General features: G+C 43.2%; 57 protein-coding genes and 1 riboswitch (2 of these 58 only partly in view). Of the genes, 27 read left to right on the forward strand and 30 right to left on the reverse strand.

Annotated features, from left to right (window positions below):
* Both rnr and ACFGVR_RS18740 read right to left on the reverse strand, forming a co-directional pair.
* Window positions 1-848, reverse strand: partial view of a ribonuclease R gene (rnr, locus tag ACFGVR_RS18735; RefSeq protein ID WP_448698942.1) — the start only. The gene continues 1,288 nt to the left of window position 1, outside the view; 848 of the gene's 2,136 nt are visible here — the first part of the coding sequence; it begins with the start codon at window positions 846-848; the stop codon falls past the left edge of the window.
* 64 nt (window positions 849-912) lie between these two features.
* The gene (locus tag ACFGVR_RS18740; RefSeq protein WP_448698943.1) at window positions 913-1,842 is read right to left on the reverse strand and encodes a chitinase; all 930 of its coding nucleotides are present in this window, start codon (window positions 1,840-1,842) and stop codon (window positions 913-915) included.
* A 163-nt stretch (window positions 1,843-2,005) separates the two neighbouring features.
* Here ACFGVR_RS18740 and ACFGVR_RS18745 point away from each other — a divergent pair, with 163 nt between their 5' ends.
* The 3 genes from ACFGVR_RS18745 (at window position 2,006) to ACFGVR_RS18755 (ending at window position 3,198) form a co-directional block, all read left to right on the forward strand.
* Entirely contained in the window at window positions 2,006-2,554 is a 549-nt protein-coding gene (locus ACFGVR_RS18745; protein ID WP_448698944.1) for a cob(I)yrinic acid a,c-diamide adenosyltransferase, read from the forward strand.
* A 90-nt stretch (window positions 2,555-2,644) separates the two neighbouring features.
* The gene (locus tag ACFGVR_RS18750; protein ID WP_002996718.1) at window positions 2,645-2,866 is read left to right on the forward strand and encodes a DUF2795 domain-containing protein; all 222 of its coding nucleotides are present in this window, start codon (window positions 2,645-2,647) and stop codon (window positions 2,864-2,866) included.
* Between the two features lie 185 nt (window positions 2,867-3,051).
* Window positions 3,052-3,198, forward strand: coding sequence for a lmo0937 family membrane protein (locus ACFGVR_RS18755; protein WP_448698946.1), 147 nt, complete (start codon window positions 3,052-3,054; stop codon window positions 3,196-3,198).
* A gap of 76 nt (window positions 3,199-3,274) precedes the next feature.
* Here the strand turns inward: ACFGVR_RS18755 and ACFGVR_RS18760 are convergent, their stop codons facing one another.
* The 3 genes from ACFGVR_RS18760 to ACFGVR_RS18770 all read right to left on the reverse strand — a co-directional run bounded on the left by ACFGVR_RS18760 (window position 3,275) and on the right by ACFGVR_RS18770 (window position 5,768).
* Entirely contained in the window at window positions 3,275-3,964 is a 690-nt protein-coding gene (locus tag ACFGVR_RS18760) for a 2-C-methyl-D-erythritol 4-phosphate cytidylyltransferase (RefSeq protein ID WP_448698947.1), read from the reverse strand.
* 127 nt (window positions 3,965-4,091) lie between these two features.
* Complete coding sequence (queA, locus tag ACFGVR_RS18765) at window positions 4,092-5,141, reverse strand: tRNA preQ1(34) S-adenosylmethionine ribosyltransferase-isomerase QueA (protein ID WP_448698949.1); 1,050 nt, start codon at window positions 5,139-5,141, stop codon at window positions 4,092-4,094.
* Between the two features lie 183 nt (window positions 5,142-5,324).
* Complete coding sequence (locus tag ACFGVR_RS18770) at window positions 5,325-5,768, reverse strand: hypothetical protein (RefSeq protein ID WP_448698951.1); 444 nt, start codon at window positions 5,766-5,768, stop codon at window positions 5,325-5,327.
* A gap of 193 nt (window positions 5,769-5,961) precedes the next feature.
* Here ACFGVR_RS18770 and ACFGVR_RS18775 point away from each other — a divergent pair, with 193 nt between their 5' ends.
* Both ACFGVR_RS18775 and ACFGVR_RS18780 read left to right on the forward strand, forming a co-directional pair.
* Window positions 5,962-7,506, forward strand: coding sequence for a rhamnogalacturonidase (locus ACFGVR_RS18775; protein WP_448698952.1), 1,545 nt, complete (start codon window positions 5,962-5,964; stop codon window positions 7,504-7,506).
* Window positions 7,507-7,743: 237 nt separating this feature from the next.
* Window positions 7,744-8,556 (forward strand): murein L,D-transpeptidase catalytic domain family protein, encoded by an 813-nt coding sequence (locus tag ACFGVR_RS18780; protein ID WP_448698953.1) that lies wholly within the window; start codon window positions 7,744-7,746, stop codon window positions 8,554-8,556.
* Here the strand turns inward: ACFGVR_RS18780 and ACFGVR_RS18785 are convergent, their stop codons facing one another.
* From ACFGVR_RS18785 to ACFGVR_RS18795, 3 genes are all read right to left on the reverse strand, one after another.
* Window positions 8,557-9,996, reverse strand: coding sequence for a L,D-transpeptidase family protein (locus ACFGVR_RS18785; protein ID WP_448698954.1), 1,440 nt, complete (start codon window positions 9,994-9,996; stop codon window positions 8,557-8,559).
* A gap of 170 nt (window positions 9,997-10,166) precedes the next feature.
* Window positions 10,167-10,394, reverse strand: coding sequence for a hypothetical protein (locus ACFGVR_RS18790; protein WP_448698955.1), 228 nt, complete (start codon window positions 10,392-10,394; stop codon window positions 10,167-10,169).
* A gap of 6 nt (window positions 10,395-10,400) precedes the next feature.
* Entirely contained in the window at window positions 10,401-10,973 is a 573-nt protein-coding gene (locus ACFGVR_RS18795) for a pentapeptide repeat-containing protein (RefSeq protein WP_448698956.1), read from the reverse strand.
* A gap of 129 nt (window positions 10,974-11,102) precedes the next feature.
* On the opposite strand from ACFGVR_RS18795, the gene ACFGVR_RS18800 reads away from it, so the two are divergent.
* Together ACFGVR_RS18800 and ACFGVR_RS18805 are read left to right on the forward strand one after the other, a co-directional pair.
* Window positions 11,103-12,173, forward strand: coding sequence for an arabinan endo-1,5-alpha-L-arabinosidase (locus tag ACFGVR_RS18800; RefSeq protein WP_448698957.1), 1,071 nt, complete (start codon window positions 11,103-11,105; stop codon window positions 12,171-12,173).
* A gap of 103 nt (window positions 12,174-12,276) precedes the next feature.
* Window positions 12,277-13,527 (forward strand): YdcF family protein, encoded by a 1,251-nt coding sequence (locus ACFGVR_RS18805; protein WP_448698958.1) that lies wholly within the window; start codon window positions 12,277-12,279, stop codon window positions 13,525-13,527.
* 14 nt (window positions 13,528-13,541) lie between these two features.
* Here the strand turns inward: ACFGVR_RS18805 and ACFGVR_RS18810 are convergent, their stop codons facing one another.
* Window positions 13,542-14,684, reverse strand: a complete 1,143-nt coding sequence (locus ACFGVR_RS18810) for a tetratricopeptide repeat protein (RefSeq protein WP_448698959.1) — start codon at window positions 14,682-14,684, stop codon at window positions 13,542-13,544.
* Between the two features lie 128 nt (window positions 14,685-14,812).
* Here ACFGVR_RS18810 and ACFGVR_RS18815 point away from each other — a divergent pair, with 128 nt between their 5' ends.
* The 9 genes from ACFGVR_RS18815 (at window position 14,813) to ACFGVR_RS18855 (ending at window position 22,157) form a co-directional block, all read left to right on the forward strand.
* Window positions 14,813-15,313 (forward strand): hypothetical protein, encoded by a 501-nt coding sequence (locus ACFGVR_RS18815; RefSeq protein WP_448698960.1) that lies wholly within the window; start codon window positions 14,813-14,815, stop codon window positions 15,311-15,313.
* Window positions 15,314-15,443: 130 nt separating this feature from the next.
* Complete coding sequence (locus tag ACFGVR_RS18820; RefSeq protein WP_448698961.1) at window positions 15,444-15,731, forward strand: hypothetical protein; 288 nt, start codon at window positions 15,444-15,446, stop codon at window positions 15,729-15,731.
* A gap of 115 nt (window positions 15,732-15,846) precedes the next feature.
* Window positions 15,847-16,881 (forward strand): glutamate 5-kinase, encoded by a 1,035-nt coding sequence (gene proB / locus ACFGVR_RS18825; protein ID WP_448698962.1) that lies wholly within the window; start codon window positions 15,847-15,849, stop codon window positions 16,879-16,881.
* Window positions 16,881-18,128: a glutamate-5-semialdehyde dehydrogenase gene (locus ACFGVR_RS18830; protein ID WP_448698963.1), complete on the forward strand. Its 1,248-nt coding sequence runs from the start codon at window positions 16,881-16,883 to the stop codon at window positions 18,126-18,128. Before proB ends, ACFGVR_RS18830 begins: the two co-directional genes overlap by 1 nt.
* 383 nt (window positions 18,129-18,511) lie before the next feature.
* Window positions 18,512-18,898 (forward strand): HYC_CC_PP family protein, encoded by a 387-nt coding sequence (locus ACFGVR_RS18835; RefSeq protein ID WP_448698964.1) that lies wholly within the window; start codon window positions 18,512-18,514, stop codon window positions 18,896-18,898.
* 99 nt (window positions 18,899-18,997) lie between these two features.
* Window positions 18,998-19,519 (forward strand): heavy-metal-associated domain-containing protein, encoded by a 522-nt coding sequence (locus ACFGVR_RS18840; RefSeq protein ID WP_448698965.1) that lies wholly within the window; start codon window positions 18,998-19,000, stop codon window positions 19,517-19,519.
* A gap of 1 nt (window position 19,520) precedes the next feature.
* Window positions 19,521-20,324, forward strand: coding sequence for a hypothetical protein (locus ACFGVR_RS18845; protein WP_448698966.1), 804 nt, complete (start codon window positions 19,521-19,523; stop codon window positions 20,322-20,324).
* A gap of 8 nt (window positions 20,325-20,332) precedes the next feature.
* Entirely contained in the window at window positions 20,333-21,733 is a 1,401-nt protein-coding gene (locus tag ACFGVR_RS18850) for a hypothetical protein (protein WP_448698967.1), read from the forward strand.
* Between the two features lie 166 nt (window positions 21,734-21,899).
* Window positions 21,900-22,157 carry a YtxH domain-containing protein gene (locus ACFGVR_RS18855; protein ID WP_448698969.1) on the forward strand — a complete coding sequence of 86 codons (258 nt, stop codon included), beginning with the start codon at window positions 21,900-21,902 and terminating at the stop codon, window positions 22,155-22,157.
* Between the two features lie 62 nt (window positions 22,158-22,219).
* Here the strand turns inward: ACFGVR_RS18855 and ACFGVR_RS18860 are convergent, their stop codons facing one another.
* Both ACFGVR_RS18860 and ACFGVR_RS18865 read right to left on the reverse strand, forming a co-directional pair.
* Window positions 22,220-23,071: an SRPBCC family protein gene (locus ACFGVR_RS18860; protein WP_448698970.1), complete on the reverse strand. Its 852-nt coding sequence runs from the start codon at window positions 23,069-23,071 to the stop codon at window positions 22,220-22,222.
* A 64-nt stretch (window positions 23,072-23,135) separates the two neighbouring features.
* The gene (locus ACFGVR_RS18865; RefSeq protein WP_448698971.1) at window positions 23,136-24,383 is read right to left on the reverse strand and encodes a serine hydrolase; all 1,248 of its coding nucleotides are present in this window, start codon (window positions 24,381-24,383) and stop codon (window positions 23,136-23,138) included.
* A 48-nt stretch (window positions 24,384-24,431) separates the two neighbouring features.
* A riboswitch (cobalamin riboswitch) is annotated at window positions 24,432-24,638 on the forward strand.
* A 108-nt stretch (window positions 24,639-24,746) separates the two neighbouring features.
* Here ACFGVR_RS18865 and ACFGVR_RS18870 point away from each other — a divergent pair.
* From ACFGVR_RS18870 to ACFGVR_RS18890, 5 genes are all read left to right on the forward strand, one after another.
* Window positions 24,747-26,711: a TonB-dependent receptor plug domain-containing protein gene (locus ACFGVR_RS18870; protein WP_448698973.1), complete on the forward strand. Its 1,965-nt coding sequence runs from the start codon at window positions 24,747-24,749 to the stop codon at window positions 26,709-26,711.
* 68 nt (window positions 26,712-26,779) lie between these two features.
* Window positions 26,780-27,349, forward strand: coding sequence for a DUF6580 family putative transport protein (locus ACFGVR_RS18875; protein ID WP_448698975.1), 570 nt, complete (start codon window positions 26,780-26,782; stop codon window positions 27,347-27,349).
* Between the two features lie 71 nt (window positions 27,350-27,420).
* Window positions 27,421-28,107 carry an SIR2 family NAD-dependent protein deacylase gene (locus ACFGVR_RS18880; protein WP_448698976.1) on the forward strand — a complete coding sequence of 229 codons (687 nt, stop codon included), beginning with the start codon at window positions 27,421-27,423 and terminating at the stop codon, window positions 28,105-28,107.
* 93 nt (window positions 28,108-28,200) lie between these two features.
* Window positions 28,201-28,659: a TlpA disulfide reductase family protein gene (locus tag ACFGVR_RS18885; protein ID WP_448698978.1), complete on the forward strand. Its 459-nt coding sequence runs from the start codon at window positions 28,201-28,203 to the stop codon at window positions 28,657-28,659.
* An 8-nt stretch (window positions 28,660-28,667) separates the two neighbouring features.
* On the forward strand, window positions 28,668-29,282 hold the full coding sequence (locus tag ACFGVR_RS18890) for a thioredoxin family protein (RefSeq protein WP_448698979.1): 615 nt from the start codon (window positions 28,668-28,670) through the stop codon (window positions 29,280-29,282).
* A gap of 70 nt (window positions 29,283-29,352) precedes the next feature.
* Here ACFGVR_RS18890 and ACFGVR_RS18895 read toward each other — a convergent pair whose 3' ends face one another.
* From ACFGVR_RS18895 to ACFGVR_RS18905, 3 genes are all read right to left on the reverse strand, one after another.
* Window positions 29,353-29,673 (reverse strand): hypothetical protein, encoded by a 321-nt coding sequence (locus ACFGVR_RS18895; protein WP_448698980.1) that lies wholly within the window; start codon window positions 29,671-29,673, stop codon window positions 29,353-29,355.
* Between the two features lie 126 nt (window positions 29,674-29,799).
* Window positions 29,800-30,120: a hypothetical protein gene (locus ACFGVR_RS18900; protein ID WP_448698982.1), complete on the reverse strand. Its 321-nt coding sequence runs from the start codon at window positions 30,118-30,120 to the stop codon at window positions 29,800-29,802.
* A 67-nt stretch (window positions 30,121-30,187) separates the two neighbouring features.
* The gene (locus tag ACFGVR_RS18905) at window positions 30,188-30,859 is read right to left on the reverse strand and encodes a TMEM175 family protein (protein ID WP_448698984.1); all 672 of its coding nucleotides are present in this window, start codon (window positions 30,857-30,859) and stop codon (window positions 30,188-30,190) included.
* A gap of 54 nt (window positions 30,860-30,913) precedes the next feature.
* On the opposite strand from ACFGVR_RS18905, the gene ACFGVR_RS18910 reads away from it, so the two are divergent.
* Complete coding sequence (locus tag ACFGVR_RS18910) at window positions 30,914-33,112, forward strand: penicillin acylase family protein (RefSeq protein WP_448698985.1); 2,199 nt, start codon at window positions 30,914-30,916, stop codon at window positions 33,110-33,112.
* A gap of 22 nt (window positions 33,113-33,134) precedes the next feature.
* Here the strand turns inward: ACFGVR_RS18910 and ACFGVR_RS18915 are convergent, their stop codons facing one another.
* The 13 genes from ACFGVR_RS18915 to ACFGVR_RS18975 all read right to left on the reverse strand — a co-directional run bounded on the left by ACFGVR_RS18915 (window position 33,135) and on the right by ACFGVR_RS18975 (window position 45,521).
* A complete protein-coding gene (locus ACFGVR_RS18915; protein WP_448698987.1) occupies window positions 33,135-33,491 on the reverse strand; it encodes a YrdB family protein in 357 nt (118 codons plus the stop codon).
* Window positions 33,492-33,972: 481 nt separating this feature from the next.
* Complete coding sequence (locus ACFGVR_RS18920; protein WP_448698989.1) at window positions 33,973-34,512, reverse strand: lysozyme inhibitor LprI family protein; 540 nt, start codon at window positions 34,510-34,512, stop codon at window positions 33,973-33,975.
* Between the two features lie 13 nt (window positions 34,513-34,525).
* Complete coding sequence (locus tag ACFGVR_RS18925) at window positions 34,526-35,356, reverse strand: glycoside hydrolase family 16 protein (RefSeq protein WP_448698991.1); 831 nt, start codon at window positions 35,354-35,356, stop codon at window positions 34,526-34,528.
* Between the two features lie 18 nt (window positions 35,357-35,374).
* A complete protein-coding gene (locus tag ACFGVR_RS18930; protein WP_448698992.1) occupies window positions 35,375-35,875 on the reverse strand; it encodes a DUF2199 domain-containing protein in 501 nt (166 codons plus the stop codon).
* Window positions 35,876-35,912: 37 nt separating this feature from the next.
* Entirely contained in the window at window positions 35,913-38,198 is a 2,286-nt protein-coding gene (locus ACFGVR_RS18935; protein ID WP_448703048.1) for an ATP-dependent helicase, read from the reverse strand.
* A 98-nt stretch (window positions 38,199-38,296) separates the two neighbouring features.
* Window positions 38,297-38,713, reverse strand: coding sequence for a hypothetical protein (locus ACFGVR_RS18940; RefSeq protein ID WP_448698993.1), 417 nt, complete (start codon window positions 38,711-38,713; stop codon window positions 38,297-38,299).
* Window positions 38,714-38,919: 206 nt separating this feature from the next.
* A complete protein-coding gene (locus ACFGVR_RS18945) occupies window positions 38,920-40,038 on the reverse strand; it encodes a tetratricopeptide repeat protein (RefSeq protein WP_448698994.1) in 1,119 nt (372 codons plus the stop codon).
* Window positions 40,039-40,096: 58 nt separating this feature from the next.
* Window positions 40,097-40,510, reverse strand: coding sequence for a hypothetical protein (locus ACFGVR_RS18950; RefSeq protein WP_448698996.1), 414 nt, complete (start codon window positions 40,508-40,510; stop codon window positions 40,097-40,099).
* Window positions 40,511-40,533: 23 nt separating this feature from the next.
* Window positions 40,534-41,826, reverse strand: coding sequence for a tetratricopeptide repeat protein (locus ACFGVR_RS18955; RefSeq protein ID WP_448698997.1), 1,293 nt, complete (start codon window positions 41,824-41,826; stop codon window positions 40,534-40,536).
* 123 nt (window positions 41,827-41,949) lie between these two features.
* The gene (corA, locus tag ACFGVR_RS18960) at window positions 41,950-43,074 is read right to left on the reverse strand and encodes a magnesium/cobalt transporter CorA (protein ID WP_448698998.1); all 1,125 of its coding nucleotides are present in this window, start codon (window positions 43,072-43,074) and stop codon (window positions 41,950-41,952) included.
* Window positions 43,075-43,121: 47 nt separating this feature from the next.
* Window positions 43,122-43,643, reverse strand: coding sequence for a GNAT family N-acetyltransferase (locus tag ACFGVR_RS18965; protein ID WP_448698999.1), 522 nt, complete (start codon window positions 43,641-43,643; stop codon window positions 43,122-43,124).
* Between the two features lie 64 nt (window positions 43,644-43,707).
* Window positions 43,708-44,694: an alpha/beta hydrolase fold domain-containing protein gene (locus tag ACFGVR_RS18970; RefSeq protein ID WP_448699000.1), complete on the reverse strand. Its 987-nt coding sequence runs from the start codon at window positions 44,692-44,694 to the stop codon at window positions 43,708-43,710.
* Between the two features lie 71 nt (window positions 44,695-44,765).
* Window positions 44,766-45,521 (reverse strand): class I SAM-dependent methyltransferase, encoded by a 756-nt coding sequence (locus ACFGVR_RS18975; protein WP_448699001.1) that lies wholly within the window; start codon window positions 45,519-45,521, stop codon window positions 44,766-44,768.
* Window positions 45,522-45,634: 113 nt separating this feature from the next.
* On the opposite strand from ACFGVR_RS18975, the gene ACFGVR_RS18980 reads away from it, so the two are divergent.
* The gene (locus tag ACFGVR_RS18980; protein WP_448699002.1) at window positions 45,635-47,440 is read left to right on the forward strand and encodes an alpha-amylase family glycosyl hydrolase; all 1,806 of its coding nucleotides are present in this window, start codon (window positions 45,635-45,637) and stop codon (window positions 47,438-47,440) included.
* 84 nt (window positions 47,441-47,524) lie between these two features.
* Here ACFGVR_RS18980 and ACFGVR_RS18985 read toward each other — a convergent pair whose 3' ends face one another.
* On the reverse strand, window positions 47,525-48,622 hold the full coding sequence (locus ACFGVR_RS18985; RefSeq protein ID WP_448699004.1) for a mandelate racemase/muconate lactonizing enzyme family protein: 1,098 nt from the start codon (window positions 48,620-48,622) through the stop codon (window positions 47,525-47,527).
* A gap of 319 nt (window positions 48,623-48,941) precedes the next feature.
* On the opposite strand from ACFGVR_RS18985, the gene ACFGVR_RS18990 reads away from it, so the two are divergent.
* From ACFGVR_RS18990 to ACFGVR_RS19005, 4 genes are all read left to right on the forward strand, one after another.
* On the forward strand, window positions 48,942-50,948 hold the full coding sequence (locus ACFGVR_RS18990; RefSeq protein ID WP_448699006.1) for a thioredoxin domain-containing protein: 2,007 nt from the start codon (window positions 48,942-48,944) through the stop codon (window positions 50,946-50,948).
* A gap of 78 nt (window positions 50,949-51,026) precedes the next feature.
* Complete coding sequence (locus tag ACFGVR_RS18995; RefSeq protein ID WP_448699008.1) at window positions 51,027-51,527, forward strand: FKBP-type peptidyl-prolyl cis-trans isomerase; 501 nt, start codon at window positions 51,027-51,029, stop codon at window positions 51,525-51,527.
* A 177-nt stretch (window positions 51,528-51,704) separates the two neighbouring features.
* Entirely contained in the window at window positions 51,705-54,146 is a 2,442-nt protein-coding gene (locus tag ACFGVR_RS19000) for a hypothetical protein (protein WP_448699009.1), read from the forward strand.
* A 14-nt stretch (window positions 54,147-54,160) separates the two neighbouring features.
* Window positions 54,161-56,665 carry an MG2 domain-containing protein gene (locus ACFGVR_RS19005; RefSeq protein ID WP_448699011.1) on the forward strand — a complete coding sequence of 835 codons (2,505 nt, stop codon included), beginning with the start codon at window positions 54,161-54,163 and terminating at the stop codon, window positions 56,663-56,665.
* Window positions 56,666-56,677: 12 nt separating this feature from the next.
* Here the strand turns inward: ACFGVR_RS19005 and ACFGVR_RS19010 are convergent, their stop codons facing one another.
* Together ACFGVR_RS19010 and ACFGVR_RS19015 are read right to left on the reverse strand one after the other, a co-directional pair.
* On the reverse strand, window positions 56,678-57,046 hold the full coding sequence (locus ACFGVR_RS19010) for a bleomycin resistance protein (RefSeq protein WP_448699012.1): 369 nt from the start codon (window positions 57,044-57,046) through the stop codon (window positions 56,678-56,680).
* A 76-nt stretch (window positions 57,047-57,122) separates the two neighbouring features.
* A protein-coding gene (locus tag ACFGVR_RS19015; protein ID WP_448699013.1) for an acyl-CoA thioesterase crosses the window boundary here: on the reverse strand, window positions 57,123-57,224 show its end. The gene runs 321 nt beyond the window's last position; only the last 102 of its 423 coding nucleotides appear in the window; the start codon falls outside the window, past its right edge; the stop codon is at window positions 57,123-57,125.

A 57,224-nucleotide genomic window follows, 5' to 3' on the forward strand; every position in this document is an offset into this window, starting at 1 on the left:
TAACGCACCGAAAGCGCATCGTCAAAATCCTTGGCATCAAAAGGGTCGATGGTAAAGGTAAGCACATCACGAAAATCGCGGCGTTTGGCTATCTCTGCTTCGCTGATGATCTCGGGTATTTCATTGGCTTCGTGTTCAACCTCTTTAGGGAACGACAGCGGGAAACCATATTCGGCCAGGATGGCGTTCATTTCGGTATCGTTCTCGCCCTGTTTACCCAACACATGTTTAATGCGGCCAATAGGATTTTTTGCTTCAGCAGGCCAGTCGGTAATTTCGGCTACAGCCTTTTCACCATTTCGTGCACCATTCAGATCGGGCAGCGGAATAAAGATGTCATGCATCATCTTCCGGTCGTCGGGGATGAAAAATGCAAAACGCTCCGAGAGTTTTACAATACCTGTAAACTCCATTTTGTGGCGCTTAATGATCTCTATCACTTCGCCCTCTTTACGCTTGCCTTTGCTTTTGGCATACACGTAAACCTTTACCCAATCGCCGTTAAGGGCATTACGCAGTTTACGCGGGGCAACAAAAATATCAGTTTCCGATTCATCATCTGTGATGATAAATGCCGAGCCATCATTGGTGAGATCGACCTTGCCTTCAATAAAAGTTTTAAGTTCGATGAGTTTGAAACTGCCGGGCGATACTTCTTTTAAAGTTTGTTTAAAGGCCTCGTCTTTGAGTATTTCGAGAATAACAGCTTTTGAGGCCGGTTCTTTAATATTGAGTTTTGCAGATACCTGCTTGTAGTTTAACGATTGATTGCCATTTTGTTCAAACACATCGAGCACTAACTCCGTGAGCACTTGTTTGATACTGTTATTGGCTGATTTTTTAGACATATATATAATTTACACCCTAAAGGTATGGTATTTACCCGTTTTAACTTTAACGGAAAGGTAATATTTAGTTGTACGGCTGCATTTTACCGCAATTACAGGCGCAGTTGACATCTTTAACGCCAAGCATTGACAGAAAATGCTGGTAAAAACCAATGCGGTCGGTCATCCCGAAAACGGAATCACCGTGATTGCATTCAATTTCGCCGTTAATGATGTTGATGGTCATGCCGAAGCCGGGCGCACGATTTTTAGAGATATCATCGGCTTTGGGTTTCCAGTTGCCTACCATCACATCATGAGCCGATGGTTTATAAGTTACGGGCGTCATCCAGAAAAATATGGCAGCTTTAAAAGCCACTACGGCATTGGTTGACACCAGGTCGGGATTGTTGAGTAAAATGGTTTTATCACCAAAAATACAATCAGAAGCATAACCATAATTGCCATTATAACTTAACTGCAAAGGCCCGCGGCCATAATAGTTTTTGCCTTTAACGGGAGGATAGGCATCATTATCGGATATATAAACGGCGTTGGTATTTAGTTCGTGAGTATACATTAGCCCATCGTCGTATTTACCGTTCATGCCGTGGCGGGTTTCGTGGGCAACGTTGGCAAAAAAGGCAGCCAGTTCTTTTTTGTTGGTCAGCATATCTTTTTCGGCACAAAACGCACCATAGTCAATACTGACAAAACTATACGGACGTTTTTGCGCCCATGGCTCGTTCCAGTCTTCATCCTGGCGAACGACAACCGATTTGCCTGTGCGCTTATCAGTACGGGTAACTTTGTAAATAGATACTTCGCGTTTTTCAACTTTAAGTTTGATCTGGCCAATTTCTTTTACCGCCTGTATAAAAGCCTGGTAGGTATAAAACTTATCCCGTAACGGAAACATTGCATTAAAATCCTTCTCGGTAAAATAAGCTGCTACGCCCTGTACAGGCGGAACTGGCTTTATAGCCGAACCACATTTAAAGCTTAATAGTAGCATAAGAGGAAATAAGAGCAGGTATTTCATTTTTGATTTCGTATTTAAACAAACGCGAAAGGCAAAGGTAGCTTACTTTTGGCAATATGCATAAGTCAACATTTGCGGCACAAAGTTTTAAACATCTGTTTTTAATCTAAACCAAAATCATAATTTCGAAATGAGAATGAAGATCTATACCAAAACAGGAGATAAGGGACATACCTCGTTGATAGGGGGCACGCGCGTGCCTAAGCATCACCTGCGCATTGAAAGTTATGGTACTGTTGATGAGTTAAATTCGTATATCGGGCTGATACGCGATCAGGATATTGCTGCAAAGTACAAAACGATATTAAAGGAAGTACAGGACAGACTGTTTACCATTGGTGCAAGTTTGGCGTCGGATCCGGAAAAATCAAAGATGAAGATACCCGATCTGCATTTAACTGATATTGAATTGCTTGAACATGAAATTGACCGTATGGATAGCGAATTACCCGCCCTGCGTCATTTTATTTTGCCCGGGGGCAGCAATGCCATATCTTTTTGCCATATTGCGCGTTGTGTATGCAGACGTGCGGAGAGGCTAACGGTACATTTAAGCGAAGAGAGTTTTGTTGAAGAGAAGGTGGTAATTTACCTGAACAGACTGAGCGATTACCTTTTTACTTTGGCCAGAAAAATTGGCAATGAACAACAAGTTGCTGAAAATGAATGGATACCAAGAGTTTAGATGGTAAGATTTTATTTGAAAAATAATTTGATAATCAAATTGAAAATATTATACTTTTGCAAAAAATAGAAAAATAGAAATTTAGAAAATATGTATTGGACACTCGAACTGGCATCGCACTTAGAAGATGCACCATGGCCCGCAACAAAAGATGAATTAATTGATTATGCTATTCGTTCAGGTGCGCCTGTTGAGGTTATTGAGAACCTGCAAGCATTGGAAGACGATGGGGAGCCGTATGAAAATATAGAAGAAATATGGCCTGATTACCCTACAAAAGATGACTTCTTTTTTAACGAAGACGAGTATTAACCGATTTTACTTTGGTAAATAATTTAACTGGTTATTAATTTTAATAGCTTTTTGATTAAATTATTGGTAAATATTAGCCCTGGCAAGTTATGCCGGGGCTTTTTTGTTTATTGGATCCGGTATTACAACAGCTTTGGAATAGTTTTAGCCTGTGTAATGATATATAAAAAATTAAATATATTATTATGAGAGGTTTACTTTACATTATAGCTGTTATCCTGATCATAGGATGGGCTCTGGGAGTTTTTTACTATTCGGCTGGTAGCCTGATACACGTATTGCTGGTTATAGCTATTATAGCTTTACTGCTGGGCGTTATCCGCAGGGCGTGATTGTAGATGGAAGATGTGATAGGTAAGATGGAAGATGTAATGAATTAACCACATCTTCCATCTTACCTTTTCCATTTTACATATTCAAAAGCATTTCGGCAATAGCTATATCTTCTGGAAAGGTAATTTTGATATTGGTATAGGTACCCGGCACAATATTGATGTTGATGCCTAATTGCTCAACAACGCTGGCATCATCGGTAAACCGGGGTTGATATTGCTGCTGGTAGGCCTGTCGTAAAATGTCCGACTTAAATACCTGTGGTGTTTGTACCAGATAGATCTCATCGCGAATCAAAGCTGCGGATAGCTCGTTTTTAACCTGACGGATGGAGTCGCGACTTTGTACAGCGACTATACAATTGCCATTTTGAGCAGCATACCGGTAAGCTTCATCAATAACACCAACACTTGTTAACGGGCGAACTGCATCATGCACGGCAATTACGGCATCGCCATCTATCAAACTTAAACCATTTTTTACCGAGTGAAAGCGGGTTTGGCCACCGCTAACCAATTGGTGGGCAATAGTAAAATGATGTTCCGCACACAATTGTTGCCAGTATTGGTGATAATTTTCAGGAAGCACCACAATAATTGACGGCTGTGATTCACTATTGTGAAAGGCCATGATGGTATGCATCAATACCGGTTTGCCGTTTAACAGCAAAAACTGTTTAGGCACGGCTGCCTGCATACGTGTACCGGAGCCACCGGCGACGATGATTACCGCGTATTGCGTATTGTGTATTGCGTATTGCGACATTGTGTTGTATAAAAAGGTGAGATCGAAGCGTAATTTACATTTATCAAATAAATATTACAATTTCGGTCTCACCTGTTTACATATTGCATATCGGTCTTAATACGCAATACGCTTATCTCAATACTAATTAGATGATCAGCATCGCATCGCCGTAGCTGTAAAAGCGGTATTTTTCTTTTACTGCAACTTCGTATGCATTCATCACATGTTCGTAACCGCCAAAGGCACAGATCATCATCAACAAGGTCGACTCTGGTGTGTGGAAGTTGGTGATCATCGAGTTAGCGATGCTAAAATCGTAAGGAGGGAAGATAAACTTGCTTGTCCAATCGTTAGCGGCTTTTAAAGTTTTGTTTGCCGATACGGCCGATTCGATAGCGCGCATTGAGGTAGTACCTACGGCGCAAATGCGGCGTTTGGCTTCGATACCCTTGTTTACTATATCGGCTTGTTTTTGCTCGATAATAAATTGTTCCGAATCCATTTTGTGCTTGGTCAGGTCTTCAACCTCAACCGGGCGGAAAGTACCTAAACCCACGTGCAGGGTTACTTCGGCAAATTCAACACCTTTTAATTCAAGGCGTTTCATTAACTCGCGGCTAAAGTGTAAGCCCGCGGTTGGCGCTGCAACAGCACCTTCGTTTTTAGCGAAAATGGTTTGGTAACGCTCTTTATCTTCTTCGGTAGCTTTACGCTTAATATATTTTGGCAGCGGTGTTTCGCCTAAGATCTCCACATTGCGTCTAAATTCTTCATCGGTACCATCAAACAGGAAACGGATAGTACGGCCGCGAGAGGTTGTGTTATCTACAACTTCGGCAATTAACAAATCGTCATCACCAAAGTATAATTTATTACCTACGCGTATTTTACGGGCCGGATCAACCAAAACATCCCATAAACGCAGTTCTTTATTCAGTTCGCGCAGTAAAAACACCTCAATGGTAGCACCTGTTTTTTCTTTGTTGCCGTATAAACGGGCAGGAAATACCTTAGTGTTATTAATGATCATCACATCCTGATCATCAAAGTAATTCAGAACGTCCTTAAATATTTTATGCTCAATTTTTCCAGAGTCACGATGTAAAACCAATAAGCGCGATTCATCCCTGTTTTCAGATGGTGAATGTGCAACTAATGAATCGGGTAAATCGAATTTAAACTGAGATAATTTCATGTTTATAAAAAAGAATTTTAGGGCGCAAATGTATTAATAATTTATGATATGTTAAACGCGCATTTTTATTACAAATATCGGGTGGTATTGTTTAAGCATATTTTTGGTTGCACGAAGATAAATTATGAAGGTTTAAAAACAATTACCCGGAAAAAATACCGGGTAATTGTATTATAAATAATATCAATTTATTGCTGAATGTAACTTCTCGCTGATGAGTAATAGTTCAGTAACCTGAAAAATATCATTTTTTACATTTTTAAAGCGCCGGTTCATATCTTTTATTTCTTCTTCCAGCCGGTCGTGCTCCAGGTATAAAAAAGTTTCACGGTTTTCAATATTGTTTTTCAGGGTTTTATCCAGGTTAGCCTGATGGGTAATTACCTCATCTTTAATGATCTGCTTGTGCAGGCATACACGTTTTAAATTATCATTAATCAACTGTACGCGGTTAACATGCTCCTGATGCAGCGATACCGCGAAATACTTTTCGAGCAGGATGTGTAAAAATTTAGTTTCATCATCAAAAAATAACATATCGTCTAACCAATGTTTGGTAGCAACATAAATTTGCTGTAAGCCTGGTACCTCCTGTACGTTTGCTTGTATTAGTACTTGATCTTCCATGATGAGTTAATTAAAGTTAATGGTTGTATAAAGTTACAACAGGAAACAGCCGACCGTGTCATTTTAATTTAATGAAATGGGGCCTGCCATCAGCCGGGAACGATTGCACAGATTTTGCAGATCGTGGTATGTGAAAGAGCACTGTTTTACAGATATTTGATTTATTAAACCTTTATAAAAACCCTATAAGTAAATGAGAATAAAACAAAAGCTAACCTGGAGCTTATTGGCCATTTTATGGTTAACCGGCGTTGCGAAAGCGCAAACCGGCACGCCTTACAACGTTAAACAGTTTGGTGCCACCGGCGATGGCAAGACCATAGAAACCAAAGCCATCAATAAAGCCATTGAAACCGCAGCTGCTGCAGGTGGTGGTATGGTTTATTTCCCGGCAGGCAACTACCAGTGCGGGTCTATTCATTTGCAAAGTAATATTTCGCTGTATATTGACCAGGGGGCTACCATTATTGCAGCCGAAGCAACCAAAGAGGCCGGCTACGATGACCCTGAAAAGATAGTGACCAATGAATATGAAGACTTTGGCCATCGCCATTGGCATAACAGTTTGATATGGGGAGAAAACCTGCACGACATATCAATTTTAGGTCCGGGTACCATTTGGGGTAAGGGTTTGGAGCGCACCAATCATATTGATAAGATGAAAGGGGAAGAAGATATGAATCCCAATAAATCAATAGCCTTGTACAAATGCCGCAACATTATTATCCGCGATATTTCGATACTGCATGGCGGTTGGTTTGGTATACTGGCTACTGCTGCCGATAACATGACCATTGATAATGTGAAGATGGATACCAACCGCGACGGTATGGATATTGACTGCTGCCAAAATGTGCGCATATCAAATTGCAGTATTAACTCACCGTTTGACGACGGTATCTGCCTCAAAAGCTCTTACGGTTTAAATACCGGCCGCGCTTGCGAAAATATCACCATTACCAATTGCCAGGTAAGTGGTTTTGATGAAGGATCGTTTTTGGATGGTACTTACAAGCGCACCGTAAAATACAATGGCGGCCCCACAGGGCGCATTAAGTTTGGGACAGAATCAAACGGCGGATATAAAAATGTGGCCATATCTAATTGTGTATTTGTGTATTGCCGCGGCCTGGCTTTAGAGAGTGTTGATGGTGCACTGATGGAAGATGTATCGATCAATAATATCACTATGCGCGATATTGTAAACGCGCCGATATTTATACGCCTGGGCGCCCGTATGCGTGGCCCGCAAGGCTACCCAATTGGCACAGCTACCCGCATCAGCATAAGCAATTTAACAGCTTACAACGTAGATGCGATGCAGGGAGCCATTATTGCCGGCTTGCCGGGTAACGAAATTAATGACCTTACCTTAGATAATATACATATTTACTTTAAAGGCGGCGGAACAAAGGAGCAAGCCTCAATTGTAGTTCCGGATCAAACAAAACTATATCCCGAACCTAAAACTTTTGGTATCACACCATCGTACGGGTTTTACATCAGCCATGTAAAAGACTTGAAAATGAGGAATATTGAAACTAATTTTATTGCTGACGATATGAGGCCACCGTATTTTTTAGAATTTGTTGATGGTGCCGATTTTCAGCATATCCGCGCCCAGAAAGCAATAGGTGTACCCACCTTCAGGCTTAGCCAGGTAAAAAACTTTAACATATTCAATACCGAACAGGTGCCCAACACCAGGTTAGCTTCGGCCGATAAAAAAGATCTTTAAAACAGGTAACCGGGGCATACCTTGATGTCCCGGTTTTGTTTCTAAATCTATCCTTTCTTTTAATTTTAATGACAATTAAATTACTCATTAGTTAACCATTAATGAAATAATCTGTATTTTGCGCCGTTAGTATTTGATTAATATTTCATTTATTGCAATAAACAAACCGAAAGGTTAACTATCTGGTAACCTTTGTGTACAAACTTGCGTATAAATAGCACTTAATTAATTTAACTTATGGGAAAGCGTTTTTTGTGGGTAACATGTGTTTCATTAGTATTATCTTTTGTCATCATCAGCTGGACGTCAGCCAGGATTTTAAAGTCATCTTCGGATAAAGCAGTAAAAACCTATTCAGGTGGAAGTCCGGTAGCATCAGCACAACTTTTTTCAAATTACATCAGTAGCATTTACCAATCGGCAAAATTAGCCGACGCAGGTATGGATAGTACGGTGTTTGAAAAAGCCGTAACCGGGTTTTTTAATTTAAAGATGGCCAATAAACTGGCATCAGATTGTTCGGTAGTAACGGTGGTTGATCTGGCTAAATCAAGCTGCAGCAAACGCATGTGGATAGTGGACCTGAAAAAAATGCAACTGGTATTAAATACCTGGGTTTCGCATGGCCAGGGTAGTGGTGGCGATATGGCTACCAATTTTTCGAACGAAGTAGACTCATACCAAAGCAGTTTAGGTTTTTATGTAACCAATAACGTTTATCGGGGCAAACATGGTGCTTCGGTGCGCCTTAACGGTATGGACGAGGGGTTTAACGATATGGCCAGCAAACGTGATATCGTGGTGCATGCTGCTCCTTATGTAAGTCAGAGTTCGATTAACCAACTTGGCCGTTTAGGCCGTAGCCAGGGATGCCCTGCAGTATCGCCAAAGGTTATTACACAGGTTATCAATACCATTAAAGGTAAAACCATGCTGTTCATCAACGGCAACGATAGCAATTATACCTCAAAATACCTTGACCGCGATGAAGCCGCAAATTTTGCCTTCAACCAGGGAAATGGCGGTAGCCAAGCCACCGCCATGTTGTAATTACACGGTAGTAAATTTTTGCATGTGTGCATAAAGCACAATATCCTGTGCGTAAACGTCTTTACGGTATTGGATGGTTCCGGTTTCATCAACCCAGCAGGTAATGTAGGTGATGTAGACCGGAACTTTGGGCGAAACCGCTAAACTGGTTGGAGTAGTATTATCCTTGTTGATGTTTTCGATGATGGTTTGATATTTAGGCCCATCGCCAAACAAGGCCCGGGCAAAATCCAGTGGTTTTTCCAGGCGTACACAACCATGGCTTACAGCACGCATATCCTGTTTAAAAGGTGCCTGGGTTGGCGTATCGTGCAGGTAAACATTGGTGGCATTATTAAACAAAAACTTGATCTTACCTAAGGCATTATCGGCGCCGGGTTGCTGTTTAAATTCGTAAGGCGAATCATCTTTTTTTACCTGGCTCCAGTCGATCGTTTCCGTATCGTCAATTTTCTGTCCGTTTTTGTATACATCGATGTTTTTATTCGACAAGTAATAACGGTCCTTGGCAGCCTCAACCATGATCTCTTTACTGGCTATACTTTGGGGTATATTCCATATCGGGTTAACCTCAGCCACGTAAATCAAGCTGTTTAACTGTGGCGTTTCGTGCGTAAAGGGCCTGTCTACCTTGTCGCTGTCATCATATTCAACCAGGCTATTTTCATGGTCTTTATTGCGGCCCTCGCCAACGCAAACCTTCATATTTAGTGTAGAGTGCCCGTTTTCAATCAGGTTAAGCTGGTAATCGGGGATGTTAACCATTACGTAACGGCTTTCGGTGGGTTTGTTTTTCCAGCGCAGACGTTCCAGATTAACCACTAAAATACGCTGAGTTTCTTCTTTGCTCATACCCGGCGCCAACTGACCACTTGCCAGGGCTTTTTGCAGCGCTATGTATTGCGGGTTGCGCGGTTGAATGGCATCCAGATAGTTTTTAAAATTGCTTACCGCGAAAACGTGGCTCATTGAAGCGCTATCCGGACGAATGGTTTTGGTAAAGTAATTGGCATAGATGCGTTTAGGGTTCATCAAACCATACTGTAAAGCGTTAGAGTAGCTGATGAGCGAATTGGCCACCAATAGCTCTAATTCGGCCATACATTGGTAAGCCTCGGCGGTTGATTTGATCGCGCGTTTATCATTAAACTTATCTAATAATACCTTGATGTGATTGCTTTGAAACATCGCAGGCTCGAGCCCATGCTCGGCAGAACGATCCAAAACCGCGGTCAGGTTGTTAATATCACCATTGGGCAGATGATCCATCACGAAGTTAGGGTCGTAATCATTTTGTGCATACCAGGCGGTAATTACCTTTGAATTAGTTAAAGAGGCCTTTTGCTGCTCTATTACTTTTTGAAATACTGCGGCAAAACCTTCGGGGGTAACATCTTTAAAAAACTTATTATGTGTTTTTTTAAAGAGTACATCGCCCATATCCGAGCGTGATTTTTTATGGCAACTTTGAAAAGTGAACAGGACCGCTACAAGTAAGGAAAGTAGTACGGGCCAAAAAACATGTTTAGCTTGATTAGGGATAGTCATACGGTGTTATAATTTAATTTATTAACCGTATGCAATTGCTATGCCATCAAAAAAACTATGGGTTAAAATTGGGTAAGCTGCCAGCGCAGGCGGTCAATCTGGTCGCCTATTAACTGTACGTTTTCGGCGGTGAGCTCTTCGCGCGAATATTCTTCGAGCATCCAGCCGCTGCCATCGCGGCGGATATAGCCTATAAATTTATGATCGAGCGAAATGCGATAATAATCTTTTTGCAGCTGTTTTACTTTCATCAGCTTATTGCCGCTAAAAGGTATGATATGTTCGTCCATCAGGGGTTACTCGATTATAAGGTTGTATTTGATCAATAATCCCGACAAGGTGTGTGAGCTGAATTTGGCCCGGGCCATGGTATTATTTTCAGGATCGATGTTAAAGTTTGTGGCCGAAGAAAGATCGGCGCTTTTTAAAATAGTACGGTTAAAGATAGTGCGGTTAAGATCACAGTTCCTGAAAACGGCATTGGTAAGATCGGCTTCACTAAAGTCGGATTCGATGAGGGAGCAATCCTCAAATAAAGTGCCTTTTAAACGCTTTTTCTGAAATATGGTATACTCTAAAATACATTTGGTAAAGCTTACCGCGAAGGAAAAGTTGTTGCTGGCACTGAAATTAACGCCGGTAAATTTACAATCGCGAAAAGCAACCTCCTGGAAACCGGTGTTGATGAGTTTGGCCAGCGACAGGTTGCAGGTATCCATGCTGCAATTGATAAAGGTAATTTGCGACAGGTTAGCGTAAGAAAAATCGCAATTGATGAAGGTACAGCCTTCAAATATGCGATCGCGGCCCTCAATTTCGGATGCTTTGATGTTTTTGTAAACCTTGTTTTCGTGTACCAGCTGTTCCATATTTGCTGTGGTAAATATCCGTATTTTTTTTGAGGAGACTATATTTAGATATCAACAGGATTGTACAGGATGGGGGTTACCTGAATAGTGAATAGTTTTAGACAACCAATTATTATCAGAAACCTATTTATGCAAAAGTTTTTTACCTGTGCATCAGTTATTGTGCTTTTAGGCTTGTCAGGGATAGCATCGGCACAAATTACACCACCTGCTAACAACCAACAGCGGAGATCACCCAGGCCGGATACCATCATCAGCAATAATGGCTTAAAAGGCCACCTCAATGCGCACGACCCATGCATGATCAAAGCCGGGGATACCTATTATGTGCTAACTACTGGTATGGGCATTAAATCATCAAAAGATATGGTGAACTGGACCAATTTGGGGCCGGTGTTTGATAAAGGGATGACCTTTTCGTGGTGGAACAATGATATCCCCGGCAAGGTAGGCCTGTGGGCGCCTGATATCCATTATGCCGATGGGAAATACCATTTGTATTATTCGGTATCAGCCTGGATGAACTTTAAATCGGGTGTGGGGTATGCTACCAATGTTACGCTGGATAAAAACAGCCCGGATTATAAATGGGTTGACGAAGGGCAAATAGTTAACTATAAAAACGGTGGCGACAGCGTGAACTGCATTGACCCTAATGCTTTTAGGGATGCTGATGGAAAAGAATACCTGGTTTATGGCTCCTACAAAGGCGGCCTGCGCCTGATAGAGCTCGACCCGAAAACAGGCAAACCAAACAGCGATAAACCGGAACTGTATACCATTACCACCAAACTGGGTGAAGGAAGCTACATTATTAAAGGACCGGAATATTATTACATTTTTGCTTCGCGCGGAAAATGCTGCTCGGGTATACAGAGTACTTACCAGATCGTTGTAGGGCGCTCAAAAAGTGTTAAAGGGCCTTATTTAAACAAGGAAGGCAAAAGCTGGATAGATAATAATTACTCGGTGTTTTTAGCCGGCGATTATGACGAACCCGGCCGCGGCCATAACGGTTTTTTTGCACAGGGCGATACTACTTACATTGTGTACCATGCTTATACGCGCGCTTTTAACGGGCAATCGTTGCTCAATATTAAGCCGTTGTATATGGATAAGGATGGCTGGCCGAGTTTGAACCCGAAGGATAAACTTTTTGAGATGCCAGAGTTTGAAAAGAAAGTATTTGCGGGCAAATAAGCTCAATTTATATATCTCGCAAAGGTGCAAAGGCGCCAGGAAATTTAAGCTTTTCTTTTTGCCGATCCGTGCTATTTAGCTACCTTGATCGGCGAAAGCTGATATGAAAAAGATTTATTTAATACTGTGTTTTTTAGCTGGCGGGCTGCAATTATTTGCCCAGGACAATAAACCGCTTCAGCAATATAAACTGATCGGGAAGGGGAGCGTACAAGCCAAAAACTATTATTTGCTTACGCTGATACAAAACAATGCCGGGGTGAGGCATTTGCTGGAGAATGATCCTGTCTTAGCCAAACTGCTGATCGCTAAGCAGCACGGCATGAGGGGCACTGTTATCGATTGCCCCAATTACATATGTTATATACATGATATGATATTCCACGATAACGAGATCGCTATCGTTAACGAGAGGCTGGCCGCCCTGTATTCGCCCGATAACGCTTTGGGTAAGTTAGTACGCAACGAACTGGTGCCATCCGGCACCTATGCGCTTTATAAGCACCTGACGCTACGCGAGATACTCATCAAAGCCTGGGAAACAGAAGCCCAGGGTATTAACCAGGCGATCAGTGTTTATGCCACCGGTAAAAAGCCCAACTATCCCGCTATCGACTCGATCAGCTTTAATGTAAAAACCGATGCATATTTTAAACAGATGCATGATTGGTCGGCAAGCATAGCAGATGCAACCAAAAATGACAAACTGTTTTTTATGCCCTCGCTTACCGCGGCACTGACGTTTTTAAATATTAATGAGCGCGCTGAGGCCGCCACCGACGAACCCCTGGCCGAAACGGTGAACCGGGCGGCTGTTGAAAAGGTTAAAACTGTCGACTGGAACAAATATAAGTACTCGGTAATATTGGTGCCTGGCGCGGGCCCTGGCCTAAGCGGGATGGCTTTGAGCGCCGGCGGGAAGATGCGTTGCAAGCTTGGAGCCAGGCAGTATTTTGAGGGTTTGGCGCCGTTTATTATGCCATCAGGCGGAAGGGTGCATCCCTTTAAAACCAAATATTGCGAGGCCGACGAGATGAAGAAATACCTGGTTGACAGCCTGCATGTGCCTGCAAGCGCCATTATTGTTGAGCCGCAGGCCAGGCATACCACTACCAATTTGCGTAACGGCATCAGGCTGATGTTTCATTATGGCTTCCCGTTAACTAAAGCGGCTATTACCTGTACCGATAAATCGCAAAGCGTATACATCGAAAAAGCTATGGCCGAGCGTTGCATGAAAGAACTTGGCTATATGCCTTATAAGTTAGGCACACGTTTATCAGATACCGAACAGGAATTTTACCCGCTGATCGAATCATTACAGATCAACCCGTTAGAGCCGTTAGATCCGTAAGCGATTGATTGATTTTACTTATTTTTAAGTTGCGTTATGCGGCTTTGGGTATAGGTGATATATTCCTGCTGTTTTTCGGGTGGTTTGCTGTCGAGGTACTTTTTATAGTATTTTAGTGCGTTTTTCTTATCCATCAGTTTGGTATCATACAAATTGGCCAGGCTGTAACAGATCAATCCGTCTTCTTTAAAAAACAGGCTTTTTTGGTAATTGGCAATGGTGTTTTTTACCTGGTGCATCTCATCATAAGTATCAGCCAACTCAGCATAATAACGGTTGGTATTGGGTGAGATACTTTGCTTTAAGGTCAGTTCGAAAAACGGAACCGCCCTGGGGTAATCTTTAAGGGCCTTGTAGCTTTCGGCTGTAAAATAATAGCTGCTTTCGCTTTGGAAGATCTCGGGCAACACCGCAAAAGTTTCAATACAGCATTGATAATTTTTCAGAAAAAAGTACGATTCGGCTACTTTGCTAATCACCGGGTAGGAATTATCGCCAACAGCCATGATATTGGTACCCGCGCGGATAACCTCATTATATCTCTTCAACTCAAATGTTAAAGCAAGCATGGGCTTTAGCAGGATAAGATCGGTTGAATCGGCAACCAAAGCCCTTGTTAAAATTTTCTGCGCCTGTTTAAACTGTTTTAAATTGATCAGTTGCGAGCCAAGCGAGGCGGCAACCACATCGTCTTCGGGGTTTAGGTTGTTGGCAATCTGCAGGTATTTAAGCGATTCGGCCGGATCAGAACTTAGCCTGCCCAATTGTTTGTACACCATAAAGTTGGTACTGTCGATGGTGACGATCTTTTTTAAATAGACAATGGCTTTGGGATTATTGCCACGGTTTAAATTAACGTTGGCCAGATTAAACAATATCGGCACACTGGTTGAATCGGTTTGGTAAATACGCAGGTAGTAAGCTTCGGCATCGGGTAATTTACCGGCCATTTGGTAAGTGTACGCTAAGCGGGAGAGTACTTTATTATCGGTTACCGGCTCAGGGTAAACGCTCTTTAAATAAGCTGCAGCCTCTATATAACGCTGGTTTTGGTACATATCCAACAGTAAAGCATCGTTTGTTTTGCTTTGCGCGGATGCTTTTAAATAAACAGATAACAGTAACAAAATGAGGAGACAATGAATGACCTTTTTCATAAAACAAATATAAACTATATTTTTAGTTTGAAAATAGTAAATCCAAAATTGCTGCAACCTATTTTAAATATTGGCCCGGTGTTTGTTTGGTATGCTGAGTAATTAACAGATAACTAAATAACTATACCATGAAAAAGATTAGTTTAATATTGGCCACAGCTTTTATGGCCTTTACATTTAACACGGCGTTTGCACAAAAAAGTGATACTAACCATGTTGAAATAAAAAAGAAAGTTAAAGAAGGTGCGCATGGCCATACTAAAACCAAAATAAAAGTTAAGGGGGCTGGTACAGCCGGTGCAGTGGGGGCCGCAGCTAACGGAAGCGCACCTGTGCTCACTCCGGAACCGCAGCATACAACTGTTGTAGTAACTCCGCCAACACCGCCCGAAAAGGAGATCGTAACAGTACCTGCTCCGGCTGCACCGGTGCCTGCTCCGCAGCCTAAAACTACAGTAGTAACCACCACCACAACACCAAATACAGTGCATGCGGTGAAAACAACCAAGGTAAGCTCAACAACTACTACGGTTCATAAAAAACCAGTACCGGCTAAACATGTCACCCATACGGTTACCAAAACACCGGCAACCACAACCACCACAACTACCACAATTAAAAATCAGTAAGATTAATATATCAATTAAAAACCCGCAGGAGCCACCTTCTGCGGGTTTTTTGTTTTATATGAAACAAAATGAGCTTTAAATGATTATTTAAGTATAGTTAAGTAAAATTTAACCTTTAAAAACAATAATCATGGATAAGATAAAGAAGTTTGAACTGATGGAAAAAATTGTTCATGAACTGGGCGACCTGCGTAACAGTCAGCAGGCCATTATACAAAAGTTAGCAAAAATTGAGGTTGACAATATCGATCTTGGCGATAAAAAGCTGGAGCAGGACCTGCCTGATATGCACCAACGTGTGGCAGACAACCTGGATACCATTGCCGGAATACTCGAATATTTTGAAGGTAAAACATCAGAGTACGAATCGTCGAACAACATCCAGCAACTCAAGGAGCAGGAAGCTTTAAAACTATAACGATAACTACATTGTAAAAAAAGCCCCGAATTTTTAAAATCGGCGGCTTTTTGTTTTAAAATAATCTACAACTTTTGTAGTCTTTTTATAGCTTTGGGCAATTTTACAGAATACATTGACAAAGCCTATACTCGTTATCAAATTCGGCACAGCCTCCATTACCCATAGAAACGGCGAACTGGATGAAGTTGTAATGGTGGATATTGCCCGCCAGGTTGCCGCCATACATGCCGACCATCATATTGTGCTGGTATCATCGGGAGCAGTGGCTGCCGGTAAAAAGCTCATTAAAAATTATTCGGGTACCATTAGCGAACGTAAAGCAGCGGCGGCGGTTGGTAACCCCATCCTGTTAAATAAATACGCGCAGTTTTTTGCACCTTACGGGATAGCAATAGCCCAAAGCCTTTGCGAGCGCCAGCATTTTAGCAACCGCAACCAGTTTTTGCAGTTAAAAAAAACCTATGAGGACCTTTGGGCCAATGGCATCATCCCGATAGCGAACGAGAACGATGTGGTGAGCAACCTGGAGCTTAAGTTTTCGGATAATGATGAACTGGCTACGCTGATCGCGGTTGGTTTTGGCGCATCGGTGCTGCTGTTCAGTACGTCGGTACCTGGTGTATTAGATGCTGATGGAGAGGTTGTTAAAGAGATTAAGTTAATTGACAAAACCGCGCTTGCACTGGCCAATAAAGAGAAGTCGGCCCTGGGTTTAGGCGGCATGGTATCCAAATTGACTTTTGCCCGTTTGGCAACACGCATGGGTATTAAGGTGGTGATATTCGGTATCCGGACAAATGACGGTATTTTGAACGCCATAGAAGAAAAAACCGGCACGCTTTGCCATCCGCAGAAATGCTCTATCCCCGCAAGGAAAAAATGGCTGGCCAGCGGCAGTTTGGTAACCGGTAGCCTGCAGATAGACAGCGGCGCGTGTAAAGCCTTACAAAATGGCCATAGCCTGCTGGCGGTGGGCGTTAAGGCTATAATCACTAAATTTGAAGCAGGAGAGGTGTTTGAAATTTTAGACGAAAACCAGATGAGCATTGCCGTTGGCCTTGCCAAGGCATCATCGGACGAGATCATGATCGATTTTAAAACACAAAAACTAACTATCGCCAACGCTGACGATATTGTATTATTATAATGGAAAGTATCCAATCTTTATTATCTGAGGCGCACCAGGCCACACGGTCGATCAATACAGCTACTGATGATCAGAAGCAGGGAGTATTGCATCGGCTTGCTCAGGAGATCATGGCCCACACGGCCCTGATCATTACCGAAAACAAGAAAGACCTTGACCGGATGCCGGATACCGACCCGAAAAAAGACAGGTTGTTATTAAACGAAGCGCGGATCAAGGACCTGGCTGACAGCCTGAATGATATTGCTGCCTTACCCGACCCCACAGGTAAACTGATGCTGGAAAGTACCACCAAAAATGGTTTACAGATCCAAAAAAAGACCGTTCCGTTAGGTGTGGTTGGCGTGATCTATGAGTCGCGACCCAATGTAACCATTGATGTGGCCGCACTGTGTATCCGCAGCGGTAATGTATGCGTACTGCGGGGCGGCAGCGACGCACTGTATACCAACGTGGTGCTGGTGAGTATTATACACAGCGTTTTACGCGATGCAGGCTTAAACCCGGCCATTGTACAGCTATTGCCAACCGACCGTAAATACATCAACGAAATGCTTACGGCGGTAAAATATATCGATATTATTATTCCGCGCGGCTCACAGCAGCTGATCGATTTTGTACGAGAACATTCGAAGGTGCCGACCATTGAAACAGGGGCAGGAGTTTGCCATACGTATGTGGAACAAACTGCTGATCTGGCTAAAGCCGCTGCCATTGTAGTGAATGCCAAAGTATCGCGCCCGTCGGTGTGTAACGCGTTGGATACCATAGTAGTTGACCGTACTGTGGTAAAGCAGTTATTAACACTTGCAGCACCAGGTTTACTGGCTTATAATGTAGAGATATTTGCCGACGCGGAAAGTTACGCCGTTTTAAAAGAGCTGAATTACCCTTACCTGCAGCAGGCAACAGCCGAAGATTTTGGCCGCGAGTTTTTAGATTTTAAATGTTCGGTTAAAGTGGTTGGGGGATATGATGAGGCGGTGGAACACATCACACAATACTCATCAAAACACTCAGAGGCTATTGTTACTCAAGATCAATTATTGGGAGAACGTTTTGTAAATGAGATAGATGCAGCAGCAGTTTACATTAATGCTTCAACACGGTTTACTGATGGCGGCGTGTTTGGGCTTGGCGCAGAAATAGGTATCAGCACACAAAAACTTCATGCCCGCGGGCCATTTGCACTGGAAAAACTGGTGACTGAGAAGTGGTATGTAAGGGGTGAAGGGCAGATACGGTAATTAGATTTGAGCATTGAGATATGAGGATTTGAGACACACTTAATATGGTGCTTTTTATGATGTCAATCTATTAGCTAAACCGGTAAAAATTTCGTATCTTTAAGGCTAACCGTAAGGGTTATTGTTCTTTGGAAAAAGAGGTAGTATTTTTATTATACCACCCCAGTACCCACTCTATACCCACCAACACCCACCTCCCTGGAAATGTAAAAGCAGGGTTTAAACACAATTGAAGCACATTTGGTACGGCGAGTGCTTAAAATACCCACTTTTACCCACCCTGTTATTTAAGTTGTTGGTTATTAGTTGGTTGATTGTTGCTCTATTGAAAGATTATTTTAAACTATTGGCATAGTTATTTAAATAATTACTACTTTTGCAGAATGAAACGCACCGTAGTTATATTGCTTACTGCTGTTTACCTGTTCTCATCGCTTGGTGTGGCAGCAAAAAGCATGTACTGTTTAGGTGTGCTTACCTCAACTACCACTAATTACAGCGACCATAGCAAAGAAAAATGCAAAATGGGCGTTGAAATGCGCAAGTGCTGCAAAACTAAAAAGCAGTATTTAAAGGTAAAAGATCAGCATTACGGATCGGCTACTATGGCGTTCTTAGCCAAGTTGTTCCCTATATTCAGCCGTTTTACCACACCTGATACCGAGGTTGATGAACCGTGCCTGTACCGCATGCATGCCTACAATAGCAATGCTCCGCCGGGCACATCGGTAGTTTCTGTTTATATATTGCACTGCGTTTACCGTATCTGATTCGTTTCTTCATTTTTGCAGGCTTCCGCCTGATCGGTTAAACTTATTCGTCGAGTTTAACACCGTTTTTTTCTATTATTTTTTTAATTCTATCTCAAAATGAAGAAGTTTATTTTATTGATCGCTTTTTGTGCAATTGCCGGAGCATCACAAGCCGAGTTTACTAAAGCTGAATTACAGGTTAGCGGTTTAACCTGCTCAATGTGCTCATTGTCCACACAAAAATCTTTAGCCACTCTGGATTTTATCGCTGACATTAAACCCGACCTGAACAAAAATATATTTTATGTAACCTTTAAACCTGGTAAAACCGTTAACCTTGATGCTTTAAAGCAAAAGGTAATGGCTGCAGGTTTCTCGGTTAATAAGTTGGTCGCCATTTTTAATTTTAAAAACGTTGCCATTAGTAACGATTTCAGTTACCCTTTTCAAGGCGCTAATTATCGTTTTTTAAATACAGGGAGTAAGCAACTGGATGGTGAAACCAGGCTGCTGATCATCGATAAGGACTTTGTGCCCAGCGGCACATTTAAAAAGTATAGTTCGCAGCTTAAAGATGCTACTTACGCCACAGGCGTTGATGATAAAAAAACGCGTGTTTACCATGTAACGCTATCGTAATATGAAGCGCATATTGGGACTGATCCTGCTGCTTTGTTTAAGCGGCGGCATCAAAGCGCAGGAACTGTATGTAAATACGGAGCCGGCAAGCAATATGGCTGCGAAAGCGATCGGGTTGAGGATGAATGCCGATTTTGTACCTTTAAACAGCCGGACGGGTTTTCGATTAGGGCCGGAAGCTATGTTTGGCGTATCGCGATCGGTGATGGTACATGTTAATTTGTACGGATCGAACTATTACCAATCAGACTTTAAGTTTGAAGGCGCGAGTATTTATGCCAAATACCGTTTCCTGGCGCTGGATCAGCCGCAATCGCATTTCAGGATGGCGGGGTATGGACGGGTGTCGTTGATCGATAACCCTATAACATTTAACGAGATCAATTTGCAGGGCGATAACTCTGGCGCGATGGGGGGCTTGGTTATGACTCAGTTACTGCATAAACTGGCTCTATCTGTTACATCGGATATAAGTCGCGATTGGAATAACGTTTCGAACTCGTTACCGCCAGACGCAGCACGTAACCAGTTGGGATATACCTTTTCGGCAGGGTATCTATTGCTTCCTAAAAACTATACGGACTATAAGCAGACTAACTTGAATATCTATGCAGAGTTTATCGGTAAATCGAGTTTGGATGGCAAGGGGAAGTACCTGGATATAGCGCCGTCTGTCCAATTGATCTTCAACAGCCGTACCCGGATCGATTTCGGGTATCACAAACAATTAACAGGTGACCTTTCGCGTATTGCAACTACGAGTTATCTGATACGTTTGGAGCATAATTTGTTTAATGCTTTTTAATTACTACAATGAAAAAAAATCTCATCATCATTATATTTTTACTATCTGCTGCAGGCGGAAAATCCCAGATGAATATGCATGGTATGCATATGGATACCGTTAAAAAGAAATCTGTGAAAAGCACAGATACGGTTAAAAAAGCTATGGACATGGGAAACATGGATATGAGCGGCATGTATATGGGCGATATGAGTCATGCTTTTTCGCTTAACCTGCCCATGAACCGCAATGGATCAGGCACATCATGGCTGCCCGATCAATCGCCCATGTACGCCTATATGCTTACTGCGGGCAAATGGAACCTGATGTTTCATGGCGCTGTATTTTTAAGATATACCACGCAAAACCTTAATAGCGACGGTAAACGGGGGCAGGCCGCTAAGTTTGACGCACCGAACTGGGCAATGGCCATGGCGCAGCACAAGGTGGGAGAGAACGGCTTATTCAGCGCTAACCTGATGATGTCGGCAGATGCGCTGACCGAGGGCGGTTATGGTTACCCGCTGGTATTTCAATCCGGCGAGAGCTGGAAAAACGTACCGTTGGTTGACAGACAACACCCGCACGACTTGTTTGCCGAACTGGCTGTAGGTTATACACAGGCATTGAACAAAGATGCCGACCTGACCGGTTACTTTGGCTATCCCGGCGAACCGGCGTTGGGGCCGGTAACCTTTATGCACCGGCCATCGGCTATGAACGATCCTGACGCCACGCTTGCGCATCACTGGCAGGATGCTACCCATATTACCTTCGGCGTTGCCACATTAGGTTTCAGATATAAAATTGCCAGGATAGAGGCGTCGGTGTTTAACGGGCATGAGCCCGACGAAAATCGGTATAATTTTGATAAACCCGTATTTAACAGCTACTCGTATCGCTTATCCGTTAATCCGAACGATCATTGGGCAATGCAATTTTCGCAAGGGTATATCAAAGGTCCGGAAGCTTTAAACCCGCTGGAAAACATCTTACGCACCACAGCATCCATCAGTAAGCAATATAACTTTAACGATGACAAGTTTATCAGCAGTGCTTTGATCTGGGGATATAACCATGTAGAAGAGCCCGGGGGTGGTACGGCTAATGAGCATTCGATTACCGCCGAAAGTAATGTACAGCTTGATAAAACGGCGATTTACGGCCGTTACGAGTTTGTGCAAAAAACGGCCGATGAACTGAACCTGTCACCAGCAAGTGTAAATGCTGCGGTATTTAACGTAAACGCGATAACCCTGGGCGTTAACCATCGCCTGTTCAAAACCTGGAATACCAATGTTACGCTGGGCATACAGAGCACCTTAAATATCATCCCGCAAGGTTTAAATACGCTTTACGGTAATTCGCCTTTAAGTGGCGAGGTTTACTTAAAGATCAGCCCATCGTTAATGAAGATGATGAAAATGTAGAGTAACCTATTAAAAATGACAGGGTTGCTATTTTGTATAATAATTAAGACATTTTTTTACAATTTTTAACAACTAATTTCTTCGGCAAACGTTAAAAAATGAGCAAATTTGTGAAGCTTTATCACAAAGCGGTACTAACCCAATTATTGAGATACATTTTATTTATATGAACAATACTTCAAAATCGGCTGCATTATTATTGGTAGGATTGGCTGCAGGAGTAACATTAGGCGTTTTATTTGCACCAAAAAAAGGAAAAGAAAACAGGGAAAAATTAGCAAAATCGTTAGTTGGCCTGCGCGATGCAGCTGCCGACCAAATGGACAATCTGTTAACTATAGCTGATAACATGATCATTACCATGCGTACCCGCAATGATATGTATGCTCATCAGCACGATGATATTGAAAACGCCATTATTTAAGTACACGGGCGTTTATATAAAAAATAAAGCCCCGGTTATTGCCGGGGCTCCTTAAATCATCGTTATATACCTGTTTGATCAGGCTGATCTCCATTATCAGGATTATAAGCGCTTACAGGCGGCTCATCTTCTGTAGCCATAATGGTCACTATGGTTACATCATCGGTCATCACCGCATTCATACATTCGTCATCTATAGTTACGCGGTCGTCGGTACTGTATATTTCCATATAATCCTTAAAGCTTAATACATCTTGCCTAACCAGTCTTTCAAATACAGGGTTCAGTAGTTTGGCGAGACCTGTGCCCAGACCACCCGCAGGAGGCAAATAGCTGATCACCACTTTTACAATGGTGCCCTGTTGGCCCGGAGCATCTTCAAATTCAACCTTGCCTGTGTTGTTGATGGTCGCGTCGGGCAGCGATTGCCAACTGATGTGGCTGCCGGGTATATCTTCCACAATTTCGGCATCCCAGCTAATGTTACCTATGTTACCAGGTATTTTGGCCTCCCAATGCGAATATTTGTCACTAATAACCTGAATATTATCCAAATGACTCATAAACAAAGGCAGGTTTTCCAGTCGGCGCCAAAAATCGTAAACATCCTGCCGATTCCTGTTAACGGTAAAGGTGTATTTGATATTGACGTTTACCGGCTCGGTGGTGGTTTTGCCTAAACGGGTATAAACTTCGCAATGCCCGGTAACGCCGCGTTGTACCAGGTAGCCGCCCGCAAATATGCGCAGGGCACTCCGCAACGGATGCCTAAACATGCGCGACAGACCGCCAAATGCCATGCGTGTACCTAAAGCTACCGAAGCTACACGCTCGGGCCATTCAAGGTTAACGATTGGAGCGGTAGTGCCATCCCCGGTGTTATATTGATTTTGATGCAGTGTTGTATCTGGCATAACATTTATGTTTTATATAAATGTTTAACCAATGATCAGTCAATCTGTTTTCGTTAAATGAAAATTATTTATAATCAAATTTAAACCGGCTCAGATCAGGAAGGTGTTTCTTTTTACGCTGCAGTTCGTGCCGGTAGATCACCTGGCCCAGGTTTTTCATAAACGGCAGGCATACCGTAGCGTATTCGTACTTGTTGTCGTTCAGGATGCCATCTTCGTTGGATTGGACAACGGCGGTGAGCATAAACTCAACCTTATTCTTAAAATCGACAATGTAGGCATTATCGATATCGTAACCGTAAGAATCGCCGATTTTGTTGAAGATACGGATATCAGGATTGATCACCGCTGAGGTATCCGATCCGTAGAAAAGGAATTTGCAAAATGCGGGGTAATATTCCGGCCGCGGATAAGTTGGTTTGATACTTTCGGTAGGGAACATGCTCATGTACTTGTACATAAAGCTGTAATCATCATCCGTAAGGTTATAACGCTGATCTTTAGGAAATGCCGATGGGAACAGCAACCGGCGCAACACCATTTGCTGATCGGCAATGGGGTAAACGTTCTTATCCTCAAAACTGTACTGGCCCATCACCAGCTTATCATGGCTATCCATATAGCCCTTTCCCTGCAGCATGTTATCAAGGTGCATCGGGTATTCGTTGGCATCGTAAGCAGCCGGTTTGGTGTACACAATTTTGCCCTCCTGCTCAAAACGGATCGGGTTGGTATGTTTGGTCGATTCGCCTGCATCGCCAATGGCTAACCTGCCAATGATGCGGGTGTTATTTAAATTGTACTTTTTGAGTTTGGCGTTGATCTCGGCGCGATCTACAAATTCGTACACCCGGTTGTATGCATTGTTATCGCTAACCAGCAGTATCTTTTTGATATAATTTTCAAGGCTTGGTAAACCATTTACCGATGAATCGTCTTTGGTAACAGCGGTTTGGCCCTTAAAAGCCGTATCGGTTTGCATATTGGTTTTGCGGGTAAGCCCGGCAACTTTGAGCTCGTTTATTTTTTCAAGTCCGAAGATGGCCGTAGGCAATTTTACCGTGCTGGCAGGGTAGAAGTAGCGGTTCGCGTTAAGCCGATAGCTGTATTGCGTAAAGTGCGGCTGGTTATTGGCATCACGGTCAATCTGGGTGTATAATATCTGCACCTCGTTCTGGGTGGGATGATTGAGTATGCCCGCAAATAGCTCCGGATGGCTTTCTAATAGCTTTTTCAGGAATACGGTATCGGTTTTTTGCGCTGCGGCGGATAGTGTCATCAATAAGGCAAATAGCGTACAATAAAATTTCATAGGGGTAAATATAACCGATTTTGTATTGATGCTAACAAATCTTTCTGTTACATTTGCAACGCTTTCGGTTCTTTTCCCGGTTCACCGGGAAGGGATTAAAAGGGAATCCGGTGTAAATCCGGAGCTGTCCCGCAGCTGTAAGTCCGGGCCTTTACAAAGGCTTAGTTGAATAAGAGTGTCACTGTTTGCTTTACGCGATGGGAAGACTTCAACGTTAGGACGAGCCAGAATACCTGCCACGAGCATTTATTATTCATAGCTTTCGGGGATAGAAGCTTGGATGAGATCGTGCTCACTGCAGGAGCGCCTTTCCCATTCCTTATTCTTCGTTTCTGTATGCTGTGGGTTAAAACTCACAACAACATGAAAAAAAATTATGTAGTAGTTGCTGTAAGCCTGGGGCTTGCACAACTGGGCCTCCAGGTAAACACGGGCCATGCGCAAGGCGCAAAACTAAAGGACACCACAAAACTGAACGAGGTTGTAATTACCGCAACCCGTTCGCCAAAAAAACTATCGGACATTGGGCGTAACGTAACAGTTATTACGCAGGCACAGATCAATCAGTCGCAAGGCCGTACGGTACCCGACCTGCTTAATAACGTGGCCGGAATTACCTTTTCGGGAGCCAATAATAACCGGGGCATCAGTTCTGATGTATACCTGCGTGGAGCAAGTGCAGGCAATACCCTGATATTGGTTGATGGTTTCCCGGTAAATGACGCGTCGGGCATAGCCGGCAATTATGATTTGAATGCGTTTCCAATTGACCAGATCGAACGTATCGAAATACTGAAGGGCAGCAATTCAACGCTTTACGGCTCTGATGCAGTTGCGGGTGTGATCAATATCATTACCAAAAAGCCTGCTGATCAAAAATTAGCGCCTACAATTCAGGCAGGTGTTGGCAGTTACAAAACCTATACCAGTTCACTGGGTCTTAACGGAACGATCAACAAAACGGGGATCGCTGTCAATATCTCAAATGTTGATTACGGCGGTTTTTCGGCAGCTACAGATCGTACCGGCAATTCAAATTTTAAAAATGATGGGTTTCGTCAGCGTTCTGTGAGCATTAATCTTACCCAGCCGGTTTCGCAAAAATTAACATTGAATGCTAACTTGCAAACCAGTTACAATACCGGCGATCTGCCGTACGATGCTTTTAAGGGCGATAACGATTATACCTACAACAAAACCTTTTTGTTGGGCGGTGTAGGAGCTAAGTTAGCCTTACCAAATGGTGCGTTGCGTTTTAATGTAAGTCAAAACAATGTTTGGAACGACTATCAAAATTTACCTACAGATAACGGTGGTGCCAGCTCTGTAGTACGCAATCTGGGTCGCATTACCAATGGCGAAGCTGTATTGAACCAGGGGTTAGGCAAATATTTCGATATCACAAGTGGTCTTGATGTTAAATACTCTAATACCAACCAATATAGTTTATACAGCTCTGCTTCGTTCCCTAATACGGTACCAAGCATTATTAATGCGAGTACCAATATTGAAAGCGTTTATACTTCATTGTTTTTTAAATCGGACATCTTTCACATGGAGCTGGGCGGCCGCTACAATCACCACAATAAATATGGAAGCAACTTTACCTACACTATTAACCCATCTGTAACACTTGCCAACAGGTTTAAAATATTTGCAAGCATTGGTTCCGCTTACGTTACCCCATCATTGTACCAGCTTTATTCGCAATACGGTACGCCTGACCTGAAACCGCAAACTACCGTATCGTACGAAGCAGGTTTTGATTTGGAGATCGTGAAAAACATGCTGTCATTTACTTCCGATTTTTTTAAACGCAAAACAACCGATGTTATTTACTTTTATAGCCAGTCGGTATCTCCGTATGCTTCATACTATCTAAACGGAAGCAAGCAAGATGACCAGGGATTTGAAAGCGAGTTAAACTTTAACTACCAAGGTTTTAAACTATCTGGCTATACCGCCTATGTTGTGGGGCACCAAACTGATGTAAACGGTAACGAAACGCTTAACCTGCTGCGCAGGCCAAAAAACACCTATGGCGCCAATGCAGCATACCAATTTGCTAAAGTGCTAACAGTTGGGGTGAACTACAAATACACCGGCGGCCGTTTTGACAGGGAGTTTTTAGACGTTGCACCGTACTCAAGAGTTGATGAATTGCCAAGCTACAATTTGTTTGATCTGCATTTGCAATACAGCCCGATAGCTAACTTTAGCATTTTTGTCGACCTTAAAAATTTATTTGATACAAAATATGTTGATTGGGTTGGCTACAATACCATGGGCTTTAACGTAATGAGCGGGTTGAAGTACACATTCAAGTAAGATTTGAACAATCTTTTATTTGTAGTTTAGTTTAAGTATTTTTGCAATCACAGAATATATAAACATTTATGTCTACACAGCAAAAAATAAACATTCGCAACAGCGTACTATTTCTGATGATGGTAGCTGCTGTTGCTACACGTGTACTTATCCCTAACAACCTGGTAACCTGGGCCAACTTTACACCGGTAGGTGCAGTGGCGCTGTTTGGCGGTGCGTATTTTTCGGATAAATGGAAAGCTTACCTGTCTACTTTGTTGATACTATTGATTAGCGATCTGCTTGTAAACTATACCAAATACAATAAGGTTGGCTTATTTGATGGAGCATGGATAGTTTATTTAACTTATGCTGTTACCGTATTTATCGGCACGCTTATTAAAAAAGTAAGTGCTATAAAAGTAATAGTGGCAGCTGTTGGTGCGGTAGTAATCCACTGGCTGCTTACCGATATGACCTTTGGCAGCACTTATTATCCTCCGGGATTAACAGGGTATTTTCAATCGTTAAACTCGGCTATCCCATTCGAGGCAAAGATGATAGTGGGTAACCTGCTTTTCTCGGCCTTGTTATTCGGTACTTTCGAAGCAGCCAAAACCAGATATACTGTTTTACAGGTGCAACCTCAGGTAGCCTGATCTATTTTTAATTTGATATGGAAAGCGTCCCGGCATATCGGGGCGCTTTTTTTGTGCTTATATTTATCACAATGAAACAAAAATTAGTGGTTTTAACCGGCGCCGGTATTAGTGCCGAAAGCGGATTGAAAACTTTTAGAGACAGCGACGGCCTTTGGGAAGGTTATGACATTCAGGAAGTAGCCACACCCGAAGGCTGGGAGCGCAACCCGGCACTGGTGCAGGACTTTTACAATATGCGCCGTAAATCGGTATTGGAGGCTAAACCCAATGCGGCACATGAGGCATTGGCTAAACTGGAACAAAAATATGAGATAACGATCATCACCCAGAATATTGATGATCTGCACGAAAGGGCAGGATCCACCAATGTGGTGCACCTCCATGGTATTATTACCAAATCACAATCGAGCAAAAACCCCAGGCTAACGTATCCCATTAAAGGCTGGGAATTGCGCATGGGCGAAACATGTCGCTTAGGTTCACAATTACGCCCGCATGTGGTTTGGTTTGGCGAAATGGTGCCGATGATTGAACCCGCGGCTAAAATTTGCGCGCAAGCCGAAATCTTTATTTTAGTGGGATCGTCGCTGGCGGTTTATCCTGCATCGGGCCTGATCAATTATGTGCCTGCGGATGTACCCAAATACATTATTGACCCTAAGATCCCTGTTGTTTACGGTGTGCCGGATATGATCAAAATAGAAGAAAAGGCAACCATAGGCGTACCCGAATTAGTTGATCAGTTATTGAGTTAATAGGTTATTGTTTTTTTAAGTTTGTTAACTTTATCACAAAAACAAGATATAGGCGTTAGTTTTATGATGCGATACAAATTTTTTATCTTTACTATGCTATTTGCGGTTGGCAGTTTCACGGTATCTGCGCAAAGCAAAACAGTTAAACCGATCACCTATCAGCAATTACAGCAACGTTTTAACAATAAGGATACCGTTTATATTGTAAACTTTTGGGCCACCTGGTGCGGCCCTTGTGTTGCCGAACTCCCTAATTTTGATAAACTGCAGCAAACCTATAAAGCCCGGCCTGTAAAGGTGCTGTTGGTGAGCATGGATTTTAAATCGAAATGGGCTGAGGTGAATTCATTTGCGAAAAGCAAAAAAATAGTAAGCGAAGTTTACCTGGCCGATAAGCCGAACGAACAGGTTTTTATTGACCAGATCGATAAAAGCTGGAGCGGTGCCTTGCCGGGAACGATGATCGTAAATGCACGGAAAAATATTCGTAAATTTTATGAAAAGGAATTTACTTACGATGAGTTAAATAAATTATATCAAACCAATAAATAATCAGAAACATGAAAAAGTTATTCGCTTTATTAACAGTGGCCGTAATAGGCCTTGCGGCTTTTAAAGCCGATAATGGTGGTTATAAAGTTGGCGACGTTGCTGCCGATTTTAAACTAAAAAATGTGGATGGTAAAACCATATCGCTGGCTAATTATAAAGCAGCCAAGGGTTTTATCGTAGTATTTACCTGCAATCATTGTCCTTATGCCAAAGCTTACGAAAGCCGTATTATGGATCTCGACAAAAAGTATGCGGCTAAGGGTTATCCTGTTATCGCCATCAGCCCCAACGACCCAATAGGTGAGCCTGCCGATTCATTCGATAATATGAAAAAACTGGCTGCAGCCAAAGGCTATACCTTTCCGTATACCATTGATGAAACCCAGGATGTAACCCGCGAGTACGGCGCCAGGGCTACCCCACATGTGTTTGTACTGCAAAAAACCGAAAAGGGCAATGTGGTGCAATATATAGGTGCTATTGACGATGATACCGAAAACAGCAACCCTAACCACACCCGTTATGTGGAAAATGCCGTAAACGCTTTATTAGCAGGTAAAAGCGTAGCCACCACCAGCACCAAAGCCATAGGCTGCTCTATTAAATGGAAAAAAGGAGCCTGATTTGCAGATGATTTGATGTGCAGATATGCAAATATGAGATCCCGGTTGATGATGATTCAGCCGGGATCTTTTATTTGATAATGGCAATTAATACAATAACCGCAATTACCGCCAGGCCCGAAAATACAAACAAAGGTGTTTTTGCTCTTAGCACCACATTATCATAGGCTAATTTGAGGGCATGGGGCATTTCTTTTAACTTAAGCACCTGTTTGCAATGCAAACATTGCGAAACCCCGGTTTTACCGATCCCAAACATCGGGATCCAGTATACATGTGCATATCGTTGAAACACGCTCATGTGCATGGTATTAGCCGAACTGCAATGCGGGCACTGCTCAGCAATCTGTTCGGTAATAATGTGTGTGGCTTTTGATCCGTAAATAATCATGGTGAAGGTTAAGTTTAGGTAGCTAAATATACCTTCAAAAATTTGTAATAACAATAACCGGTTTAGCATAAAACAACAAAGCCCGTATGAACATCATACGGGCTTTGTTTATCAGTTTATATTAGTTTACTTAGCTTCAGCTATTGTATTTACCTCTATCGAATCATCGGTAACGGTACCTTCTACAGTTACTTTCTTCCCGGCAAATTTGATCACTTTCTTCTGGTTTGATATGGTATAAACCTTATCACCAACAACCAAAACAGCAGCCGATCCGCCTTTGATACATTTTGCGGCACAAGCGGCATGGTCGGCGGTATTCGCTTTACCTTTGGCCGCGCACATCGCATCGCCAATGTATCCGGTTAACGAAGTATCTTTTACCTTAAATGCAAATGTGGTGCCTATGGCTGCCACCATCATCACTAACAACAATAGCTTTTTCATAACTGAATGGTTTTAATGGTTTGGTAATCAAATATAAATAAAAAGATCTGTAAAAACCAAGGCCGCTTTAAGCAGTGATCTCGGCAGGTTTGTTATGCTTAGGATAATATCGTTTTGCACTTGCACGGATAATGAGCATCTGGAACAACACGATATAAACTACCCATTGCACTAAATTCAGCATATTCACAATCACCACCAATATTACCGATATAGGGGTAAGTATAAAGGTTAACCGGTGGGCCTTCCATTTTAACGCATCTTCAACTGTTGACGGATAGAAACATAGTTTTTGTTTATGCTTAACAATATATTGCAGTATCAGCGTTTGGACGAAAGCTCCTGCCAGTATAATGCCGATATATACATCAAGAGCCCATAAATTATGCGGCGCTATGGTACCTGCAATAATGGTAACAGCAAACGGAAAAAGTGATATCACAAACAAAAAAAGCAGGTTACGTACAACCAGCGGTGCATCATAATCTTTCAGCACTTTAAAAATTTTGAGGTGCCGCAGCCAAAATGCGCTCACCAAAAGGAAGCTTAAAGCATAAGCACCCAATCGTGGTGTCAGGTCTACAAACGCCTGCCTTACCTGTTGGGATGTGGCATGGCGCAAACCTTCGGGTAGTTTTATTTCCAGCACCATAATTGTAATGATGATGGCAAATACCGCGTCGCTAAACAGGATAACACGTTCCAGTTCAAACTCGTGCTTTAATTCTTTATCTTCCATTTGGGATCAATAGCTTATTTGTACTAAATTACATTTTTTAATAAAAAGTTAACCATGTTATCAAAATCGTTTTTCTGTATATTGATGGTATTACCTTTTTTGGGCTGGACACAAAAACTAACCAAAGCCGATGTGCAAAGATGCCAGGCCGAAGCCAAACGGGTAACTATTATCCGCGATAATTGGGGCGTACCGCATATTTATGCCAAAACCGATGCCGATGTTGTTTTTGGCCTGCTTTACAGCGAATGCGAGGATAACTTTAAAGGGGTGGAACGCAACTACCTCAATGTACTGGGCCGCACTGCCGAGATTGATGGCGAGAGAGCCGTTTATACCGATCTGCTGATGCGCCTGGCCGAGGACAGTACCGATGCCATCAGGGATTACAAAGTTTGTGCTCCCGCTTTTAAAAAACTGCTTAACGCTTTCGCGGATGGAGTTAACTACTATCTGTATAAACATCCTGAAGTACGACCTGCCGTATTAACCAGTTTTAAGCCCTGGTATGCCTTAATGTTTACCGATGGCAGTGTAGGTGCCACCATAACCGGCGGCGCTACCGTTGATGATGTGAGGCGGTTTTACAGCAAGGGCGAACCACAAATGGGTTTTAACTATAAAGTTAACGACGAGCTGATGGAAACCGGTTCGAACGGGTTTGCCATATCGCCATCAAAAACAGCCGGCGGTAATGCCATGCTGTATATTAACCCCCATGTTCCTTTCTATTTCCGCTCGGAAGTAGAACTGGTGAGCCAGGAAGGTTTGCATGCCTACGGTGCAGTTACCTGGGGGCAATTCTTCGTTTACCAGGGTTTTAACCGGCATTGCGGCTGGATGCATACCACCAGCAATGCCGACGTTGCCGACCTGTACGCCGAAAACATCACCAAAAATGATCAGGGTTTGTTTTACGAATATAACAAGCAGTTAAAACCGGTAAGCAGTAAAAATGTAACAGTTAGCTACGCGGATGCAAATGGTAAGGTCAGTTCATCAATATTTACAACCTATGCCACTCACCACGGCCCGGTAATGGGCAGCCGCGATGGCAAATGGCTAAGCCTTAAAGCCAACAACCGTTCGTTAAATGCACTGCTCGAATCGTGGCAGATCACCAAAGCCAATAATTTTGAAGAATATAAGAGGGCAATGAGCCTGCTGTCAAACGCCACCAATAACACTGTTTATGCAGATGATAAGGGCAACACCGCCTTGTGGTATGGTAACTTTATGCCCAAACGCGCTCCGCAGTATGATTGGACATTACCCGTTGATGGCAGTATCAGCCAAACAGAATGGCAGGGTGTGCACCCGCTTAACCAAATCGTACATGTATACAATCCAAAATCAGGTTTTATCCAAAATTGTAATGCCACACCTTATGCCTCGGCCGGAGCAAGCAGTCCCAATAAGGCAAAATACCCTGCCTATATGGCTCCCGACGGGCAGAATTATCGCGGAGTTAACGCGATTAAATTACTGGCAAATGCGCAAGGCCTTACGCTTGATGGTTTGATTTCAAAAGGTTATAACCACTACCTGGCAGCTTTTGACGATTTGCTGCCCGCATTATTTAAAGCTTATAATGCTACATTGGTTAGCGATAATTCCGAAGTTGTAATGATGACCGGGCAGCTGGCCGGCCCTATAGCTTTGTTAAAACATTGGGATAGAACGTCATCTGATACCTCAACGGCAACAACTTTAGCTATACAATGGGCAACTTTAATGATGGACAGAATACCCAGGCCCAAAACAGTTGAAGAAGGAACCTATGCAACGCTACGCATCCAAAGCATTGCGCAAAGTCCGCCACGGATGCAGCTTGAGTTACTGGCATCGGCAGTTAACGTGTTGCAAAAGACTTACGGCACCTGGCAAGTGCCTTTAGGCAATATTAACCGGTACCAGCGCCTAGCCGATGGTAAAACATTTGATGATAGCCAGCCAAGTTTGCCCGTAGGGCAGGTGTCATCAGCATTCGGACAACTGCCGTCGTTTGTGAGCAGGCAAATGGGCACACAAAAGCGGTATGGCTATTCGGGTAACAGCTTTATTGCAGCGGTCGAGTTCGGTAAACGCATCAAAGCTAAAAGCATTATCACCGGCGGGCAGTCTTTTGATCCGGCGTCAAAACACTTTACCGACCAGGCACAAATGTATATCGACGGCAAATTTAAAGACGTATTGTTTTATAAGGAAGACGTGCTAAAACATGCTGAACGAACATATCATCCCGGGGAGTAGAAAACAGGATCAGCAAGCAGGATTAAGCTCCGATAGCTGTATCTCTTTCCAATACCAGCGCCAGGCTTTCGGTTAGCACAGCCACAATCATTAATGTAATGGCGTAACCGGTAGCTCCGCTTTGGTACAGCAGGCAACCCGACGCACAAAACATTACAATTGAAAAAGCGACACGGTAGGGTAACCGCAGTTGCTGCTCTGACTTTGGTGCGGCAAATATCCCCCATAATACGGCAGCCAATACCGGCGTGCCAATTCCAAAAAGGTATTGTAATAATAGTGTTTTAAAACTATGGAAGCCCCAGTACCCCAATGCCAGTAACATACTAACCTCCAGCAGGAAAATAACGAATTTGTTAATGGCTTTGAGCGTTTGCATAGTTGTGTATACTTTTAAGATTAATCTCCACAGGGTGGGTATTTGTCGGTGTTTTTTATAAAAAATCGAGCAATATCCTTATTTAAACACTTCAAGATGCTTTTTTTACTTTTTACACCCACAAAACAGGGTGGGTACAGGTGGGTATACCCACCTTGTATTGCATAGATCAATTAACGTTTTACTCAATCCTTCAAAAAATCAATCCTTCAATCATTGAAAAACAGCAGGGGGGAAATTGTAAGAAATTTTAAAGAACTTTCGCTGTATAAACCGCCCGAAAAACTGTTCGTACAACCCTAAATATAGCAAAAAATTGCGACATATAACAGTATTATTTACCCAATCCTGTTCCTGATTTTATACTCTTCAATAGCCTCGGCCATGGTTTTGCCTAGGTTGCAGTGCAGCCAGGCATGCATATCCCGGGCAACGGAAGTTACTGAAAGTCAGGGTGATTTTTAAATACAAAGCAATGGGCTTAATTCATACCCGACGCGCGTAAATAGTAATCAAAGAGGGCTATAGTACGGTTTTTGATAAGATTAAGATAAAGGCCAGCGTCATTTAAAAATAAAATTGTGCCACCGCCACCGTAAGCAGGTTTTTCAATAGTTGCATTAAGTTTTTCTTCGCTATCTCTGAATGCTATCCAGGCCCGTTGGGTTTCAATCAATACTTTCTTGTCATCTGCCTTTAAAACCATCATTAAACGTTTATAATACCTGTTCAATAATCCGTCGTAGCTTTTTGCCAATTGGTATTCAACATCGGCCATTTCAGAGTCATTCGAAACTAATTTGAGGTGTTCGGCACAAAACAGTTCAATACGAAAAGTATCAAGGCTGAAAGTAATAGTGGCTGAGTCGGCCTTGTATTTTTTTAATTTCAGAAGCTGTGCAGGGATTTTTGCGTCGATTTTTTGCCTGATCGCTTTTGTCTGGGCAGGCGATAGGTCTACCTGTGCATAGCAGTTGAGTGTAAACAAGGGTGTGAGGAAAAGTAATAATAAAAATTTCATTGTATCGGCTTTTTTAATTCCGTGTCACCACTACCCAATCAACCAGGTAATCCGCTTTGCCGGCTTTAATTTTATCCACGGTGCTTTGCGGCAAGCCCGGGTATGGCGACTGTACTTTATTTACGCCCTGCGGATAACCGCCGCCCAAAGCATAATTCAGGATGATAAATTTAGGGTTATCATAAGCCCAGCGGCCGTATTTTTCAACCATCTCTTTGGTTACGGTATAGGTTACCGTGCCATCTACACTAAATACAAGGCTGTCTTTTGTCCAATTAACAGAGTAGATATGCCATTGGGTAACGTCAGTGCCTTTCGGGAAGAAAGAGCGGTGTGCGAGAGGTGTATTGCCAAAGTAACCCGGGCCGTGCAGAGCGTGGCTAACCCACGATGAATCGCCAACGTTCTCCATCATATCTATCTCGCCGCAATCCGGCCATTTACCCTGGCCCAGGGCCCAGAACGCCGGCCATAAGCCAGCACCTGCCGCCATTTTAATGCGGGCAGAAGCCGTGCCGTAAGTAAACTCAAACTTTTGCCTGGTATTGATCCTGCCCGAAATAAAGTCGTATTTTTTCCCGTCTTTTATCGTAAACCCTGGCTGATATAACGGTCTGATATCCAACAACCCGTTAGCCAGGATCAGCGTAGCCGCCGAATCTACATAAGCCTCCTGCTCGTTGTTTACGGTATGCCCGTTAACGCCGGTAACTTCCACGTTCCATTTGGCGCGGTTTAGGGTTGGGGCGTTAAAGCTTTCGTAAAATAAGGTGTCTGCTTTGCGTTGGGCCGATGCGGTCAGCGATAAGCAAATGAGTAAAGCAGTCGAATAAAATAATTTCATAGCATCTAAATTACAAATTTATTCGCCTATCATATTACTGATGCGTTTTTCAGCTTCTGCTAAAGTTATTCCTGAATAGTAATCTTTAACAAATGGATGGTCAAAGTCTTCAAATGGAACCAAATAAGGGCGAGCGTTGCCTTTCCGGGTAAACACGGTACATTTTACACTTCTTTTGTCTTCATATCCAGGAATTAAATTACTTAGATATCCAAAATAGGATACTTCGTGATTTTCGTTGTGATAATTGTCAGCATAATCGTTGTAGCTTTTTTCACTTAACGATACCCAAACCCCATAATCTAAACCCTGACAATTGTCGTTTACTGTTTGTGTAAAAGTTACTCTGATAAACCTGTCCGTTTGGTCTTCATAAGTTATCATACAAAAATCGTCAGTCTTCACTGCAATTGTTGTTTTTTCGTCCTCAGTTAAACCACGGTAGGCATCCGGGCTGATAAGCGTCAACGCCGGCCATTCATCATGCTCTTTACCACATTCCGGGCAGATATATTTCATGCTTTTACATTTTCCATCTTACCTCTCACATCTTCCATCACCCCACTATCCTCAACTTAGCAAATTTCAACAACAACTGCTTCTGTCCAACCTCTTTAAAAAATATAGTAGCCTTTACATCGGGTTTAGGGCCTTCAAGCGTCAACACCTTGCCAAAACCAAAACGCTCATGCTCAACTTCCATACCTACCTGCAGGTTACTGGTATCGCTTGGCGCGAAGCCTGCTGTGGGCACGTGGGCTTTAGCTAAGATGGATGTGGTTTTAACTTTAGCTGCCGTTGGCTGCGACGCCGGTTTAGGTTTACTGAAAGTATCGCGGCTGCTCCAGGCGGTACGTTCGTCATCAAAAAACGGGTTATTGCCGGGTTGCGGCTTGGCTGTAAAATCGAGCTCAAGGTATTGCGCGTCTATCTCGTCCAAAAACCGACTCGGTTCGCAGTTAATCAGCGTGCCGAACTTAAAGCGCGAGGTAGCATAACTAATGGTGAGCCTGCTTTCGGCGCGGGTAACGGCTACGTAAAACAGGCGGCGCTCTTCTTCCAGGTCACTGCGCGAGTTGAGCGACATTTGCGATGGAAACAAATTCTCTTCCAAACCCACTACATGCACCTGCGGAAACTCCAAACCCTTGCTCGAGTGTATCGTCATCAGCGATACCGTATCGGCATCTTTGTTTTTATCCTTATCGTCGTTGGTTAACAGGGCAATATCCTGCATAAACACATCAAGGCCTTTTTCTTCAATATCTTCGCGCTCGCTAAACTCTTTAATACCGTTCAGCAACTCTTGTATGTTCTCATAACGGTTTAACCCCTCAACCGATTTATCCTCATACAGATCTTTTAAAATACCGCAGTGCTGGGCAATGTGCAGGGCAGCATCATACGCGCTTTGGCTTTGCGCGATGACCTGGAAGCTCTGTATCATGGTAACAAAAGGATAGATCAGGGCGTTGATGCGCCCGTCGAGATACATCTGCCCGTTGGCCATAATATCCCAGGCCGATTTGCCCTGTTCGCCGGCTATCACAATAATGCGGTCAACCGTAGTATCGCCAATACCCCGTTTAGGATAGTTGATCACCCGTTTTAAAGCTTCTTCATCGGCCGGGTTAAATGTCAGGCGGAAGTATGAGATCAGATCTTTAATTTCCTTACGTTGATAAAAGGAGAGGCCCCCGTATATTTTGTAAGGGATATTGAGCTTGCGCAGGGCTTCCTCCATCGATCGCGATTGCGCATTGGTACGGTATAAAATGGCAAAGTCGTTCCATTTCAGCCCCTTGCCGGTGCGCTCCTGGAATATCGCTTCGGCCGTCATTTTACCTTCTTCGTTATCGCTAAAGGCACGCAGCACTTTTATTTTGTCGCCATGTTCCTTCTCACTAAAAACATTCTTTTTAAGCTGCTCTTTATTGTTGGATATGATGCTGTTGGCAACGTTTACAATATTTTGGGTTGAGCGGTAGTTTTGCTCCAGCTTAAACACTTTCAGGTCAGGATAATCCTTCTCAAAGTTTAAAATGTTCTGGATGTTTGCCCCGCGGAAAGCGTAAATACTTTGCGCATCATCGCCCACCACGCAGATATTCTCGTTAATGGCGGCCAGTTTTTTTACGATGAGGTATTGCGAAAAGTTGGTATCCTGATACTCGTCCACCATCACATATTTAAACTTGTTTTGGTATTTGTACAGCACGTCGGCGTGATCGCGAAACAGCTCATTGGTTTTGTACAACAAGTCGTCAAAATCCATCGCCCCGGCACGGAAACAACGGTTTACATAAGCCTGGTATATTTCACCCAGTTTACCGCGCCCGCTGCTAAAGTCATCGGCATTGCAGTTTGGGTCCTGCTGGTATTTTTGCCACGATATCAGGCTGTTTTTGCATGCCGATATCCGGTTCAATACAAAATTTACATTGTACAGCTTATCATCCAAACTCATTTCTTTGATGATGGCCCGCAGCACGCTCTTGCTGTCGTCGGTATCGTAAATGGTAAAGTTGCTGGGGTAGCCAATCTTATCGGCCTCAACACGTAATATTTTGGCAAATACCGAGTGGAAGGTACCCATCCAAATGTTTTTAGCTTCTGTACCGGCGGCATGCATAATACGCTCACGCATTTCGCGGGCCGCCTTGTTGGTAAAGGTGAGTACCAGTATATTAAACGAGTCGACACCCTTTTGTATCAGGTGCGCAACCCGGTAAGTTATCACGCGTGTTTTGCCCGAACCTGCACCGGCAATGATCATTACCGGCCCTTCGGTTTGCAATACTGCTGCCTGCTGCGACGGGTTTAATCCTTTTAAATAATCCAATCTCTGTTCCTCTTTTTCTGTGAGCAACGAAATTAAGGGTTTACCCGCAAAGGGCATAGCGCCGTAGGGCATTGTTGACAAATAGTCGATTGTGCAAATCAGTTGTAACGATCGCTTTTGGTATAAGCTAAAAACCTGAAATAAAAGAAAATCAAGGTTATAAAGAAAATAAAAGTACTCGCCAGTAAAGTATCAATACTTGAGGCTCCCTGTATAATGGAATATCCGATAACCGTTACTGCTAATATCACTGGCAATAAGAAAAAGGAAAGAAGACGATACAAAGGCTTTGATCTGATTGGTTTGAGTATGTTTAAAAAGTAGGTTAAAGAAGTTATCGTTAATGCAATTATCCAGAAAATATTAGCAAGGAGATCAATAAAATCAGCTTGTTTCTCCTCAAAACCAGTATGTTTAGATGTCAGTATCTCGCAGATAAAAAATGTTAAAAGGCAACCTAAACCGAGTGTTTTTATTAATATTAATGATAGGTAACGACCGTAATTTTTGTTCATTTTTATAATTCGCAGGTAGCGTAAAGTATAAATTGTGTTTTAAAATAGTTTTATTTGGGCGTTGCCTGTGGCCGGGCTTTACGCTCATACTACACAGGCCTTAGCCACGGCCTGCCCTGAGCCCGTCGAAGGGCCGGTATCCGCTACAATCCCTAACGCGGAGCTTTTTTTGCCTCAGCACCCGTAGCTATTGACTCAAGATTAAACTAATGGCAATATTGCAAAATAAGCTGATCGGCTCCACGGTTGCCCATTGCTTTTGCGGTTGCCCAATCGGCGCAGGCGGCATCGGTTTTGTTTTCCTCGGCTTCAACGCGGCCACGGTTAACGTAAGCTGCGGAATATTTAGGGTTTAGTTCGATCGCTTTGTTCAGATCGTTCATTGCACCGGCATAATCTTTTTGTACGCGCTTTGCGTTTCCGCGATTGCTATAAGCGCCTGCAAATAAAGGATTAAGCTTTATCGCCATATCAAAATTGCTCATTGCTACCGGCAGGTCATTAGCAATGGCGCTTTGTACCCCTTTGGCGTTGTACCTGTTTGCTTCCGCGATAGTGCTCGCATCGGGTGGAACCGACGCGGTAACGTTGCTGTTTACGGTATTGCCTGCCTGTTTGGCAATAGCGCTGCCCGGCGATATCACATTCATCAACGAGTCTGCACCTGGGTTACCCATTTTTCGGGCTTTGGTTAAATCGTCCATAGCCTCCACCTTTTTATCGAGGCCCATTTCGGCAATGCCTTTGTTTAAATAGGCATCGGATAGGTTGGGGTTTAATTCGATAGCCTGGCTGCAATCGTCCAGCGCTTTTTTGTATTCTTTAAGTTGATTGTACGCAGCAGCGCGCTTTAACCAGGCAACGGAATTTTTGGGGGCAATAACCACGATCTCGTTCAGGTTTTTAACGGCGCCTTTATAATCGCCAAAGCGGTATTTGCCATTGGCAGCGTTAAATTGCGATGCCAAACTTCTCCGGTTGATCCTCACGGCATCGTTATAATCATCTATCGCGTCTTTAAGGCGGTTTAGTTTCTCTTTAACCAAACCCCGGTTGTTATAAGGCGAAGCGTAAATGTTATCGATAGAGATAGCCTGGTCAAAATCTTTCAGTGCTTCTTCGTATTTACCGGCATGGTAGGCAACCAGGCCCAGCTGGTTGTATTTGGTTGCTTCGGCGTTGCGCGAGTCTATCAGATCTCTTCTTTCTGAGTTTAATGTCTCAGCAGCAGGGTCGTACACCGGGCGTTCACCAAATGCAGGTCTGTTTTGCGCGAATATCTGCATGCTTAACAAACATGCCATGCCTGCTAAAAATATTTTCATTTGTTGATGGCGATAAGGTTTTTGGTAGTGCTAATATACAAATTTGACAGGTAGTATATCATTTTGGGGATTTGATAAGCACCCGGTACAATATCCAGCTAAACGGCCCTATCCAGATCAGGTCATTAAATACGTTCACCCATAAAAAGGTAACAGGCATGGCGCCGGTAGTTACATAATAAACCGCGCCGATGGGGCCGAGTACCTTACCGATCAATCCTACCAAAATTAACGGCCAGTAACGTACCGGATCGGTTGAGCAGAAATAATAAGCTATACCGTAAACGCCAACCAGCATACCAATGCACCTGATCAGGATGAGGATATAAGGAGTAGGGGCATTGCCGAACAAGATCAATTGCGGATCGATAGAGATAACTGCTCCCCAAAACAGGTTGTAAAAGGCCGCTATAAACATGATACGGCTTTCTAATTTCCTGAAACGGAAACCTTCACGGGAGTTTTGTTTCATTAGTTTAAGCTTTAAACCCGGTATTAATAGCAATACTTTGAAATAAGCGCATCGGCATTTTTATTGCCCAGGTTTTTAGCTTTGATCAGATCTGTGCAGGCAGCGCTGTTTCTTTTCAGATCAACCTCTGCCAGCGCCTTATTGATCAATGCCTGGGTATACAGTGGGTCGAGTTTGAGGCATTGGTCAAAATCTTCGATAGCGCCTTCGGCATCGTGGGTAATTCTTTTTATAACGCCGCGATTACCATAGTTTACCACGTTGGTAGAGTCGAGTTGTAAAGAAAGATCGAAATACTTTAATGCACCGCCATAATCTTTCATTTCGTACATGGCATTGGCACAATTGGTGTATGCATTAACCGCCTTAGGGTCGAGCGCGATGGCTTTTTTATAATCGCCGACAGCATCCCTATACTGATGCATTATCAATTCGGCGAAGCCGCGGTTATTATAAGCGCTTACAAAATCAGGATCGGCAGCAATTGCCAGCGTGAAGTTTCTGATAGCCGCAGGCATGTTATTGGCGTGGGCAAAATCCAAAGCTATGCCATTATACTGTGTAGCTTCCGCGCTTTTAGAAAGCGGACCTGTATAGCTTATGTAAGGTTCGGCCGCTTTTCGGGCGTTTTTGTTATTAACGTTTGTGTCAGGGCTGGCAACCACTAATTTTGCTACAGTGCCCGGCGATATGGCCTTCAGCAGCGAATCAGCTACTATGCTGCCCAGCTGCCTGGCTTTAGTCAGATCGGCCAGGGCTGCATCATCTTGTTTTAGCTTTCTCTCGGCTATACCTTTTTGTAACCAGGCATGCGCGTTGGCAGGTCTTATGTCTATAACCTTGTTATAATCTGAAATTGCACCGGTGAGGTCGCCCATATCTAATTTGGTATCGGCAACTTTCGAAATATAGGTTATAGAGCCCGGTTCGAGCGAAACAGCCATGTTAAAATCGTCGAGTGCCTCGGCTTTATGGTACAACTTTAACTTTACCAAACCACGGTTATAGTAAGCGCCTGAGTAGTATTTAGATGAAGTTATAGCCTCGTTAAACTGCTTGAGCGCCTCCACGTAATTTCCTTGTTTGGCGGCCAGTAATCCCAGGGTATTAAAGCTTTCGGCCGCTCCAGAGGCGCGCAGGCCAAATTGCTCGTAGCTTTGTTCGCGCCGTACTTGCTGATCGGCACGCATTTGGTGCTCCATGTCGTTATTGTTAATGGGAAGGGGAGCTAACGGTAAAGGGTCGCCGTTTGACTGACAGAGCGCAACACCGGCGATCAACAATAGCGCCGGCATTAAGATCAATTGCTTTTTCATGATACAGGATAGGTTTAGGGACGCCGGCAAATCAGGGATACCGGATTGGTTATAATAAATATACGATGTATAAACCCAATATAATATCGTATATCAGAATATTTACATCAGACTTTTATAAGTCTACATCCGGCTAAACCACCCTTTTTTCCAGAAGAACAGTATCTGGACAATTGTAATAACAAACATGGCTATCCAGCAATAAAGATAGCCATGTGGCGATGTCAGTTCGGGCATATTATCGGGCAGTACTTTATTGGTTACCGGGTCAACGTGCTGAAAGTTCATCCCGTAAACGCCTACAATAAAGGTTATCGGCATAAATATTACCGATATCAGCGTAAGCACTTTCATGATCTCGTTCATACGGTTGCTGATGATGGACAGGTAAACATCGATTATACCCGAGGTGATTTCCTGGTAGCTTTCAATCACATCGATGATCTGGATACAATGGTCGTAGGCATCACGTAAAAAAACTTTCACCTCTTCGCTAATAAGCGGGTTATCATCCCGTATCATCGAGTTGATCTTGTCGCGTTCGGGCCAGGTAGCGCGGCGCAACACAATGAGCGAGCGCTTAACACGCTGAGCCTCATACATAATGGTTTTATTGGGATTATCGTATAGTTGCTCTTCAATATCTTCGAGCAGGTCGCCCAGGTTATTCAACAAACTAAAATAGATATCAAAAATGGTATCCATCATGGCATAACACAGGTACGCCGGGCCGGCAATACGTATAAAACCGGTACCGGCATGCAGGCGCTTGGCAACCACGTCAAACACCTTGTCATAATCTTCCTGGAAACTGATGATCAGGTTTTCCTTCACTATAAACGATACCTGGCAATTGCTTATCACGTTATCTTTATAATTGATCAGCCGGCTGGTAGCGAAGAAAAAGTTAGTGTAATCGTCAATTTTAGGGCGCTGATGGGTATTTACAATATCCTCAAGCACCAACGGGTTAATGCCAAAATGCTCACCGATCTCTTCGATCATTTTCTCATCGCCCAGGCCATTTATCTGCAGCCAGTGGGTATGTGTTTTACAGGCTTTGAGTTGTTTTAATACGTCTTCAAAATCATCGCCAACGCATTCCTGTACTTCATCCTTATTATACGAAAATAGCTTAACAACCGGCTTAAGCGAATCGTCATCAATATGGATAGCGCCCGGCGTATCGCCAATATTGCCGTACTTACGGCGTTGTTTTATTTTTAAACGGTTTACCTTTTTTGCCATAACATCAATAATAGCTAAATGTATTGGTTTTGTTTTAATAGCATGGGCTATAGCATCTTTTTCATTAAAATATCGGTCTGCCTGTCGTTACCCACCATAAAATAATGGCTGCCAATGGGTACAAAGTCATGCCGCTGGTAAAACCGTATGGCATTGGGATTGTTTTCCCAGGCGCCCAGCCAGGCATACTTTAACTTTTTTTGTTGGGCGATATCGATGGCAAAATCGAGCATAGCCTTGCCAATTTGTTTGTTTTGATGGGTTGCCGATACGTATACACGGGCAATCTCCATCGAGTTATCATCCTGAAATTCGGCCTGTGCCTTTCCGAAGCTTAATTTTAAATAACCGGCTATATCATTTTGATATACAGCGAAATAAAACTCACAATCCGGATCGCTTATTTCTTGCTTAAGCTGATCTGCATTATAGGCGCTTGCAACATAAGCCTTAAAATCGGCTGGGTTGTTAAGCTTTTCAAACGCATCAGTAAAGGTTTTTATGCTGATGTGCTGCAGATCGTCCAGATCAGTAAGGGTTACTTTACGGAAGGATAGGTGATGAGACAAGTTAGTTGGTTTTGGTTACTAATGTAACAATATGTCGCGCAAAGTAAATAGGCTGTAGCTTATTTTAGTGTAAACCTAAACGCTGACAGTCTATCAGGCCAACCAGCTCCTGCGATACATAGGTAATGGTACTGTCGGCATATTTGGTGGAGATGGCATAAGGTGTTGCACCAGCACCTGCAAAAGCATGAAAAGCAGTATTGAGTTTACGGCTCGCTGCTACCGAATCGATGAGGTAACTGCCATATAATGGCGTAGCCGTATATGGATTAACTATGCCCGAACGGTAGGGTATAACGGCATCGTTGGTGCCATGCACCATAATTAACGGCATATTGATGTTGGTGAGCCAGTTCAGATCGAGTATAGCGCCGCTTAAGCTGATAACGCCTTTAATATGTGATGAATAGGGTGATGTTGTTGAACCTTCGATGCCGTTTAATGAGCTTAGCAAATCGGCATTACCAACACCGGCAAACTGATCGGCCGAATTTAAATATCCCGTTTGCAGGGCTATTATAGCACCTGATGCTTCACCCGCTATGTAGATCTGTGCAGTATCTATCCGGTAAGGGTTACCTTGCTCAACTGCCGTTTGCTTAAAATATCTTACGGCGGCTTTGGCATCCTGTCCGGCACGGATCTGTGCGCTCATTACATCGGCATCGCCATTGGTACCGATTCCTAAACGGTAATCAATACTTGCCGTAACATAACCGCGTTTGGCAAACGATTGGCAAAATTTAACCGGCCACGAGCTATTGCGCGCACCCGAGGTAAAATTACCGCCATGACAATAAATGATAAGTGGCCTGCGCGATAAAGTATCAACAGCAGGCGAATAGATATCTAACAGCAGATTTTGATTTTTACCCAAATAATCAACCGATTGTGTATAGGTAATTGTAGCCGAACTTACCGTAAACTGCTCGCTAATAAACCTGTTTGAAGGGCATACATAGTTAATAGCGGGTGTTTGATTGCTTTTACCGCATCCGGCAATAACATAAATAACGCCTGGCAAAATTAACGAACGTAAAATATTGCGCATATTATTCGGGTTGATATGATATTAAACTTAAACCCATGTAAAAGGTTTAATACGTGCATATAATAAATATGTTACGTAGTGCGATGTTCGATTTTAACCCAATAGAATGGGTTTTTATAAAGTAGTTTATTTATTACAGAATTTGGATGAGATAATACGTGGTAGTTAAACCCGTCAAGTTCACTTAAACGCCTGTGAAAGTACCAATCGGCCATTTCGGGGCAACCCATGCCTTCAAAATAGTTTTTTGATCGTTGTATTGCATTACCTACTTCCTCATCTTTATAAAATATAGTATCAACAATATGTATTTCGCCACCGGGGTTTAAAAGCGACAGGCACACATTGATAATATCATTAAAACATTTAAAATACTGTACCGAAGCTGCAAAAATGATGATATCAAACTTAAATTGCTTTAAATCTGGATGGAAAGGCCCCAGGCATAAAAATTTTAAATTGCTTTTTGCGAAAACCCTTTTGGCCTGTTCAAGTTCAAGGCTGTTAATATCAATGCCTCTAATCTCGCTGTTTTTAATGTTGGCCAGGTGAGCAGATAACCAGCCATTACCGCAGCCTATTTCCAGTATATCTAACGGCTTATTTTTATTTTGCAGATATCGCGTTAAGCGCCGCAACGAAGCCCTTCGCATTTGCCATTCTTTACGATGCACATGCTGATCGGCCATCTCTGGTAAAAGCCTTAGCTCTTCATCACTATAAACCCGTTTTTCTTTATCACGGATATACAGATACCTGTTTTCAAAATCTGAGTTTGGATGAAGTATTTTATTGTCTTCAATATTTTCCAACAATTGTTGTTTCATTAAATGGGTAACGCAACAGGTAATAAATAGGTTGCCCTGCAAAATTAATAATGCGGCATTAAAACATTATCACACGTTTTCATATTTCTTGCTGCAACAAACAATCAATATAAATGGATCAGCAATCTAACGATATACCAGGCATGGGGGCTGTTATTCAGCCAAACGGAGTTTTCTTTAGGGTATGGGCGCCAAATGCCGAACAGGTTTTTGTAGCCGGAAGTTTTAACAATTGGGATAATGAGGAACACGCACTGCAAAATGAAAATAATGGCTATTGGGCCGGCCTTATCGAGACCGCTAAGACGGGTGATGAGTACAAATATTTTTTAAAGACACCTTCGGGCAATTTGATGCGGAACGATCCCTATGCACGATCGGTAACCAGTTCGGTTGGTAATTCTGTTATTTATGATCCAAACGCATTTGATTGGGGCGAAAGCCACTATGATATGCCTACATGGAACAAACTGGTTATCTACGAGTTACACACCGGTACTTTTAACGTAAAAGAACAAGGCAAACCCGGCAACATGTACGGCATTATTGAAAAGCTGCCTTATCTGCGCGATATGGGTATTAACGCTATTGAGATCATGCCGCCATTTGAGTTTCCGGGTGGCTTTTCCTGGGGATACAATCCATCGCAGCCCTTTGCAATTGAAAGTGAATACGGTGGGCCGGATGCTTTTAAGGCGCTGGTTAAGGCCGCGCACGAGCATGGTATTGCGGTAATTCTGGATGTGGTTTATAACCATTTCGGGCCAACCGACCTTGACCTATGGCAGTTTGATGGCTGGAACGAAAACGGTAAAGGCGGTATTTATTTTTATAACGACTGGAGAAGCGAAACGCCATGGGGCGATACCCGACCCGATTATGGCAGGAGCGAGGTTCGGCAATATATCCGCGATAACGCGATAATGTGGCTCGAAGAGTATCGTGTTGATGGTTTACGTATGGATATGATCCCGTATATCCGCCATGTACATGCCGACGAAGATCCGGGTAATGTTTTGGAAGATGGAATGAGCCTGTTGAAATGGATCAATAGCGAAATAGCCGAGAAATATCCATGGAAACTAACCATTGCCGAAGACCTGCACGGCTTGGATAGCATAACCAACCATGTTGATGGCGGCGATGGCCTGGGCTTTGGCGCGCAATGGGATGGCGATTTTGTACACCCCGTGCGAAGCATTTTGATAGCCCAAAATGACGAGGACCGGGATATGCATGCGGTTGAAAGTGCGTTGATGCGTCAGTATAGCGGTAACCCGTATAAACGCGTGGTTTATACCGAAAGTCACGATGAGGTTGCTAATGGTAAAGCCCGTGTAGCCGAAGAGATAGCCGAGGGGGATGTAAATAACTGGTATTCTAAAAAGCGTGCATCGCTGGGTATCGCTATGGTGCTGACTTCGCCGGGTATCCCGATGATTTTTCAGGGGCACGAATTGCTGGAAGATAAATGGTTTTCGGATACTGACCCGATTGACTGGAAGCGCTTAAAACAATTCAACGGCTTTATGAAGCTGCACCGCGATCTGATCAAACTGCGCCTAAATTACAATGACAATACCGAAGGCTTATCCGGCCAAAGCACACAGGTTATCCGGCTGGATAACGATAAGAAGCTCATCGCATACATGCGCTGGCAAAATGGCGGGAAGGGTGATACAACTATGGTGATACTCAATTTCAGCAGCGAAGGTTACAGCGATTACCGTATGGGTTTCCCTGATGCGGGTATGTGGAAGATTCGTTTTAACAGCAACTGGGATGGGTACGACCAGGATTTTGGTGATTTTGAATCGTTAGATACCGAAGCTTTCGAGGGCGAATGCGATGGCCAGCCTTTTAATGCTAATGTTGCTGTGGCACCTTATTCGGCTATTGTGCTTTCGCAGGACAGGTAGGAAGGTTAAAGGATGAAAGGCAAAAGGTAGAAAGGTTGAAATACGAAATGGCTTTAACCATTTTACCTTTCGCCTTTTACCTCGTTACACCACCCATTTCTCACATTTCTTCAAAAAGTTTTCATCAGCATCTGCACCAATGCCCGGCGCATCGCCTATGGTTAAATGATAGCCGCTGTAAGTAACGCCGCCAACGCATGGGTCTTCCAGGTGGCCGAGCATACAGGTATCCATATCGAAAAACTTTACATTCGGACTGGCGTATACAAAGTGCATCTGCGCACTGGCGGCTATCCGGCTTTCCAGCATACCACCCATCATTACGGGTATGCCCAGGTCGTCACCAATATCATGAATTTTAATAGCCTCGTTAATACCACCCGATTTTGCAAACTTGATATTGATGTAATGGCAGCTTTTACTGTTGATCTGCTTACGGGCGTCATGGTGATTGTATACACTTTCGTCGGCCATAATTTTTACCGGCGAAAGTTCCATCAGTTCAGGCAGCAGGTCATCGTACCAGGTGCGCATAGGCTGTTCGCAAAACTCTACATCAAGGTTGGCCATGCCTTGCAGCGCCCTTACCGCATCTTCAAAGCTCCAGCCCTGGTTAGCATCAATACGGATACGCATACCCGGGCCAACGGCTTTACGTATTTTATTGATTCGTTCAATATCGGCATCAGCATCCTTACCTAATTTAATTTTGAGGATGGTGGCCCCACTTTCTTTCAATTTAACTGCTTTAACGGCCATATCATCAGGTTTTCCTATCCCAATAGTAATATCCGTTTCAACAGGCCGTTTGTTGCCGCCTAAATATTTATACAAGGGCAGCCCAGCGTTTTTAGCAGCAATATCATATAAAGCTATGTCGAAAGCGCTTTTAATGGTAGCGTTGTTCGCGGTAAAGTTGTGCAGATCCTGCAAACGGCCGGCTATATCAAGCGGGTCTTTCCCTTTCCACAAGGCGGCAAACTCCTGCGCCATCACCAGGCAGGTATCCTGCGTTTCGCCTACGATCATCGGGAAGGCAGAGCACTCGCCAACCCCATAAAAACCGGCATCGGTATATACCCGGATAAAGGTATTCTGCGCAAAAGTCATGGTGCCGGTTGCAATGGTAAACGGTTCCATGGCAATGCTAAAACGGTATATTTCGGTGTGTGTGATCTGCATTTTTTAAAGGTAGTTGTTTATCAGCGAAAGCGAAAATATGCTCAATTTTCATCCTATCGAAATTATTTTATTATTTTTGCTAACAATTTGACCAATAACACGTTAAATAACAAGATGGCATATATTATGCCATGTGATGGCTACAACCTAACCACCTCAGTTTAAGAGGATCGCAATTTTATTTGTATTTTTTTTTAGCGGTGGGGGCCAAAACCTCCATCGCTTTATATTTTCAATTCGCATCTTTGCCGTATCGCAGGCAGTTAATAGTGAGCAGCGAATAACTACCCACTATTAACCATTCACCACTCACTATCACATGAACAAACTCAAAAATTCAACTTCGCCATATTTATTACAACATGCCAATAACCCGGTAAACTGGTTTCCGTGGGGCGCCGAAGCATTGCAAAAAGCTAAGGATGAGAACAAGCTGATATTGGTAAGTATTGGCTACTCGGCCTGCCATTGGTGCCACGTAATGGAGCACGAAAGCTTTGAAAAAGAAGATGTTGCCAAAGTAATGAACGAACATTTTGTGTGTATCAAGGTGGATAGGGAGGAGCGGCCGGATATTGACCAGATCTACATGAGCGCCGTACAATTGATGACCGGCCGTGGTGGCTGGCCCTTAAACTGCATCTGCTTGCCCGATCAGCGGCCAATTTACGGCGGCACCTATTTTCGTAAAACAGATTGGACAAACCTGCTGAATAACCTGGCCGATTTTTGGGAAAATAAACCAACCGAGGCGGAAGAATACGCAGTAAGGTTAACCGACGGCATTAAGCAATACGAAAACATCAGCTTTGTTACCGAGCAGCACGAAAACACTAAAGCCGATCTGGCAGCGGTTGTACAGCCCTGGAAACAATATTTTGATTACGAAGAAGGAGGGATGGGACGAAGCCCCAAATTCCCGATGCCGAACAACTGGCAGTTTTTAATGCGCTATGCTCACCTGTTCAAAGATGAAGCCGTACAGGTTATTGTTGGCTTAACGCTGGATAAGATGGCTAAAGGCGGCATATATGATCATATTGGTGGGGGTTTTGCGCGATATTCGGTTGATGAGCGTTGGCATGTACCACATTTCGAAAAAATGCTGTATGACAATGCCCAGCTCATCAGTTTATATTCTGAGGCTTATACCTGTATTGGCGATGAGCAGTATAAAAAAACAGTTGCCGAAACCATTGCATTTGTACAGCGCGAACTAACCTCGCCTGATTTTGGCTTTTACTCGGCGCTCGATGCCGATAGCGAAGGTGTTGAGGGCAAATTTTATACTTATGATTTAAGTGAGCTTGAAGATATATTAGCCGATGATGCCGGCTTGTTCGCCATTTATTATAACGTTACCGTAGATGGCAATTGGGAAGAAGAGCATACCAATATCTTTTTCCGTAAGGACGACGATAACGTTTTAGCCGAAAAATTGGGTATGCCGGTTGAAACATTGATTGGCAAAGTTGCCGGACTAAAACAAAAGATTTTTGAACATCGGGCAAAACGAATCCGTCCGGGATTGGATTATAAAATCCTGACATCATGGAACGGTTTGATGCTAAAAGGCTTGTGTGATGCCTATCGCGCCTTTGACGAGCCGGCTTATCTTGATCTGGCACTCAAAAACGCGGCTTTCATCCAGGATAACCTGATCACACTGTCCGGTAAAATAACCCGCGTATTCCAGGAAGCGGGCATAAGCGAGGTGATCGCATTTTTGGATGATTATGCCCTGGTTATCGATGCCTTTATCGCTTTATACGAAGTTACTTTCGACGAGCAATGGCTGCAGCAAGCTAAAAAACTGGCCGATATAGCTATCCATCTTTTTTACGACGAGGCCACGGGTATGTTTTTTTACACCCCGGGCGACGGAGAGCAGCTTATAGCCCGTAAGCTTGAAGTGATGGATAGTGTTATCCCATCATCAAATTCGGCAATGGCGCGTAATTTACATAAACTTGGATTACTATTTGATAATGAACGATATATAGAAATATGGCAGCAGCAAATGCGCAACGTTAAAAAGCTGATGGCTAAATATGGTTCGGCTTATTCAAACTGGGCTATGTTACTACTTAATGATATTGCCGGGGTGTACGAAATAGCGATAACCGGACCTGATGCTGAACAAAAAAGGAAAGAAATAGAAAAAAGTTATATCCCCAACAAAATTATGTTGGGTGGAACAAAAGGAAGTTTACCTTTGTTGACTGATAAGTTTAGTGCCGAAACCAGGATATTTGTTTGTAAAGATAAAACCTGCCGGTTACCCGTAACACAAGTAACCGAAGCGCTTAAACAGATCGAAGTCTGATTTTAGGATACGTTTGGCGTGGTTTGCCAACCGCTTTCTGGCCTCTGGCTTTTATTTTTTTACACTAAAAATTAAACGATGAAAATTCAACCCGAAAGCGTAGTATCGCTAACCTATGATCTGTATGTTAAACAAGAAGACGGCACTGAAGCTTTGGTAGAGAGCACCACGCAAGAGCAGCCTTTAACCTTTTTGTATGGCGTTGGCCAAATGCTGCCTAAGTTTGAAGAGAACCTGAGCACGCTTTCAACCGGCGATAATTATGAATTCCGCCTTTCGGCAGATGATGCTTATGGCAGCTACGACGAAGAAGCTGTTGCTAATTTGCCAATAGATATGTTTAAAGACACCGAAATGCCTGTTATTGGCAGCGTTTTACCTTTACAGGATAACAATGGCAACCATTTTCAGGGCCAGGTAGTGTCAATTGCCGAAGACGCGGTAATTGTTGACTTGAATCACCCGATGGCTGGCCAGGAACTGCATTTTAAAGGCACTATTTTAAACGTGCGCCCTGCAAACCCCGAAGAATTATCACACGGCCATGCACACGGCCCGGATGGTCATCACCATCATTAATAATATTGTTACAAATAATATCAAAAAACCCTTTCCAAAAACCGGAAAGGGTTTTTTATTGTGTTTTTATTTATCATAATACGTTTCAAGGCAGGACAGTAAAGGATGGTTCTGTTTAAACCTTTTTTCACTTTTAGGTCTATATACCAATTAAACCTTTATATCTAACCTACCTGAATGAACCGTAATTTTCGCATTGTTTTTTTTGCCGCAATATTATGTGGAGTGCAACAATTGGTATCGGCTCAAAGCAAACCTGCACCTGCTCCAAAAACAACACAGTTTAAACTTTTTTTCGAGAAAGTATATCTGCATACTGATCGCGATTATTACGCCACCGGAGATGACCTTTGGTTTAAGGCCTATCTTGTTAACGGCGAAAGTAATTACCCCACATTTACCAGTAATAACCTGTATGTCGACCTGGTATCTTCCGAATCTAAAATAATAAGCCGCGAGATCATCCGCCTGGATGATGGCGTTGGCGCCGGCGATTTTAAATTAGCTGATTCGATACCTGGCGGCGTTTACCATTTACGCGCCTACACTAATTGGATGCGCAATTTTGGCGAAAATTTTATTTTTGATAAGCAGATCACCATCAACAGTATTATCGGTATCAGGCCATCTGCACCGGTCGTTTCCAAAAAAGGGAAAAAGAATAAAAACATCGATGCCGAAGAAATTTCGCCTGTTACCAGCCGTATTAGCTTTTTCCCCGAAGGCGGATCGATGGTTGAAGGTGTGATGGGTATAGTAGGCTTTAAAGCCGAAGATGCTTTAGGTAATGGGGTACAGGTGAGCGGGAGCGTGATTTCATCGCAAGGCGAAACAGTGGGTAACTTTGCCAGTACCAGTGCAGGTTTAGGCAGCTTTACACTGATGCCGGTAGCTGGTGCAACATACACGGTAAAAGGTACCTATAAAAACGGAGAGGCATTTGAGCAGGAGCTACCCACCGCTTTAGCCGAAGGCTATGCCTTACATATTAAAAACACCGATTCGGTAAATGTACAGGTTATGGTTAGCGCTAACCCGGCTATATTTGCCAAACAGAAAGGTCAAACCCTCACTCTTGCCGCAAAACATGGCGATAAAACCTACTTCGACGGGCAGTTTACATTAACTAATGAACAAACCTCGATCAATATCCCTAAAGCTAAATTACCTGCAGGTATTGCCAGCATTATCTTATCCGATGCCCAAAAGCGCCCCAACTGCGAACGACTGGTTTATATTAATGGTAAAAACGATATCCGGGTAACCGTAACACCCGATAAGAACACTTATCAACCCAAACAACAAACTATTTTAAATATCAGTGTAACTAATGCTCAAAATCAACCGGTTAAAGCCAATCTATCATTGGCAGCTGTTGATGGGAGTATAGTACCAGCAAATGAAGGCAGTATTGCATCGTATTTGCTGCTGCAATCGGATATACGCGGTAAAATTGAGAATGCCGCCCAGTACTTTGATCAGGCAAACGCAAACCGCTTTAAACAGCTCGATTTGCTGTTATTAACCCAGGGCTGGCGCGATTTTGTGTGGAAACGACTTGCCGATTCAACTCTAAAATTGAGCTATTTGCCAGAGGCCGGCTTTACCGTATCGGGCAGATTACGTTCGCTATTGATCAACAAGCCCATACCTAATATGAACATCTCCCTGTTTGCTCCCGGGGCAAAGGGCAATAAAATGTTTTCGGCTAAAACCGACGCTCACGGTAAATACTTTATAGATAATATAGAACTATATGGCACACAAACGCTTAAACTATCAGCGCGCGACGATAAGGGTAAAAAATCGGGCTGGTTATTTTTAGATACTACCTGGCACGATGCTATGCCTGTACCCCAAACCCCGATAATAGAGCAGGAGCCATCAGATGCGCTGGCTGCATTTAATGCCGCAAGTAAAACCCGTCAAAATGATACTCATAGGTTTAGGGTAGACAATGGCGTAACATTGAACGAAGTAATCATTAAGGATTCGCACAAAACACGGACTTTATTCTCGGGCGAGGTTTTGAGTTCATTTGGTTATCCCGAATACAATTTTACAATAGGGCCCAAAGATTACAAATACAAAGACCTGGAAGATTTTCTGTTGGATAAACTAAAAGAAGCCAGAACTCCCAAAGGCGATGAGCAAGGTATAGTATTTAATTTTGGCGGCAAACAGATATTTCCAAGGTTTTCTGTTGATAACCGTGAAGACCTGTTTGGCCGTTTAGATTATTATTCGCTCAGTATGGATCAGGTAATTTCGGTAACTGTTGACCATTATGTTAACGGCAGCGCTGCCGATGTAATTTGGATATACCTTACCTTAAAGCCAACCGCTTTTGATAAAAAAGAATTTAACCTGCTAAACAGCGATGTTACCGGCTATTATAGCGCGCGTACATTTTATTCGCCTAATTATGAATACCCCTCAACCAAAACCGATCAGCGTACTACTGTTTTTTGGGAGCCGATGATCAGTACAGATGCTGAAGGCAAGGCCTCGGTTAGTTATTATAACGCCGATCCAAAATCAACCATACGGATAGTGGTTGAAGGGTTGACAGAGAAAGGCGTGCCCATAGCCGTTACCGGCGCATATACCATCAAATAGTTTAATCTAAACCAATGAAAATCAATTTCTGCATTAAACCTGTATTAACCTTAATATCAACCTTATTAGCGGGCGTTGGCATGGCCCAGGTTGCCGCACCTCCGGCGAAAGCCACTGCCCCGGTTAAGCTGTTATTTGAAAAGGTGTATGTGCATACCGATCGTGATTATTACACCGCGGGCGATGACATTTGGTTCAAAGCGTACCTGGTTGATGCGCAAACCAATTTATTGAACAACTCGAGCAATAACCTGCATGTTGATCTGGTTTCGCCGCAAGGACAGATATTTAGTAATGAGGTGATGAGGCTTACTAACGGTACCGGCGTTGGCGATTTCAAACTAACCGATTCAATACCCGCAGGCAGTTACCGTTTACGCGCTTACACCAATTGGCAACTCAATTTTGGCAGCAACTTTATATTTGAGAAAAACATAACCGTTTACAATACCGAAATTAACAGCCGGCCGATAACAGTTAGTGCCACAGGCGGTAGTTTACCTAAATTACCACTGCCTCAAAAACAGGCAAACGGGCCGGTTATCCGTTTTTTCCCCGAAGGCGGATCGATGGTTGAAAATGTAGCAGGCCTGGTGGCTTTTAAAGCTGAAGACCCCAGTGGAAAAATAGTGACCGTAAAAGGCAACCTGGTATCGTCAACAGGAGATACGCTGAGCAGGTTTGAGAGCGTAGCACAGGGGATGGGCAGCTTTGTGTTTATTCCGGAGCCTAACAAAACCTATACGATAAAAGGGGTATTTAACAATAATCAGCCATTCTCAACACAATTACCTGCCGCGTTGCCTAAAGGTTATGTGCTGCATGTAAGTAATGCCGACTCGGCGCATTTGCGCATCACTATCAGTACCAACGAGGCCACTATGGCCGATAACCCCGACAAGGAAGTTACTTTTATGGCCAGGCACGCCGGAGTTAGATTTTTGAGCAGCCCTATTAAATTTGTGTTTTTACAGATCAATGCTACGGTACCTAAAAACAAGTTCCCGGCCGGTGTATCAAGCGTTACCATTTATGATAAACAGTTAAAACCGCAATGCGAACGCCTGGTTTATGTGCCCGATTCCACATCAGCGAAAGCGTTAACCATTAAAACAGACAAGCAGCAATATACTTCAAAAGAAAAAGTGACCGTGAGCATTAATACCGCAGGTGTAAATGAGCCTGTGCGTGCCAATCTTTCGGTATCGGTGGTTGATGCCAATGCCATCCCGGTGAGTGAGGGTAATATCGCCTCTTATCTGATGCTGCAATCGGAGGTTAAGGGCACTATTGAGCACCCTGAAATGTATTTTGATCAGGCTAACGCCAACCGCTATAAGCAACTCGACCTGTTGCTAATGACGCAGGGCTGGCGTGATTTTGTTTGGCGCCGTTTGGCCGATGATGGGATACATATTACCCATGCTACCGAAAATGGTTTTGCTGTTACCGGAAGTTTGCGGCAAAAGTTTGCCAATAAACCTATACCTGGCGCCAATGTTACTTTAACGGTAAAGGGCGAGGTACTGAGTGAGCAATTTATGGCTAAAACCGATAGTGAAGGTAAATATGCCTTTAATGGGATACCGATTGTTGGCAATAAGGAAGTTACTTTGGCCTCGTTTGATGATAAAAAGAAAAAGTTGGGCTGGATACAACTGGATTCGTTAAGCAAAAACCAGCCGCCGGTAACTGCCTTACCCGAATATACAGGCGATGCAGCCAGCGAAGTGGCATTTGAAAAGGCAGTCGCAAAATCGATAAGTACAAGATCAAAGCTATCAGATACGGTTAGGCTGAAAGAAGTAAAGATTAAAGGTAATAGCTATATTCAGTTAATGGATCAAACTACCACTAAGTTTGGTTACCCTGATTTTAAGTATGATATCACTTCAAAATACTATTCCTACAATTCTTTACGCGATTTTTTGCTGCACGAAGTACCGGGCGCAAGGAGTAACGACCAGGATTCGGTTGTATTTAAAGGGGTAAGGTTCGACCCGAACAGAAATGCGGATAAAAGCGTTTGGATAGAACCCCGCATGATTGTTAACGGGCGTGAAGACGCCGACGATGTGAATAACGGCATGTACCTTAACTTGCCGATGGACATGATCAATAAGGTATTGGTAAGGCATGTATTAGGATCTACGCTAATGGCGGTAAACGATAACGGCGATATGCGCACAGGTTCGGGCGGAGATGTTTTCCTGATATTTCTGGATATTAAACCCAATGCTTTCGATAAGGTGGAGTTTAACGCCATCGATACACATCTGGATGGCTATTATCAAGCCCGCACCTTTTATAAAGCCCTGTATGATACCAATGCTGATTTAACCAAAGCGGATAACCGCACCACCATTCACTGGGAACCAAACGTGATCACTAACGGAATTGGCGAAGCAACGGTAACCTTTTACAATGCCGACCCTAAAACAAAGGTTAGGGTAGTGGTGGAGGGGATTACCGATAAGGGCGTGCCGGTGGCAGGAGCAGCGAGTTATGTGGTGAAGTAACAGATTGAGGTATTAAAGAGTGTTACCAAATCTTAAAGTGTTACCATCGGCATCGGTGACATAAAATTCGCGCATCCCCCAACTTTGGTCAAGCGGGCCCTGGTGTACAGGCGATGTTTTTTTATCGGATGTATCCAGTCCGCGATGAATGTATTTGGCAAACAGTGTATCCACATCGTTTACACGGATATTGACTACCGATCCAAATAGTGCAGAGCTTTCTAACACGGTCAATTGCAGTTCGGCATCGCCGTTTATCAGGTCAATAACCCAATCCTCGCTTGAAGCATCAGGATATTTGAGTTGAAAATCGAGGATGTGGGTATAGAAATGAATAGCCGCTTTCATATCCCTGCATTTGAACAATGGTATCGCTTTCATTTAAAGATATTGCTTATGTGTATTTGAGTAAATAGGTAAACAAATTTATAACGGATATCGTCTCACATCTCAATACTCAAATCTTATAATGCTCCATAATATTCTGTGGTATCCTGATGCCTTTACCGGTTTTAATATCGATCATCACAAAATCAAACCAGCCATCGGAGTTTACTTT

Source organism: Mucilaginibacter aureus, assembly GCF_053514885.1.

What these genes read in the sequence shown, in the direction of transcription:
- ACFGVR_RS18915 (WP_448698987.1), bottom strand. Translation starts at nt 33,491, where the DNA reads ATGCAAACGCTCAAAGCCATTAACAAATTCGTTATTTTCCTGCTGGAG.
- ACFGVR_RS18930 (WP_448698992.1), bottom strand. Translation starts at nt 35,875, where the DNA reads ATGAAATATATCTGCCCGGAATGTGGTAAAGAGCATGATGAATGGCCG.
- ACFGVR_RS18905 (WP_448698984.1), bottom strand. Translation starts at nt 30,859, where the DNA reads ATGGAAGATAAAGAATTAAAGCACGAGTTTGAACTGGAACGTGTTATC.
- ACFGVR_RS18885 (WP_448698978.1), top strand. Translation starts at nt 28,201, where the DNA reads ATGCTATTTGCGGTTGGCAGTTTCACGGTATCTGCGCAAAGCAAAACA.
- ACFGVR_RS18985 (WP_448699004.1), bottom strand. Translation starts at nt 48,622, where the DNA reads ATGCAGATCACACACACCGAAATATACCGTTTTAGCATTGCCATGGAA.
- ACFGVR_RS18980 (WP_448699002.1), top strand. Translation starts at nt 45,635, where the DNA reads ATGGATCAGCAATCTAACGATATACCAGGCATGGGGGCTGTTATTCAG.
- ACFGVR_RS18845 (WP_448698966.1), top strand. Translation starts at nt 19,521, where the DNA reads ATGAAGCGCATATTGGGACTGATCCTGCTGCTTTGTTTAAGCGGCGGC.
- ACFGVR_RS19010 (WP_448699012.1), bottom strand. Translation starts at nt 57,046, where the DNA reads ATGAAAGCGATACCATTGTTCAAATGCAGGGATATGAAAGCGGCTATT.
- ACFGVR_RS18740 (WP_448698943.1), bottom strand. Translation starts at nt 1,842, where the DNA reads ATGCTACTATTAAGCTTTAAATGTGGTTCGGCTATAAAGCCAGTTCCG.
- ACFGVR_RS18775 (WP_448698952.1), top strand. Translation starts at nt 5,962, where the DNA reads ATGAGAATAAAACAAAAGCTAACCTGGAGCTTATTGGCCATTTTATGG.
- ACFGVR_RS18840 (WP_448698965.1), top strand. Translation starts at nt 18,998, where the DNA reads ATGAAGAAGTTTATTTTATTGATCGCTTTTTGTGCAATTGCCGGAGCA.
- ACFGVR_RS18855 (WP_448698969.1), top strand. Translation starts at nt 21,900, where the DNA reads ATGAACAATACTTCAAAATCGGCTGCATTATTATTGGTAGGATTGGCT.
- ACFGVR_RS18925 (WP_448698991.1), bottom strand. Translation starts at nt 35,356, where the DNA reads ATGAAATTATTTTATTCGACTGCTTTACTCATTTGCTTATCGCTGACC.
- ACFGVR_RS18975 (WP_448699001.1), bottom strand. Translation starts at nt 45,521, where the DNA reads ATGAAACAACAATTGTTGGAAAATATTGAAGACAATAAAATACTTCAT.
- ACFGVR_RS18945 (WP_448698994.1), bottom strand. Translation starts at nt 40,038, where the DNA reads ATGAAAATATTTTTAGCAGGCATGGCATGTTTGTTAAGCATGCAGATA.
- ACFGVR_RS18850 (WP_448698967.1), top strand. Translation starts at nt 20,333, where the DNA reads ATGAAAAAAAATCTCATCATCATTATATTTTTACTATCTGCTGCAGGC.
- ACFGVR_RS18865 (WP_448698971.1), bottom strand. Translation starts at nt 24,383, where the DNA reads ATGAAATTTTATTGTACGCTATTTGCCTTATTGATGACACTATCCGCC.
- queA (WP_448698949.1), bottom strand. Translation starts at nt 5,141, where the DNA reads ATGAAATTATCTCAGTTTAAATTCGATTTACCCGATTCATTAGTTGCA.
- ACFGVR_RS18820 (WP_448698961.1), top strand. Translation starts at nt 15,444, where the DNA reads ATGGATAAGATAAAGAAGTTTGAACTGATGGAAAAAATTGTTCATGAA.
- ACFGVR_RS18940 (WP_448698993.1), bottom strand. Translation starts at nt 38,713, where the DNA reads ATGAACAAAAATTACGGTCGTTACCTATCATTAATATTAATAAAAACA.
- ACFGVR_RS18955 (WP_448698997.1), bottom strand. Translation starts at nt 41,826, where the DNA reads ATGAAAAAGCAATTGATCTTAATGCCGGCGCTATTGTTGATCGCCGGT.
- ACFGVR_RS18805 (WP_448698958.1), top strand. Translation starts at nt 12,277, where the DNA reads ATGAAAAAGATTTATTTAATACTGTGTTTTTTAGCTGGCGGGCTGCAA.
- ACFGVR_RS18835 (WP_448698964.1), top strand. Translation starts at nt 18,512, where the DNA reads ATGAAACGCACCGTAGTTATATTGCTTACTGCTGTTTACCTGTTCTCA.
- ACFGVR_RS18810 (WP_448698959.1), bottom strand. Translation starts at nt 14,684, where the DNA reads ATGAAAAAGGTCATTCATTGTCTCCTCATTTTGTTACTGTTATCTGTT.
- ACFGVR_RS18970 (WP_448699000.1), bottom strand. Translation starts at nt 44,694, where the DNA reads ATGCGCAATATTTTACGTTCGTTAATTTTGCCAGGCGTTATTTATGTT.
- ACFGVR_RS18890 (WP_448698979.1), top strand. Translation starts at nt 28,668, where the DNA reads ATGAAAAAGTTATTCGCTTTATTAACAGTGGCCGTAATAGGCCTTGCG.
- ACFGVR_RS18990 (WP_448699006.1), top strand. Translation starts at nt 48,942, where the DNA reads ATGAACAAACTCAAAAATTCAACTTCGCCATATTTATTACAACATGCC.
- ACFGVR_RS19000 (WP_448699009.1), top strand. Translation starts at nt 51,705, where the DNA reads ATGAACCGTAATTTTCGCATTGTTTTTTTTGCCGCAATATTATGTGGA.
- ACFGVR_RS18900 (WP_448698982.1), bottom strand. Translation starts at nt 30,120, where the DNA reads ATGAAAAAGCTATTGTTGTTAGTGATGATGGTGGCAGCCATAGGCACC.
- ACFGVR_RS18880 (WP_448698976.1), top strand. Translation starts at nt 27,421, where the DNA reads ATGAAACAAAAATTAGTGGTTTTAACCGGCGCCGGTATTAGTGCCGAA.
- ACFGVR_RS18800 (WP_448698957.1), top strand. Translation starts at nt 11,103, where the DNA reads ATGCAAAAGTTTTTTACCTGTGCATCAGTTATTGTGCTTTTAGGCTTG.
- ACFGVR_RS18860 (WP_448698970.1), bottom strand. Translation starts at nt 23,071, where the DNA reads ATGCCAGATACAACACTGCATCAAAATCAATATAACACCGGGGATGGC.
- ACFGVR_RS18790 (WP_448698955.1), bottom strand. Translation starts at nt 10,394, where the DNA reads ATGGACGAACATATCATACCTTTTAGCGGCAATAAGCTGATGAAAGTA.
- ACFGVR_RS18950 (WP_448698996.1), bottom strand. Translation starts at nt 40,510, where the DNA reads ATGAAACAAAACTCCCGTGAAGGTTTCCGTTTCAGGAAATTAGAAAGC.
- ACFGVR_RS18745 (WP_448698944.1), top strand. Translation starts at nt 2,006, where the DNA reads ATGAAGATCTATACCAAAACAGGAGATAAGGGACATACCTCGTTGATA.
- corA (WP_448698998.1), bottom strand. Translation starts at nt 43,074, where the DNA reads ATGGCAAAAAAGGTAAACCGTTTAAAAATAAAACAACGCCGTAAGTAC.
- ACFGVR_RS18755 (WP_448698946.1), top strand. Translation starts at nt 3,052, where the DNA reads ATGAGAGGTTTACTTTACATTATAGCTGTTATCCTGATCATAGGATGG.
- ACFGVR_RS18815 (WP_448698960.1), top strand. Translation starts at nt 14,813, where the DNA reads ATGAAAAAGATTAGTTTAATATTGGCCACAGCTTTTATGGCCTTTACA.
- ACFGVR_RS18750 (WP_002996718.1), top strand. Translation starts at nt 2,645, where the DNA reads ATGTATTGGACACTCGAACTGGCATCGCACTTAGAAGATGCACCATGG.
- ACFGVR_RS19005 (WP_448699011.1), top strand. Translation starts at nt 54,161, where the DNA reads ATGAAAATCAATTTCTGCATTAAACCTGTATTAACCTTAATATCAACC.
- ACFGVR_RS18920 (WP_448698989.1), bottom strand. Translation starts at nt 34,512, where the DNA reads ATGAAATTTTTATTATTACTTTTCCTCACACCCTTGTTTACACTCAAC.
- ACFGVR_RS18870 (WP_448698973.1), top strand. Translation starts at nt 24,747, where the DNA reads ATGAAAAAAAATTATGTAGTAGTTGCTGTAAGCCTGGGGCTTGCACAA.
- ACFGVR_RS18830 (WP_448698963.1), top strand. Translation starts at nt 16,881, where the DNA reads ATGGAAAGTATCCAATCTTTATTATCTGAGGCGCACCAGGCCACACGG.
- ACFGVR_RS18795 (WP_448698956.1), bottom strand. Translation starts at nt 10,973, where the DNA reads ATGGAACAGCTGGTACACGAAAACAAGGTTTACAAAAACATCAAAGCA.
- ACFGVR_RS18895 (WP_448698980.1), bottom strand. Translation starts at nt 29,673, where the DNA reads ATGATTATTTACGGATCAAAAGCCACACACATTATTACCGAACAGATT.
- ACFGVR_RS18875 (WP_448698975.1), top strand. Translation starts at nt 26,780, where the DNA reads ATGTCTACACAGCAAAAAATAAACATTCGCAACAGCGTACTATTTCTG.
- ACFGVR_RS18780 (WP_448698953.1), top strand. Translation starts at nt 7,744, where the DNA reads ATGGGAAAGCGTTTTTTGTGGGTAACATGTGTTTCATTAGTATTATCT.
- ACFGVR_RS18995 (WP_448699008.1), top strand. Translation starts at nt 51,027, where the DNA reads ATGAAAATTCAACCCGAAAGCGTAGTATCGCTAACCTATGATCTGTAT.
- ACFGVR_RS18785 (WP_448698954.1), bottom strand. Translation starts at nt 9,996, where the DNA reads ATGGGCGATGTACTCTTTAAAAAAACACATAATAAGTTTTTTAAAGAT.
- ACFGVR_RS18770 (WP_448698951.1), bottom strand. Translation starts at nt 5,768, where the DNA reads ATGGAAGATCAAGTACTAATACAAGCAAACGTACAGGAGGTACCAGGC.
- ACFGVR_RS18760 (WP_448698947.1), bottom strand. Translation starts at nt 3,964, where the DNA reads ATGTCGCAATACGCAATACACAATACGCAATACGCGGTAATCATCGTC.
- ACFGVR_RS18910 (WP_448698985.1), top strand. Translation starts at nt 30,914, where the DNA reads ATGTTATCAAAATCGTTTTTCTGTATATTGATGGTATTACCTTTTTTG.